We start from the raw sequence: 57,671 nt of genomic DNA, 5'->3' as shown, positions 1-57,671 counted from the left end.
GGTAAATTTCAAGTGATATTCTTTTGATAAAATTATGGTTAGTAGTCTTTTTCAAGTGTGAAACCTTAAAATTATACTAAAATAAGGAAATAAAGTAAAATTCATACTATAAATATTTGCACTTGCTATAAAAAATGAAGACTTTTGCCGACAGAATAATTTAAAAATACGTACATAACGATGGAAGAAAAAGAAATATTAGACAATGAGGAGATATTCTCAAAAGTTTTAAGAGCAGGCAGACGCACCTATTTTTTTGATGTGAGAGCAACGCGCGCTAATGATTATTACTTGACTATTACTGAAAGTAAGAAGTTTACTCACGATGATGGCTCATTTCACTACAAAAAGCACAAAATCTATCTGTATAAAGAGGATTTTGAAATGTTTAAAGATATTTTAAACGAAATGACTAACTATGTTTTTGATGAAAAAGGAGAGGAAGTAATTTCTGAACGTCATCAAAAAGACTTTAAAAAGAACTATTACAATGAACGATTGGAAGGCGTAAGCAATAGTAATGGTGTTTACAAAGACCTTGATTTTGAAGACCTATAGTTAAAATTCTAATAAGGAAAAACTTCATTCATCTGTTTGTAATAGAGTGATGACATAATAGGCTATTGGGTAAAGTTCATTTTATGGCGTGGGTGGTATTTCACCAAAGCTTCCCTCAAATATGACTTCTCTACGTGTACGTATATTTCTGTGGTAGTAATATTCTCGTGACCTAACATCATCTGTATGGCACGCAGATTCGCACCGTTCTCCAATAGGTGTGTCGCAAAAGAATGTCTGAAAGTATGTGGGCTAATGGTCTTCTGTAATCCTATGTTTTCAGCTACTTGTCTTACAATAGTAAATATCATTGCGCGAGTAAGTTGTTTTCCTCTTCTGTTTAGGAAAACGTAATCTTCGTGACCTTTTGCTATCTTTAATTGTTTGCGCTGGTTATTGATATAATTGTTAATTTGTTTCTGCGTATAGCTTTCAATAGGCACTAAGCGCTGTTTGCTACCCTTCCCCATTACTCTAATGAAATCTTCTTCGAAAAACAAGTCGGATAGACGAAGAGAGACCAATTCCGACACTCGCAATCCACAACCGTAAAGCGTTTCTATAATAGCTTTATTACGATGCCCCTCATCGGTGCTGAGGTCTATGGAGGCGAGCATAGCATCTATTTCTTTTAAGGAAAGTGTATCGGGGAGTTTTACGCCTATTTTAGGGCTGTCGATAAGGCTCATAGGGAAGTCTTCACGTCCTTTCTCAGAAATCATAAACTTAAAAAAACTCTTCAAAGCCGATATGAGTCGGGCTTGTGAACGTGCGTTGAGTTCTTTGGAGACTTCGTATACGAACTGGCGCAAGGTATCTACTTGAATAGTATCGGGGGGTTCAGTGATATTGTATTTTTCCAAATACCCTATGAGTTTCTCAATATCTAAGCCATAAGACACAACAGTATTCTGCGATAAACCACGCTGTAATCGCAAATAATTCTGATAATCGGTATTTACTTTACGCCACACGTTTTTAGGTAAAAGGTAAGAGATAAAAGGTAAAACCAGCGATAGCTGGAAATGTGAGTAAAAGGTGTGTTATTTATCAATTGATAATTTTTCGCTGTCGTTATAATGCTTTTTATCGATGATAGTACCCTTGGAAAGCACTATAAGTCCAGGATTAGAACGTATCATTGTTTTGAGGGTAGTAGCATCGTTATAATAAAAGTTGAAATTGAGTTCGTATTTCTTTACGATATAAGGGGCTTTCTCCATTTGTGAGGTAAGACCTATCACGGTATATCCGTTTTTAAGAGCTTTATCGGTTACTGTTTTGATTGCCTTAAAAGCCTCTTGGTCAGCAAGGTCGAGACGATAAGAAACTACCATTAAGAGCTTTTCTTCTGCCATAAATTGTGGCAAATAGTCTGTTTCTCTATCTTTATCCTGAATATAGAAATCGTGTATAGGAGGCAATTCGGTAGTAGAGGTAGAGCTTACATATTCACCATCTACTTTTGGGAAACTTGCATCTTTAGTTACAATCACTTTTTCTTTGCCGTTTACTTTGAAAGTCCAATAATAAGTAACGGCATTGGGCGGTAATTCCATACCTTTGGGGATATTTGCCCCTATCTTATATGGACGAAAATCTTTTATGGGTAAGTGATTGTAGACGTAATATACAAAGCTTATGCAGAAAAGCACAGAGAGTACTGTAATTAATAAAGGTAAATTGCCTTTGGTAATGGGTTGTACATATTTTTGCCCCCAAAAGACGATGAGAGCTAAAACTAATAGTACCATATCTTTGGTAAACGACTGCCAAGGTGTAAATTTGATAGCATCACCAAAACAACCACAATCAGTTACTTTGTGAAAATAAGCCGAATAGAAGGTGAGGAAGCCGAAGAATACTAACATAGCCAGCAAAAGCCACAAAGTGAGCTTCTTTTTATAGCCTACCAATAAGGTTACCCCCAAAACTACTTCGAAAATACATACCAAAATGGCAAAAGTTAAAGTGTATGGTACAAAAAAAGGCATATTGAGCACATCGGGAGCAAAATAGTCTTCCAATTTAAATGAAAAGCCCATAGGGTCATTGAGTTTTATCATTCCACTGATGATAAAAGTAACACCTAATAATATGCGACAAAGCTGGATAAGATATTTCATATAAGTTGTTATTTAGTTGTTATGTTGATTGTTTAAATGTATGAGAGCAAACACTGCATAGTTTATCATATCTTGATAATTAGCATCAATGCCTTCACTAACCAATGTTTTTCCTTTATTATCTTCAATTTGTTTTACACGCAAGAGCTTTTGCAGGATAAGGTCGGTAAGAGAGCTCACCCGCATTTCCCGCCACACCTCGCCATAATCGTGGTTTTTAGCTTCCATAAGGGAACGTGCTTCGGCAACTTTGGCGTCGTATAGCGCCGTTGCCTCTTCGAGACTAAGGTCGGGCTGGGTAGCTACTCCTTTGTCTATTTGAATAAGAGCCATCAGGGCATAGTTGATGATGCCTATAAACTCGGCTGTCTCGTCTTCATCGATTTTATGCTCGGTATTCTCTTGTAGTCCTCGAATGCGTTGTGCTTTGATGAGAATCTGATCAGTAAGAGAAGGGAGGCGCAAGATACGCCAGGCACAGCCATAGTCTTTCATCTTGTTGATAAAGAGCGTACGGCATTGTTCAATAACGGTGTTATATTGTTTAAGAGTGTTCATTTTAATTAGGTGACAGGTAATGAAAGTGCAAAGGTACGAAGTAATTAGCAAATGGACAAATTTGGAAATGAGGTAAATACCAATAATGCTAGAAATGCCAATAATACCAAACAATCAACTTTGCCAAAGGTGCGAGCCGCACTGGCAGTCGTAGCACGACGGGCAGGGAAAAATTAGCAAATTAGGAAATGAGAAAATTAGTAAATGTGGAGGGTTGAGGAGTTCGAAAGATAACGGAGAAGAACGGAAGGGAGTTGAGAGGAATTTTGGTGAAAAATGGTTGGTAGGAGGGTGGGGGTAGCTTATAGAGAGCTTATAGGAAGCTTATACGAATCTTGGACGATTGGTATAGAAAGGGTGTGTAAAAAATTGATTAATAGCTTAATACAACAATGCCAAAAATGCCAAAAATGGGGTTTCGAGGCGAAAGAAAGAGAATCCTCACCCCTGCCCTCTCCCAAGGAGAGGGGGAATGTAGCGACGGAAAGGAGAAGGGATAATTAGGGAATTAGCAAATTTGGAAATGAGAAAATGGGGTGGTGTTGGGGTTTTAGGGAATAAGCATTAACGGGGAGTATGGCGAAAAAGCGGAAGTGTAGCGAGGGAAAAGGGGGAATGTGGTGACGGAAAGGTGAAGAAAGAGAGGCTGATGAATGAAGAGATAATGAGCGGTGGGTGAAGGTAAGGTAGTGAAAAATGCTGTGAATTTTGAGATTTGATTTTAGTGATTGGGGATTTTTTGCGAAGGGTTGTACTGATTTTACCTAATAATTAGGCATTATTTATTGCTAATTACTTATAGTTTTGTACTTTTGCGCCCGAAATAACGAATATCATATGCTGAACGTTCACAACCTATCTGTTTCTTTTCAAGGCGAGTACCTCTTTGAGGACGTTGCTTTTATGCTCAATGCGGGCGACCGTGTGGGGCTTATTGGCAAGAACGGAGCGGGGAAATCGACGATGCTCAAATTGCTTTCACGCGAACTTAAACCCGATACCGGAGGCATTGCTACCGATAAAGATGTACGTATCGGATTTTTGAAACAGGATATTGATTTTGTGAAAGGACGTACCATTTTGGAAGAAGCCTATCAGGCATTCACTGAGATTAAGGCTTTGGAACGTCAGTTGGACGATATTCATCACCAGATAGAAACCCGCACTGATTACGAGAGCGAGGCGTACCACGATTTGCTTGATAAACTCAGTGACTATACGCATCGTTTTGACCTTATAGGGGGATACCAATACCAAGGAGAAACCGAGAAAGTGCTATTGGGGTTGGGCTTTCAGCGCAGTGATTTCGACAAGCTCACCGACAGTTTTTCGGGCGGGTGGCGTATGCGTATAGAATTGGCAAAACTGCTGTTGCAGAACAACGATATATTGCTATTGGACGAGCCTACGAACCACTTGGATATAGAGTCGATTATTTGGCTAGAACAGTTCCTATCTACTTATAGCGGGGCGGTGGTAATTGTGTCGCACGACAGAATGTTTTTAGACAATGTGACCAATCGGACGATTGAGATTTCGGTAGGCAAAATATACGATTACCCGAAGCCTTACACTCAGTTTTTGGAACTGAGAAAAGAGATGCGCGAACTGCAACTCGCCTCACAAAAGAACCAAGAAAAGAAGATACAACACACTGAAAAGCTCATCGAAAAATTCCGCGCCAAAGCTACCAAAGCCTCAATGGCACAGTCGCTTATCAAGAAGTTGGACAAGATAGAGCGCATAGAGGTAGACGAGGAAGACAATGCGGTGATGAACGTGCGTTTCCCCGTATCGGTAACACCAGGGAAGGTAGTGCTGGAAATAGACGATGTATCGAAAAGTTATGGTGAAAAAGAGGTGCTCAGCCACGTGAGTTTGCTTATAGAACGAGGCAGCAAAGTAGCTTTTGTGGGACAAAACGGACAGGGGAAAACGACCCTCGCCAAGATGATAGTGGGCGAAATACCCTATGAAGGAACTATCAGGCTGGGGCACAATGTACAGTTGGCTTACTTTGCTCAGAACCAAGCCGACTACTTAGATGGAGAACTCACCGTGCTTGATACGATGTTTAATGCAGCTAACGACAGCAATCGTACTAAAATACGCGACATACTTGGGGCTTTTCTCTTCCGTGGCGATGAGGTAGATAAGAAAGTGAAAGTGCTTTCGGGAGGGGAGCGCAACCGTTTGGCATTGGCAAAGATGCTCCTTTCGGACTTTAACGTAATGGTGATGGACGAGCCTACGAACCACTTGGATATCAAATCGAAGAACGTACTCAAACAAGCCTTACAGCAATTTGAAGGGACGCTCATTATTGTGTCGCACGACCGCGATTTCTTGCAAGGGCTTACCGATAAGGTATACGAGTTTAAGAACAAACATCTGAAAGAATATCTTGGGGACATCGATTTCTTCCTCGAACAACGTGCTGCCGTTAATTTTAGAGAGATAGAACAGCAGAGCAAGAGCACTCCTGTGCAGGTAGAAAAAGAACCGCAGAAAGAAGAAAAACTCTCGTTTGAGGAACAGAAACAGCAGAAAGCCATTCAGAATAAGCTCAACAAGATAGAGAAGAACATTACCGCTCTTGAAGAAGCGCTTAAAGCGATGAATGAGCAGATGGGACAAGGCGTACAGAACGATGCCTTTTACAAGGAATACGAACAGAAAAAACAGCAGTTGGAGGATTTAATGACCGAGTGGGAATTATTAATGAGTTAAGTTATGCAACCTAAAAAAATCTTACTCTTTATTGTGGGGGTACTGGTTGCCCTCTTTACAATGACCCTTTTCAGCAGTTATCACACCACCGCCAAAGGAATGGTGCGAGAGGGTATAGTGTTTGGTGACGCGATGTTACGCTATCCGACCCCTGATATATTGGGAATGCTCTTTAAAGGGGGAGAGGAAAATAATAAAGTAGACGAACTTATTAAAGATACTAAGACCATTGTAGACGAAAAGACCGAAAACTTAGCAAAAAAGGATACTATTGTTAAGGACACGGTACAAACTTCGGAAACCAATATAGAAGGGAAAATATATTACCCGGGGAATCATACGGATTATATCAGAAGACTTAAAGAGAAACTGTGTCAGCCTACCTGCCAAATAGTGCATTATGGTGATTCGCAAATAGAAGGAGACCGTATCACCGGCTATGTGCGCAACCGATTGCAATTGGCATATACTGGCGGAGGACCGGGTTTTATCCCTATAAAAGTAGTGTACAGCCAGAACAGTGTGGATATTATTGCTTCGCCTAACTGGACGCGCTACGCTTTCTTCGACCGCAAACAGCGCAAAACGGTAGCACACGATAAGTATGGTTTGTTCTCTACCTTCTCACGTTTTACTAATTATGTGAGCAATACTGCTGATACGACTGCCTTACCCGTAGCAAAAGCCAGCTTTACGATTAAGCCTTCGGATAAATCGTATGCACGTTTAAGAAACTACACACGCTTTGGGTTGCATTATGGCAATGCGATAGCAAAAGTGAAGATACGTGTGTATCAGGACGGGAATATTCTAAGAATAGATACTCTTATCTCAGATGGTAAATACCATAATTATAAGCTCAATTTCGCATCTACTCCTAAGGAGCTAAAAGTGGAATTGGAAGGCAAGATAAGCCCCGATTTTTATGGGATTACTCTTGATGCGTCCTCAGGAGTGCGAATGGATAACGTAGCGATGCGCGGGGAAGCAGGACGTATATTTACACGAATGAATTACGAGCATTTCAGACAAATGAGTGCAGACCGCAAGCCCGATATATTTATCTTTCAGTACGGAGGAAATACAATCCCCTATATGAAAACAGACCAACAGCTTCAGGAGTATGTAAACGCGTTGATATTTAATATCAAATGGGTAAAGCGAGCCAACCCCAATGCAATGTTTATGCTTTTAGGTCCTGGAGATATGACAACTTCGCGTAATGGACAACTCATCACCTATCCTTTTGTGCCGAAAATGAACAAACTGATGAAGGAAGAAGCCTTGAAAAATGGGATTGCTTATTTTAGTATCTTTGAAGCAATGGGAGGAGAAAACTCGATGACAGCGTGGGTGAAAAAAGGAATGGCTGTTTCGGATTACGTACACTTTACGCCACAAGGGACTAAACTGATTTCGGAAGTGTTTTACCAATGCCTACTTAACGACCTTGCGACGGTGCAATAATAGCTATGATAGATTTCTTTAAAAACTTCTTTACCTTTGAGTCGGCTCACCCACTTACTTTTGTACGGATAGACTTTTGGATATTCTTTGCTTTAGTATATGCGGTGTTTGTGCTCATCTATAAGCGTAAGCACGTGCGCAACTTGTTTTTGTTGCTTGCCAGCTTTTACTTCTATTACAAGGCAAGTGGGCTTTTTGTATTGTTATTGGTATTTAGTACTGTTACTGACTTTTATTTGGGGCATTATATCTATAATCAACAAGAAGAGCGCCGACGCAAAATAGGAGTTACTATTAGCGTTTGTGTGAACTTATTGGTACTTAGTTATTTTAAGTATGCTTATTTCTTTACTGATACTTACAATGCGCTGTTTCACACTCATCACCAAACCTTTAACTATTTAGCCTATTGGGCAAATGGGTTTGACTATAACGGATACTTTTCAGTTGATAAAATTATATTGCCCGTAGGTATTTCTTTCTACACTTTTCAGACCATTAGCTATACAGTGGATATTTACCGCAGAAAGGTTGCACCACTGAAATCGATATTAGACTTTGGTTTTTATGTGAGTTTCTTCCCTCAGTTAGTAGCAGGTCCTATTGTACGTGCAGAAGAGTTTGTACCTCAAATTCTCAAAAAAACAGAGATTAGCAAAGAAGAGTTTAATAAGGCGATATTCCTTATTCTTAAAGGACTTATCAAGAAGATGATATTTGCTGATTTTATCGCGTTGCACTTTTTGGATAAGGTATTTGATGCTCCTGAAATGCACTCGGGCTTTTCTAACTTATTAGCTCTGATAGGTTACTCGCTCCAAATATACGGCGATTTTTCTGGCTATACCGATATAGCCATAGGGGTAGCGCTATTGATGGGCTTCCATTTGCCTGTAAACTTCAATTCACCTTATAAGGCTCTGAACTGTGGGGACTTTTGGAAACGCTGGCACATCTCGCTTTCTACTTGGTTGAAGGACTATTTGTACATTCCGTTAGGAGGTAACCGCAATAGCACCTTAGGAACTTTTGTGTTCTCGTTGCTTTTTGTAGTGATATTGGTAGTAGCGATTGACAATCTCGCCTTTACTTTTATTACAGGGGGATTGCTGATAACAGGTGCGGTAGTAGCTTTTTATTACAAACCTTTTGAGCGTTACTTGACTACCAATATCAATATTATGCTCACGATGCTTATTGGAGGGTTGTGGCACGGAGCTTCGTGGAAGTTTGTTATATGGGGTGGATTGAACGGTTTGGGGGTAGTAGCTTATAAGTATTGGCGCAAGGTGAGTCCGTACGAGCAGAGCAAGCTGTGGATTACTCGCGCTTGGAAGATAGCCTTTACCTTTGCTTTTATTACCTTTACACGCATATTCTTCCGAGGTAATGATATGGAGAGTATAAACTTATGGTTCGCACAAGTGGCGAACAATATGAGTTGGGATACTGCTACCGAAGTGATTAGACATAACAATATTCCATTAGGCGTTATCCTGATTGGTTATATTACCCATTGGCTACCACAGCATTGGAAAGACTATGTGGAACACGTGTTTGCCGAGAGCCATTACGCTGTGAAAATAGCGATAGCCTTAGTAGTAGTGCTTATTTGCTATCAGGCTTATTCTACCGATATTCAGCCGTTTATTTACTTCCAATTTTAGTTAGGTAAAAGGTAGCAGTAAAAGATAAAAGGGGTAGAAAACCTATTGGGAATTAGTAGCTAAGAACACGATACAAGCAATAATGACTATGAGCACCAATGAAGTTACTACTGAAATAATAAGCCCTGCGACGGCTAATGTTTTAGGCTTCTTGCTCATTCCGATAATAGATAATATCAATCCGGTGAGCCATATGATAATGTTCACAATAGGGAGCAATACGAGGAATATTGCCACTACAGACGTTATAAACCCTACCAGACCTATGGGATTGTTATTTACGTTGTTATCGTTATATTGCCTATTGTGAATAAACGACCAGTCGTTTGGGGTATTTTGCTTGAATTCTTCCATCTTTATTAAATAATAAATACTCGATTTTAATGCCACAAATATACAACAAAGAATTTATACTGCAAGTTAAAAAACCTTTTTTATAGGTAAAAGACACAAGCCACACAAGTAGATGCAATTAGCAGATTTGAGAATTAGCAAATGGGAAGTGAGGCTTGAAAAGTTTTTATAGGAAAGAAAAGAGTTTAATAATTAAGAGCTGTTTGAAAGATGAGCGAATCTAAGGCGAAAGTAAGACGATGGAACCCTATGAAAAGTTAGAGGGAATGTTATAACAGAACAGTGTAAGAAGTGAAAAACAATTAGAGATTTAGCCAAACTCCTTTGTTATTTATTGAAAAGTTATTACTTTTGCCGTCAGAATTAGATAAGAAATTAAGACGCGTTATGTATTCGATTAAAAAATTATTACAAGACGGAAAAAACATACAAGGAGAAATCACCCTTAAAGGTTGGGTGCGCACCTTCCGTAGCAACCGCTTTATTGCCCTGAACGATGGTTCTACAATCGACAATTTACAAGTAGTAGTAGATTTTGAAAATACCGACCCTGAATTGCTTAAACGCATTACTACGGGAGCAGCTATTGAAGTAAAAGGACGACTTGTGGAGAGTCAAGGTAAAGGGCAAAACGTAGAGTTACAAGCAAGTAACATAAGTATATTAGGTGATAGCAACCCTGAAGAATACCCTATCCAACCTAAAAAACACTCACTTGAATTCTTGAGAGAAAACGCTCACTTACGCGTGCGCTCTAGTACTTTTAGTGCGGTGATGCGCGTGCGTTCTACTTTAGCTTTTGCTATTCACAAATACTTTCAAGACAATGGCTTTTTCTACGTGAATACGCCTATTATCACGGGTAGTGATGCCGAAGGGGCTGGAGAGATGTTTCGTGTAACGACCTTAGATGCCAAAAATCCACCACTTAATGAAAACGGCGAAGTAGACTACAAGAAAGACTTCTTCGGTAGGGAGACAAACCTTACCGTATCAGGTCAGTTAGAAGGTGAGACTTTTGCGATGGCGCTTGGTAAGATTTACACCTTTGGACCTACCTTCCGTGCTGAAAACTCCAATACCTCACGCCACTTAGCTGAGTTCTGGATGATAGAGCCCGAAATGGCGTTCTATGACCTTATCGACAATATGAATTTGGCGGAAGATTTTATTAAATACGTATTGCAATACACCTTGGAAGTACGTCGTGACGACCTTGAGTTCTTGAACAAAAGATTTTTAGAAGAAGAGAAGACTAAACCACAGAACGAGCGTAGCACAATGTCACTCATCGAAAAACTTGAATTTGTAATTCACAATCAGTTTAAGAGGGTGAGTTACACCGAGGCAATAGATATTTTAAAGAATAGCAATTACAATAAAAAGAAGAAATTTCAATACCCCGTAAACGAATGGGGTGTAGATTTGCAAAGCGAACACGAGCGCTATTTGGTGGAAAAACACTTTGAGTGCCCTGTAATTCTATACGACTATCCAGCAAATATCAAAGCGTTCTATATGCGCTTAAATGAAGACGGTAAAACGGTGCGCGCAATGGATATTCTCTTCCCAGGAATAGGTGAAATTGTAGGAGGCTCGCAACGTGAAGAACGTTACGATGTGCTCAAACAAAAAATAGCCGACCTTCATATGGACGAGGCAACTCTTTGGTGGTACTTAGACCTCCGTAAGTTCGGTACAGCAGTACACAGTGGCTTTGGTTTAGGTTTTGAGCGCTTGGTACTCTTTGCTACTGGAATGACCAATATCCGTGATGTGATACCTTACCCACGCACACCACAGAGTGCAGAGTTTTAATGTGAGTTACATCAGGAAATATAAAAACCGAGTTACGAAAGTAACTCGGTTTTCTTGTGTAATTTTAAAAAATAAAACAATGACTAAGTTGCCATTTGGTATTTGTTTACTTTTTCTTTAGCCTTGATAAGGTCGAGATTCAAGCTGTTAATCTTTTGCTCTTTGTTGAGGATTCTTCCTTTGAACTTAGCATCGTCTTGAGGAGACAGAGCTCCTTTGGCTTTCTTTAAATTATACTTGTTTTGTTCCTTAGCTAAATCAGTTTTAGCTTTGGTAATTTTAGCCTCTATTTTAGAAACCTCAGAGTTAGCTTTGGACAAGCGTTCTTGGTTCTTTTTAGCACGAGCAGCAGCTTTTTGTTGTTCTTTAGCGGCTTTTTCTTGCTCCTTAGCAGCTTTTTGTTCAGCTTTCACAGCCTTTTCCTGCTCTTTTTGTAATTTTTGTTGAGCCTTTAACTGCTCTTTTTGAGCTTTAAGTTCTGCTTGAGACTGAGCTTGAGTAGCTTCAACAGGAGCGGGAGCAACTACCGGAGTAGTGGTATCGGTCATAGTTCCCATTTCGTCTACTTGAGCGAATGACACTTGAGCTACAAATAGCCCAGCGAACAAAGTGAGTGTGTGTAATTTCATATCTGTTAAATTATTTAGTTTTCTTATAGGGTGCAAAGGTAAGAAAAATATGCTTACTATTTGCATTTTTACAAAAGTTTAACACCAAAAAAGTCGCCTGCAAAGGAAAGAAACGCAGGCGACTAAGGAGTAAATTAAAATATAAATAGTTATGGATTATTGAACATTTCCTCTGATACGTAAGCCTTTTACAGGGCTTGATTTGGCATTGGAGGTAACAGTAATAGTCTTGCTGATAGGTCCAACACGATTAGTATCGTATTTTACTTCAATTTTTCCTTTAGCTCCTGGTGCTACGGGTTGGTTTGTCCAAGAAGGAACGGTACAACCGCAAGAAGAAGCTACGTTAGTAATCACGAGGGGTGCTTTACCAGTGTTAGTAAACTCGAACACACGCACACCGTCTGCACCTTGTTTGATGTTACCGTAATCAATTTCTTCAGATTTAAAAGAAATCTCAGCGTCTTGGGCATAAGCCATTACACCAAAAAATGCTAAAAATACAAATGTTAAAAACTTTTTCATAGTATAAAAAATTAAAAATATAAGTTTGTTTTTACGGTTATAAATAGTACAACAACCGTGCCAAAGAGTATTTTTTAAGGTAAAAATTAAGATTTAATAGTGTAGAGTAAAAAAGGGTTTGAGCGAAGAGAAAACATTGTAAGTCACACAGATAAATTATTAGTAGATTGGTGGATTTGGATATTACGGTTAGCTTATACAAGTTTTATACGATATAACGGGCAATGAACTATGGGGGAGTGAAGCTAAGGTGAATCTGAGTCCAAGAAAAGTATTAGATTAAAAAAACTAAAGACTTATTCTACCAAAAGGTAACTTAAAAAATTGCACTTGATGGTGGAATGGGCGTAGGGCGAATAAAGTTTTTTGTTCATTGTTAATTGTTTATTATTTTGTATCTTTGCCCTCTCACTTTTAAATCTCAAAAAAAACTCTTACTCACATATCCAGCTAACGCTGGCTTTACTTAAAAAAATGTACTTAATATTCGATACAGAAACCACAGGTTTACCCCGCCGTTGGGATGCACCCCTTACCGATAGTGACAACTGGCCTCGCGCCGTGCAGATTGCTTGGCAACTGCACGATGAATGGGGCGCACTCATAGAACATCAGGACTTTTTGATAAAGCCCGATGGTTTCGATGTGCCTTATGATGCCGAAAAAGTACACGGTATTTCTACCCAATTAGCAGAAGCACAAGGTGTGCCTATTGCTGAGGTGTTCAAAGCTTTCAACGAGGCACTCAGCAAAGCGCAATACGTGGTGGGACAAAATATAGGCTTCGATATCAATATTATGGGGGCTGAGTTTTACCGCTATGGGGTGGAGAGTCCGCTTACGCAGATGCCTGTAATCGACACTTGTACTGAGGCAACTGCCAATCTCTGCCAGATAGCTGGTGGAAAAGGAGGTCGTTATAAGTTGCCCACCCTCACCGAGTTGCACTCTTTCCTCTTTGGCGTACCCTTTGCCGAGGCGCATAATGCCACTGCCGACGTGGAAGCAACCACCCGCTGTTTCTTTGAATTGATACGCCGTGGTGAAGGCTTTCAAGAAGGTACTTTTAGCAACGACTATATCAAAGAATTTCAAGGACATCACACTTCGCCTATAGGGCTTATCGGACTCAAGCACGTGAACCTCAAAGAGGCTTCCGAAGCCTTGCGAAAAAGCAGTAGCACTGCACAAACTACCGAACCTCACGCCGATGCTTCACTATTAGAAGAGGCTGTATTTGCCCACTTGCACAATCACACACAACACTCTATACTGCAATCTACTACATCTATTAAAGAACTTATAAAAGTCACTGCCAAAGAGAAGATGCCTGCCGTGGCACTTACCGATAGTGGCAATATGATGGCTGCTTTCCACTTTGTGCAAGCTGTACAAGCTCATAACAAAGAGGCGGAAGCTAAAAACAAAGAGGCTGAAGAAAAGGGTGAAACACCTACTGAAATGCTTATCAAGCCTATTATAGGTTGTGAGTTCAATATCTGTGAAAATCACTTAGATAAAACCCGACAAGACAATGGTTACCAAGTGGTGATTTTGGCTAAAAACAAACAGGGCTATCACAATCTTACCAAAATGGCTTCTATCGCTTCTACCAAAGGGTTTTACTATGTGCCCCGTATAGACAAAGCCATTGTAGAGCAGTACAAAAGTGACTTAATGGTACTCTCAGGGGGTATGAATGGTGAAGTACCTTCAAAAATACTGAACATCGGTGCTAAGCAGGCGGAAGAGGCGCTTTTGTGGTGGAAAGAGCAGTTTGGCGAGGATTTCTATTTGGAAGTGATGCGCCATAACCAAGAAGATGAAAACCGCGTAAACGAAACCCTTGTAGAGTTTTCTAGAAAATATGGGGTGAAGCTCATTGCTACTAACAATACCTTTTATCTACATAAAAAAGATGCCAATGCACACGATATTTTGTTGTGTGTAAAGGATGGCGAAAAACAAAAAACACCTATTGGGCGCGGTCGTGGCTATCGTTTTGGGATGCCTAACAATGAGTATTATTTCAAAACTACCGCCGAAATGAAGACGCTCTTTAAGGATATACCCGAAGCAATTCTCAATATTCAAGAAATTATCGACAAGGTAGAACCTTATGGCTTGGCGCGTGATATCCTGTTGCCTAAGTTTGATATTCCCGAGGAATTTCAAGTAAGTGATGATCCCACAGGTAAGAAAGGTGAAAACAACTATTTGCGTCATCTTACTTATGAAGGGGCTAAACGCAAATACCCCGAAATTACCGATGAAGTGCGCGAGCGTTTGGATTTTGAGCTTTCTATTATTGAAAAAACGGGATACCCTGGTTACTTTCTTATAGTACAAGATTTTATTGCCGCAGCGCGACGTATGAACGTATCGGTAGGTCCTGGACGAGGTTCGGCTGCGGGCTCGGCAGTGGCGTTCTGTTTGGATATTACCAATATGGACCCAATTAAGTACGACCTCCTCTTTGAGCGTTTCCTCAACCCCGACCGTGTGTCGATGCCCGATATTGATATCGATTTTGAGGACTCAGGGCGTCAAGATGTTATCAACTACGTGATTGATAAGTATGGCGAGAGTCAGGTAGCACGGATTATCACCTATGGTAAAATGGCTGCCAAATCGGCAATCAAGGATACAGCTCGCGTACTGGATGTGCCTCTACAAGAATCAAATAGATTAGCAGGATTGGTGCCTAATGGAGTGTCATCTTTAGGAAAGATGTTCGGTTGGGACGATAAAACCCTCAAAGAAAAAGTGCGCAGTGAAGAACTGCCAAAAGTAGACGAACTGAAACGCCTTTTGGCAGGAGAAGGGGAGGAGGATAGTACCCAAACCATTCAGCAGGCAAATATTATTGAAGGTTCTGTGCGCAACACGGGTATCCACGCTTGCGGGGTGATTATCACCCCCGACGATATTACCAACTTTGTGCCGGTAGCTTTAGCCAAAGATTCCGACTTATTTGTTACGCAGTTCGATAACTCGGTAGTAGAGAGCGCAGGGTTGCTGAAAATGGACTTCTTGGGGCTCAGTACCCTCACACTTATCAAAGATACTATTGAAAATATCAAACAAACTCATAATATAGAGCTGGATGCAGAGGCTTTCCCGCTCGACGATAAAAAGACTTACGAACTCTTTCAGCGTGGTGAAACGGTCGGTATTTTCCAGTACGAGTCCACTGGTATGCAGAAATATATGCGAGAGCTGAAACCTACGGTCTTTGCCGACCTTATCGCGATGAATGCCCTCTACCGCCCAGGTCCATTGGAATATATACCGAGCTTTATCAAGCGGAAACACGGTATTGAACCTATTGAATACGACCTCCCCGATATGGAGGAATACCTCAAAGAAACGTATGGAATTACTGTATATCAAGAACAGGTGATGTTGCTATCGCAGAAGTTGGCAGGCTTTACCAAAGGTGAAGCCGACGTGTTGCGTAAAGCGATGGGTAAGAAACAGATAGCTGTGCTAGCGAAGATGAAGCCTAAGTTCATTACCCAAGCCTCTGAAAAAGGTCACGACGCCCAAAAACTCGAAAAGATATGGGCAGACTGGGAGAAGTTTGCCGCTTATGCATTCAATAAATCGCACTCCACCTGCTATGCGTGGGTAGGGTACCAAACAGCTTACCTTAAAGCCAATTACCCTGCCGAGTATATGGCAGCAGTACTCTCTAACAATATGAACGACATCAAAACGATTACCTTCTTCCTAGAAGAGTGCCACCGAATGGGTATCAAGGTGTTACCTCCTGATGTGAATGAATCGTTGTATAAATTTACCGTAAATAAAAACGGTGATATACGCTTCGGAATGGGGGCTGTGAAAGGAGTAGGAAAAGCAGCAGTCGATACGATTGTAGAACAACGCCAAGAGCGTCCTTATACCTCTATTTTCGATTTGGCAAAACGCGTAGATTATAAGAGTATCAACAAGAAAGCCTTTGAAAGTATCGCTTTGGCAGGAGGTTTTGATTCGTTCACTAATGTACACCGTGCTCAGTACTTCCACGCTGAAGCTGACGGCGTTCCCTTTCTCGAAAAAGCCATTCGCTTTGGTACTAAATACCAAGAGAGTAAGAACTCTGCCCAAATGAGTCTGTTTGGTGGTGAGAGTGAAGTAGATATCCCTGAACCTGCTGTGCCTAAATGTGAAACGTGGGGTAACCTCGAGCAGTTGCGCCGTGAGAAGGAGGTGGTAGGTATCTATATCTCAGGGCACCCGCTCGACGATTTTAAGCACGAGTTACAAAACTTTTGCAATATCAGTCTATCGGAATTGCAAGACTTACAACCTTTTATTAACCGTGAACTCACTGTAGCGGGTATGGTAGCTGACCTGCAACATCGTACGGCTAAGAACGGAAAAGGTTACGGCTTTTTTACTCTTGAGGATTACGACGGCTCTTACGAGTTTAAACTCTTTGGAGATGACTATTTGAAATTTCAAATGTATATGATTCCAGGAGCATCTTTGTATGTCAAATTCAAGGTGGTAGAAGGATTTCTCAATAGAGAAACTAACCAAAGAGGCGAACCTCGTATACAGTTTATGCAGATGATGCAGTTGCAAGATGTGATGGAAAACCTCTCTAAAAAACTTACTCTGCACGTGAATATAGAGGAGATTAACCAAGATTTGATTACAAAATGCAAGGATTTGCTACAAAAGAATAAAGGGAAACAGCCTATTTATTTTGTAGTTCACCATCAGAATGAAAATATTCACCTCAATATGGAGAATGGTAACCTGAAAGTAGCGATTACCAATTCTTTTTTAGATGATTTAGAACAATTGTCCATTCAGTATAATCTTAATGACCGCCGAATAGATAAAATTGTCGCTAAAAAATCGGAAGATACTCACGACGACGAGGAAATGGCAATGGAGGATTTGGGATTGTCGGAGTAGACAATAAGTCAATTTCTATTTTGACTGCTGACGGCTAACAGCTAAAAAAATCTTCAATCGTAACTCGTAGTTTGCAATTATTTTGTACTTTTGCACAACCACTTAAAAAGAAAAAGAAATGAGTGCATTGAGCGTTAATCACCTGTTGGGCATTAAGTATATCACCGAAAAGGATATACAGTTGATATTTGAAACAGCAGACCACTTCAAGGAGGTTATTAACCGTCCTATTAAAAAAGTGCCTTCGTTGCGCGATATTACTATTGCCAATCTCTTCTTCGAGAATAGTACGCGCACTCGTCTTTCCTTTGAATTGGCAGAAAAACGTCTTTCTGCCGATGTGATTAACTTTTCGGCTTCTCAATCATCGGTAGCCAAAGGGGAAACCTTAGTAGATACCGTGAACAATATTCTCTCGATGAAAGTGGATATGGTAGTGATGCGTCACCCGAACCCTGGTGCGGGAGTCTTCCTCTCACAACACGTGAAAGCCTCAATTGTAAACGCTGGCGATGGAGCTCACGAACACCCTACACAAGCACTTTTAGACTCATATTCTATACGCGAACGCTTAGGAGATGTTGCTGGTAAAAAAGTAGTGATAGTGGGAGATATACTGCACTCGCGCGTGGCACTTTCTAATATCTTTGCACTCCACAAACAAGGAGCCGAAGTGATGCTATGTGCGCCTCAAACGCTTATTCCTAAATACATTCATAAATTGAACGTGAAGGTAGAAACCAATTTGCGCAAGGCTTTGAACTGGTGTGATGTGGCTAATATGTTGCGTATCCAAAATGAGCGACTCGATATCAGTTATTTTCCTTCTACCCGTGAATATGTACAACAATACGGACTCACCAAAGAGCTGTTGGATAGCCTTGACAAAGAAATAGTGATTATGCACCCAGGGCCTATCAACCGAGGGGTAGAAATTACCAGTGAAGTAGCTGATAGCTCTCAATCGATTATTTTACAACAAGTAGAAAATGGGGTAGCCATACGAATGGCAGTGATTTATTTGTTGGCGAGCAAGATTTAATCAGGTAAAAGATAAAAGGTAAAAGATAAAAGGTAAAAGATAAAAGGTAAAAGATAACAAAGCGCGATGTTTACTATTTAAACATCGCGCTTTGTTATTTGTTAATTGTCAATTATTAATTGTTGTTATCTTCTAATTCTGATGGTGATAAGGGCAAAGATAAAAGTGGTGAAAAAGGAGAATATGGCATACACAAGGGCAGGTTTGGTCATATCGGTATTGCCCATAAGCGTACCTGCAACCAATATTGCCAAAGCAGTGTTTTGTAGACCTACTTCTATACTGATAGTCGTTGCTTGTACGCCCGGTAATTTAAAAGATTTCAGAGCTATAAAATAACTAAGTGTCATCGCGCTGAGGTGCATTAGAAGCGTAGCAGGCAAGAGTCGGATTATTTCATCTACTGAAATACCACTTCCTCCTGATTGTTCATCACCGAAAAACTTGATAAAGAATACAATTCCCAACAATATGGTATTGGTTACCTTTAAAAGAAAACGCATTTTAAGCGAAGTGTTAGGGAAAAACCGGTTGAAGAGCAAGCCCAAGAAAGCTGGTATTATAATGATTTTGGCTACTTCCCAGACCATATTAAATATAGGGAGCGACACTTCGGTATGACCACCCATAAAAACTCCTACTGCCCAATTAGACAGCACCGGAATGGTAAACAGTATGAGCAAGCTATTGATAGCGGTAAGGGCTACTGCCAAAGCGGTATCGGCTTTGATGAGATAACTAATGAAATTGGAGGTAGTGCCCCCAGGACATATTGATACGATGATGAGACCTACTTTTTCGGCAGGGGGTAAATTAGAAAACTCAGCAATGATAAAAGCACAGATAGGCAAGAAGACCATCTGCAAGAAAAGCCCTAAGTACAAGGGCTTTGATTTTTTGAATATGTTTTCGAAATCGGTGAAGCGCAACGAACTGCCTATCGCAAAGGTGATAAGCATCAGCACTGCCGAAAGAAGGTAATCTATAAACATCAGCGATTAGCTTTTCTAATAAGTATAGGTATAGGTAGCTTTATGAGCGTTGTTTTTCTTATATTCAGCGGACTTAGGTGTATTGTTGCTATTCCATTGATAGCTAAAAGTACGAGTAGCATTCTCTAAATCTTTATAGTCAGCTTGGGTGTTATTATGGAGGTTTTTAGTATAAGAAACTACATTGTGAGGGGCTGTTCTTATAAGAGGGTCTCTATAATAATCGCCATAGTAGTTGTAGTTACTTATCAACTCGCCGTTATAAGTGATGGTATAGACTTCATCAGTAGTGGGGGTACCGTTATCGACTACTTTTCTTTCAAAAGCAGTAATTTTATTACCACTTAACGTATAGGTTTCAGTGGTTTTAACAGTGCCTATACTACCAATAGTTTCCTCTACTATTGTTTTAGGAAAAGCACTGCCGGAGGTAGTTTTATCATTGTTGTCTTTTTTACAAGAAAGAAAGATAAGTGTAAGACCTATGGCTAATAATAATTTTTTTTTCATTGGTTATATACTTTTATGGCGACAAAGGTACGAAACATTTTTTAATTAGCAATAAGAAGTGTGAGCCGCACAGGCAGTCGTAGCACGACGGGCGATTAACTTTGGCAAAGTGTATACCGCAAAAGTGATACATTTGAGCTATCGGAAGGAAACGGAGAAGAACGGAAGAGGGTCGAGAGGGAATTTGATGAAAAAAGGCTATGAGAAGGGTGGGGTTAGCTTATAGAGAGCTTATAGGAAGCTTATACGAATCTTGGACGATTGGTATAGAAAGGGTATGTAAATGGTTGGTTCATAATATAATATAATAACGCTAAAAATGTTAAAAACGGGGTTTCGAGGCGAAAGAAAGGGAATCCTCACCCCGTCCCTCTCCCAAGGAGAGGGGGAGTGTAGTGACGGTAAAGAGAATAGGTGGGTTGGGAAATTAGAGAATTAGAAAAATTGGAAATTAGCAAATGGAGTGCGAGGTACTAGGCCTTAGGCCATAGGCACTAGGGGGGAATATGACGGAAAAGAGAAGAAATGACGAATGATCAGTGACGAATGACGAATATGGACTTTCTTTAAAGGGGAATTGTGGTGGCGGTAAGACGGTGCGTACCATACGAACAGAGGAAGAAAAGAGGTAGAAGTTTGGGGAGATAGGGGTAAAGAAAATGAGGAAATAGGCTTAAAAACAAAAAGAGCTGCCAGAGAGTTTCTGGACAGCCCTTTTTAGTTTATTATAAAAGTACTATTTTTTGATATATAACCATCCCACTTCAGATTGTTTATTATTATTCTGATCGTAGTATTCAATCACATAATAGTAAGTACCTTGTGGGAGTTTATCGGCGGCTTCTACTGTCACACGACCGTCGGAGATACCTCTAAACACGCGGGTTACGTTGTCGTAGCCACTTACCTCAAATACTTTCACGCCCCAACGGTTGTAGATACGTACCACATTGTTCGGATAGTTTTCTATACCACCAATATGGAAGTGGTCGTTTTTACCGTCGCCATTTACTGACATACCGTTGTAAGGTATAAGCTTGTTCACTATATCAACCGTTACAGTAGCACTGCTACAGCCTGCGGAGTTACAGATTTCGTACACAAAAGTATCAGTTCCTACAAAGCCTGTGTGAGGTGTGTATTCTACCGTATTATCGGCATTTACAACTACCGTACCGTTTGCAGGTTGGGTTACTACATTAGGAGTAGTCGCTCCGTTGAGGGTATCGTTCGCTAACACGGCAATATTTACAGGGGTATTCAACGCTGTAGAAACCCTATCGTCTACCGCTACCGGAGTAGGTGTAGGTGTTGCTGTTCCCACTACTGTTACCACCAAGGTTTGCGTACCAGTACAGTTAGTAGGGTTCAAGACCTCACAATAGCTGTAAGTAATGGTATAAGTACCAGCTGGGGTATTGCCTGGAATGGTTACCTCGCCGGTATTAGGGTCGAGAGTAGGTTTGTTGCCAGGATTACTTGGGTTAGTAACTGTCATAGTTACATTACCACCAGGGCCAGCCGTTGGTGTTACTGTACCGCCTATCTTATCGTTGTTTAAGATACTTGGAATAGTTTGAGTGGTGGTGCTTGGTGTTACGGTCATTGGGTCAGGGACTACTGTAATGGTCGGTGTACCCACCTTAATTACCGCAGTAGCTGTTTGACAGTTACTATTTGGATTAAGCGCTTCGCACTCTTTATAAGTAATGGTATAAGTACCTGCAGGTGTATTGGCAGGGATAGTTACCACACCGTTTTCAGGATTGAAGACAGGAACGTTACCACCGTTGATAGGAGTAGCAGGTACTACATTGGTAATAGTTACCGTGCCACCATTTCCAGCTGTTGGTTTAGTGCCTCCTAAACTATCGTTGTCAAGTACACTGATTGTGGTTTGAGTTGTTAAACCATCAGGTATGTTAAAGGTATCGTCTTGTACAGTAAGAGTTGCAGCACCTACTGTTACCACCAAGGTTTGCGTACCAGTACAGTTAGTAGGGTTCAAGACCTCACAATAGCTGTAAGTAATGGTATAAGTACCAGCTGGAGTATTACCTGGAATGGTTACCTCGCCGGTATTAGGGTCGAGAGTAGGTTTGTTACCAGGATTACTTGGGTTAGTAACCGTCATAGTTACATTACCACTAGGTCCAGCCGTTGGTGTTACTGTACCGCCTATCTTATCGTTATTTAAGATACTTGGGATAGTTTGAGTGGTGGTGCTTGGTGTTATGGTAAAGGCCTCAGGGGTTACTGTAATGGTTGGTGTACCCACCTTAATTACGGCAGTAGCTGTCTGACAGTTACTATTTGGATTAAGCGCTTCGCACTCTTTATAAGTAATGGTATAAGTACCAGCAGGTGTATTGGCAGGGATAGTTACCACTCCGTTGTCTGGATTCAAGACAGGAACATTACCACCGTTGATAGGAGTAGCAGGTACTACATTGGTAATAGTTACCGTGCCACCAGTTCCAGCTGTTGGTTTAGTACCTCCTAAACTATCGTTGTCAAGTACACTGATTGTGGTTTGAGTTGTTAAACCATCAGGAATGTTAAAGGTATCGTCTTGTACAGTAAGAGTTGCAGCCCCTACTGTTACCACCAAGGTTTGCGTACCAGTACAGTTAGTAGGGTTCAAGACCTCACAATAGCTGTAAGTAATGGTATAAGTACCAGCTGGAGTATTGCCTGGAATGGTTACCTCTCCGGTATTAGGGTCGAGAGTAGGTTTGTTACCAGGATTACTTGGGTTAGTAACCGTCATAGTTACATTACCACCAGGGCCAGCAGTTGGTGTTACTGTACCACCTATCTTATCGTTGTTTAAGATACTTGGTATAGTTTGAGTGGTGGTGCTTGGTGTTACGGTCATTGGGTCAGGGGTTACTGTAATGGTCGGTGTACCTACCTTAATTACGGCAGTAGCTGTTTGACAGTTACTATTTGGATTAAGCGCTTCACACTCTTTATAAGTAATGGTATAAGTACCAGCAGGTGTATTGGCAGGGATTGTTACCACTCCGTTTTCTGGATTCAAGACAGGAACATTACCACCGTTGATAGGAGTAGCAGGCACTACATTGGTAATAGTTACCGTGCCACCAGTTCCAGCCGTTGGTGTATTACCACCTAAACTATCGTTGTCAAGTACACTGATTGTGGTTTGAGTTGTTAAACCATCAGGAATGTTAAAGGTATCGTCTTGTACAGTAAGAGTTGCAGCACCTACAGTTACTACCAAGGTTTGCGTACCAGTACAGTTAGTAGGGTTCAAGACCTCACAATAGCTGTAAGTAATGGTATAAGTACCTGCTGGAGTATTGCCTGGAATGGTTACCTCGCCTGTATTAGGGTCGAGAGTAGGTTTGTTGCCAGGATTACTTGGGTTAGTAACCGTCATAGTTACATTACCACCAGGGCCAGCCGTTGGTGTTACTGTACCGCCTATCTTATCGTTATTTAAGATACTTGGGATAGTTTGAGTGGTGGTGCTTGGTGTTACGGTCATTGGGTCAGGGACTACCGTAATGGTTGGTGTACCCACCTTAATTACCGCAGTAGCTGTTTGACAGTTACTATTTGGATTAAGCGCTTCGCACTCTTTATAAGTAATGGTATAAGTACCTGCAGGTGTATTGGCAGGGATAGTTACCACTCCGTTGTCTGGATTCAAGACAGGAACGTTACCACCGTTGATAGGAGTAGCAGGTACTACATTGGTAATAGTTACCGTGCCACCATTTCCAGCCGTTGGCGTATTGCCACCTAAACTATCGTTAGCTAGAACGCTAGTGGTAGTTTGAGTAGTTAATCCGTCAGGAATGTTAAAGGTATCGTCTTGTACAGTAAGAGTTGCAGCCCCTACTGTTACCACCAAGGTTTGCGTACCGGTACAGTTAGTAGGGTTCAACACTTCGCAATAACTGTAGGTAATCGTATAGTTACCTGCTGGAGTATTACCTGGAATGGTTACCTTACCGGTATTAGGGTCGAGAGTAGGTTTGTTGCCAGGAGTATTAGGGTTGTTAACTGTCATAGTTACATTACCACCAGGGCCAGCAGTTGGCGTTACTGTACCACCTATCTTATCGTTGTTTAAGATACTTGGGGTGGTTTGAGTGGTAGTGCTTGGTGTTACCGTCATTGGGTCAGGGACTACCGTAATGGTTGGTGTACCCACCTTAATTACGGCAGTAGCTGTTTGACAGTTACTATTTGGATTAAGCGCTTCGCACTCTTTATAAGTAATGGTATAAGTACCTGCAGGTGTATTGGCAGGGATAGTTACCACTCCGTTGTCTGGATTCAAGACAGGAACGTTACCACCATTGATAGGAGTAGCAGGTACTACATTGGTAATAGTTACCGTACCGCCATTTCCAGCCGTTGGCGTATTGCCACCTAAACTATCGTTAGCTAGAACGCTAGTAGTAGTTTGAGTAGCTAAACCGTCAGGTATGTTAAAGGTATCGTCGACTACTGTAAGAGTTGCAGCCCCTACTGTTACTACCAAGGTTTGCGTACCGGTGCAGTTAGTAGGGTTCAATACTTCGCAATAACTGTAGGTAATCGTATAGTTACCTGCTGGAGTATTACCTGGAATGGTTACCTTACCGGTGTTGGGGTCGAGAGTAGGTTTGTTGCCAGGATTACTTGGGTTGGTAACCGTCATAGTTACATTACCACCAGGGCCAGCAGTTGGTGTTACTGTACCACCTATCTTATCGTTATTTAAGATACTTGGAGTGGTTTGAGTGGTGGTGCTTGGTGTTACGGTCATTGGGTCAGGTACTACTGTAATGGTCGGTGTACCCACCTTAATTACGGCAGTAGCTGTTTGACAGTTACTATTTGGATTAAGCGCTTCGCACTCTTTATAAGTAATGGTATAAGTACCTGCAGGTGTATTGGCAGGGATTGTTACCACTCCATTTTCTGGATTCAATACAGGAACATTACCACCGTTGATAGGAGTAGCAGGTACTACATTGGTAATAGTTACCGTACCACCATTTCCAGCCGTTGGTGTATTGCCACCTAAACTATCGTTAGCTAGAACGCTAGTAGTAGTTTGAGTAGCTAATCCGTTAGGTATGTTAAAGGTATCGTCTTTCACTACTAAAGGAGTTACTCCTAAATGAATAGTAGAAGTACCTGTTTTTGTGTTACCAAAAGTGTCTTTGGCTACAAAAGTAACTGTAATAATACCGCCAGGTACTGTACAAAGGTCAGCTGGAGTATTATAGTTATTTGTAATAGTAGCTATTGCACCACAAGTATCGGTGGCGGTAGCTGTACCGAGCCAATTGCTGATAGCCGTAGTAGCCGTAGTTGAGTTGCACACTATATTTAAAGGAGTAGGTGCTGTGAAAGTAGGAGCAGTAGTATCGTCTACTGTTAAGGTAACGGTTACGATGCCACTAGTACAGCCCGCAGTGCTAAGAGCGCGTACATAAGCCGTTTGGGTAGTGCGAGTGGTTACGTGAGTATTGATAACAGGTGCTGTAGTGCTTGAAACAGTAGCTGTAGGGGCAGTGTACCAAAGCAAGGTAGTACCCGTAGGGGCAGTTACATAATTAGCAAACGACACAACATTACTAGTTGCTGTTGGACAAAGAGTTTTACTGCCGGTAATAAGTGTAGGTAAGGCTACAGAAGGCAATTTGGTAAGCGTTGCTTCTTGAGAAGTAGCTGTAACCACGATGCCTTGTGCAAACTGGTAACTATACACTACTCTATATTTATAGTTAGTAGTTCCAGCTATTGTTAAAGAGGCAGTTCCTCCACTTGCGATACTTCCGTCAGAAGAAGCTATATCTGTCCAATTAGTTCCGTTATCAGACTTTTGTTGCCATTTGTACTGAATATTACCTGTAGCATCTTTCAATTGAGCTTTAGAGGTGAAAGTAGCCATCTTATCAGCACAAATAGTTTGGCTTTGCGGTTGTGTAGTGATACTAATAGTCTCGGCAGGAGTGATAGAAGCAGGACAAAGTTCTACTAATACTCCTGAAGAGTTAGTACCATTGATATCTTCTACTATTAATTCAGTAAAAGGAGTATTAGAGGTTACGCGCACTGCCACATCAGTTATAATACGATCCTGCGAAGTAACTATTCCATTACTTAAAGTAGCTCCTGCCTGTCCTTTCCCTTCGGCACAGTCGTACACTTTAGTAAAAGTAGGTGTACCATTGTTAGTTGAAAGTCTTACTTTATCATTCACAGTTGAAGGACTACCCATTATCATTAGCCATACCTCTGCGCTGGTAACTGGCTGGCTAAAAGTATATGTTACCCTCGGACTATAGTTTTTATGAGTATGTATAATTGTATAATTATGATAAGGAGTTCCACTACAATAACCATCATTATCTATAGTGCCATATACTAAAGTAGTAGTTGTTAAGGTTTTTGAATAAGTACGTGTTACCGTAACGCCATTCATTACTGCTGTTTGTCCATTAGGAGGAGTGGTAGCAAACTGAGGAGCAGGTTTGGTAGTACATTTAGCAGTAGTTGCTAATATACCGCCACTCTTGTCGGTATAGTTTTGCTCGCAAGCACCTAATTTTACTTTGGTAACATTGAGAATAGTTGTTTGGTTTACGGTGCGAGAAGGCAACGTATAGGTACCACTTGAGTTGAGCGTTACCACTTGTGTACCTGTACCATTGATATTGTAGGTTACTTGCGCATTAGGTGTACCTTTAATTGTAAATACTACTGAAGCACTTTCTCCTTGCTTGAACGCCGGAGGAGTTGCTATGATTTGAGTAACTTCGGGAGGAGTAAGTACATCTACCTTAGCTACAGTACTTGTAGCTACGCCACAACCATTACTTACCACTGCATAATAATACTTAATACCCGCCACTGTAGTTTGTGGTTTATAGGTTTGAGTAGTTGCTACCTGATTGCCACCCGTAGTACTATTTGTAGTATTTTCAAACCATTTATAGGAAAGAGTACCGGTAGTAGTGGTAGCATTTATATTAAGAGCGTTGGCGATAGTTGTATTTTTACAATAAACGACGGAAGCTACCGGTTGAGTAGTGATAGTAGGGGGATTAGGATTTGCCTCTATAGTTATAGGAACTATCTGAGTAAAAGGGCAACTCTTAGAGGTTTGTGTTACTAAAATATTGTCTACACAAAGGTCATTTCCGCCACCATCCATATATATAACAAAAATAAGTTCACTATCAGAATCTCCTGCATTAGCAGTTATTCTCATATGTGTCCAATTGTTAAGATTCCCTCCTTTCTCTTTTTCTATAGTTTTTTTACCAGAAGACATAGGAGTATTTGATTTAAAATCAGCTTCTGAACGAAAGATTTTTAAATGTACATCAGGTTTATATCCATTGGGAAGTACTGCATTATTGATAGGATTGTATACATAAGCTGAAAACTCTATAGGAAGTCCAGGAGTTACTTTTACTTTGCGTTTATAAACCGTTTTTGTTTCTCCAGGTGATGTTTGAGAAAGGTCTACATTATACCACAGAAACCTACCATTAGCATCTCCATCTTTATCATTAGGTAGTACCCATAAATGACTATAAGGCCACGTTCCATCATCCATCATATCTTTTCTATTACCAATGGCATAGTAAGAATCCGCTATAGTTTTATTACGTGTAGCCCCATCTGGTCTTACTTGTTTTGCCCCATTCATCGGGTCAAAATAAATATTTTGGTTTACATAGGGACTTTTTACAGATTTAACGTTTCCTGTTTTCTTTCCAAAATCATCATAGAAGATAATAGCTTTGGTAGTAGGAGGTACTGTATAAGTTACTGAAATACTATGAACTCCAGTGGTAAGATTTGAAAAATGTGGGTCTGTTTTCGTAACTCCTTTATAAGTATAACTATGCTGATAAGTAGGCTGGTCGTTGGTAAGGGTTACATTTCCTGTTCCATTACAGTTATAAATAATTTTAGAATTATAGGTAGGTGCAGTAGCCTTAGTAGGTACTGTAATAGATAACGTATGATAATACTCAGTTCCTTTTTTTACTTGAACAGTATAATTCCCTGCTGTAAGCCAAGCTTTATTGGTATTTACCCAGCTTCCTTCAAAATTATATTGGTAACCCGATAGACTTTCGTCTACACTTACAGCTACCTCTGCCTTATTAACATTATTACCTGTACCACAGCCTATTAATTGAGTAATTCCCACTTTGGGAGTACTTTGCGCATTCAGGTGGTTTACAGCAAATAAAAATGCTACCACAAAAATAATCCTATAAGCCATTTTCGCTATTAAATTATTCATCTTCTCTGTAAAAAACATCGTTAGTGATTTATTTTGGGTGCAAAATTAGTAAAGATTTTTTACATTCTCTACACTAAGACAATAATTAACACAGTTTTAACAAACTTAGAGCTAAAAACAACTATTTTTAATCCTTTTTAAATCTCTTTTTCTTTACACTTTCTACTCTTTACCTTTCCTTACTTGTGTAAAAAATAACACTGTTATATCTTCTGTTTCTGCTGTAATCTGTTTTGTAGGTACGAGCTATAAGAAACGCACCAGCGGAGAGGAAAAAAGATAGCTTCGCTACAAAGAGTCTCGCACAGATTTCACGGAACACACGGATTTTTCACAGACAAATTTTAGATGCTATTCATTTTATCCACGGAATTTAGCAACAAGTTGCTTAGATTTCACAGAAGTATACTGTAAAAAGAAACTGTAAATCAGAATTATATATTGAACGGACATTAACTCTTAATTTCGTGCGTTTGCTCTATTTGCTAATTGTTTTGCTTGTTGTGTTAGGACTTTTTTTGTATCTTTGTCCCCTCATTTCACTGTTAAAACTATGTTTCAAGGAGTACTTCAAAAAATGCTTACCGAATGGGCTGACCCCATACGATATTATTTGCCAATGGAAGGCGATTTTGTGCTGATGAACCAACTCATCGGAAAGGATATAACGCTCCAATTCGTGCGCTTTCAGTGTATGAATTGTGGGGAAAACAAGCCTATTTTCCGTCAGGGTTATTGCAAAGAGTGCTTTTTTGAAGTCCCTCAAACCGCCGATTGGGTGATGCACCCCGAACTTAGCAAAGCGCATTTAAACATCGAAGAGCGCGATTTGGGTTATGAGCAACAAATGCAGTTGCAACCGCATTATGTGTATCTTGCCAATTCCAGCGACGTAAAAGTGGGGGTAACACGCAAATCACAAGCTCCAACACGCTGGATCGACCAAGGGGCGCACGAAGCCCTTATACTTGCCGAAGTACCCAATCGCTATTTGGCAGGCATTGCCGAAGTCGCTCTTAAAGCTCATATAGCCGATAAAACTAATTGGCGCAAAATGCTCACCAACCAAATAACTCCCGTAGATTTATTGCGAGTAAAATTAGAGGTGCGCGACTTTGTCCCCGACCAAGTACAGCCCTACATCACCGAAGATATCACTCCTTTGCACATTCATTTCCCCGTAGAAAAATACCCTACCCAAGTGCGCTCTCTGCAACTGGTGCAAACCCCTACTTATAGTGGTAAACTAATGGGCATCAAAGGGCAATACCTTATTTTTAGCGACAACACCGTCTTTAATGTGCGAGGTAACGAAGGACTCGTAATCCAATTGACAATTGACAATTGATAATTTAAAAAAGCTCAGAGGGCTTGTTTTTTATCTAACAAATACCAAATTATTTCCTTTCGAGAACTTTTCTGAGAACGCATATCCATCAGCGTTAAACCCTTTCAAATCTTCTACTGAGCGAATCTCATTTTCTGCTAAAAAACGCACCATACGACCCCTCGCTTTCTTCGCATAAAAACTAACAACTTTTAGTGTATCTCCTTTATAATCTTTGAAGATAGGTGTAATCACGGGCACTTTTAGCTTTGTGGTATCAATCGCCTTAAAATATTCTTCACTGGCAAGATTGATAAACAATTCTCCTTCTTGCAATTCGTCGTTCAATGCCTGAGTGATTTTGTCTTTCCAAAAAGCATATAGATTTGTAGCCTTCCCTACGGGTAGTTTGATGCTCATTTCCAACCGATAAGGTGCGATGAGGTCTAAGGGTTTAAGCAGTCCGTACAACCCCGAGAGAATACGCAAAGACTTTTGCAACTTATCAATTTGCGTTTTAGAGAGTGAATAGGCATCGAGTCCCTCATACACATCGCCATTGTAAGCAAAGAGCGCCGGACGTGCATTTTGTAGGGTAAAGGGCAATGAGAGCTGTTGGTGTCGTTGCCAATTCAGGTCGGCGAGTTTTTGGGAGATATGCATCAGGTTTATAAGTTGCTTTGGAGAGAGTGCTTTAAGGGCAGTGCTTACCTCGCCAATTTCCTTTGGGAAAATAGCCGAAGAGTGTACGGTAGTAGGTAGGGCTGATGTTTCGTTAATGGTTTTGGCGGGAGAGATAACGATTTTCATAGTGATATATAATTAACGGGGCAAAGTTACAAAACAATTGACAATTCGCAATTGATAATTGACAATTGAGTAGGAGTGAGGCATTAGATAGACTTTAAACGGAACTATGATGGCTTTATAGTGGGTCTTCAGTGGCTCTACAGTGGCTCTACAGTGGCTCTACAGTGGCTCTACAGTGGCTCTACAGTGGCTCTACAGTGGGTCTACAGTGGGTCTACAGTGGGTCTACAATGGAGACTAACCAAAGATTAATAGAATACTAATAGAACTTACAATGTTGTTACTATCAACTGTATCTCTCGTTCTGTGGGTCGAACTTGTCCGACCTAAAATAATTAACTACTATTTTTCATTGTTATTTAAAAAGAAATGCTTATCTTTGCGCGAATAAACATCCGTGTAACTTGCACTATGAAATACATTATTACCCTTATGGGATTATTTACTTTTGGAATGACTCACGCTCAGATTCAGCGTGTAGAACCGCCTTTTTGGTGGGAAGGAATGCACTACAGCCAAGTGCAGGTATTGCTCTATGGCAAAAATATCGCTCAGTACAATGTGGAGAGCGATTTGCCTATTGTAAACATACTGAAAACAGAGAACCCTAACTATCTGTTTGTAACTGTTGATACCAAAGATAAAAAAGCGGGCAACTATACCATTTCGCTATTGCAAAAGAAAAAGAAAGTGGGCAGTGTTCGCTACGAATTAAAAGCGCGTCGTGAGGGATCGGCTTACCGCAAGAGTTTCGACAGTAGCGATGTGGTTTACCTTATTATGCCCGACCGCTTTGCTAATGGTAAACCCGACAACGATTCGCACCCCGCACTTACTGATAAGCTCAACCGCTCAGATTCTTTCGGTCGTCACGGGGGGGACATTCAGGGGATTATCGACCATTTGGATTATATACAATCCTTAGGTGCTACGGCTATATGGAGTACGCCCTTATGTGAGGACAACGAACCACAACATTCTTATCACACTTATGCCCAAACCGATGTGTACAAAATAGACCCGCGTTATGGTACTAATGAAGAGTACCGACAGCTCTCAGCGGCTTTGCACAAGCGCGGTATGAAGCTCATCAAAGATTATGTAACCAACCACTGGGGCAGTCAGCATTGGCTCGTGAAAGACCTACCTTGCTACGACTGGTTACACCAATTTCCTGGTTATGGACAGAGTTCTCTTAAGATAACAACTCAGATGGACAGCAATGCCTCGGAATGGGACAAAAAGTACTGCGAAAAAGGTTGGTTTGCACGCTCTATGCCCGACCTCAACCAAGCGAACCCATTGGTACTAAACTACCTCACCCAGAACGCGATTTGGTGGATAGAATACGCCGACCTCGACGGTTTGCGTGTGGATACTTATCCGTATAACGACAAAGCAGGCATTGCCCAATGGACGAAAGCCATTACTGATGAATACCCTTATTTCAACATTATGGGCGAGGTATGGCTTACTGAAAGCGCACAAGTGTCGTATTGGCAAAAGGATAGCCCTATTAGTGCGATACAAAGCTATAACACCTACCTGCCTACGGTAATGGACTTCCCGCTCTTCGATGCAATAGGTGAGGCTTTCCGTACCACACCTTCGTGGGACAAAAGTATGATGCAACTCTACGACAACTTTGCGAACGACTTTCTGTATAAAGACATCAACAATCTGCTTATCTTTGCAGAAAATCACGATACGGCACGTATCAATCACGTATATCCTAAGATAGAGGATTATAAGATGATTATCACATTGCTAGCAACGGCACGAGGCATTCCACAACTGTACTACGGTAGTGAGATAGCAATGACAGGCGACAAGAGTAAGGGCGATGGTGATATTCGTCGGGATTTACCTGGTGGCTGGGCAGGCGATGCGCAGAATGCTTTTAGTGCTTCGGGGCGTACGGCTACCCAGAAAGAGTATTACGATTTTACGGCTAAACTCTTCAATTGGCGTAAGGACAAAGCGGTCATTCACTACGGGAAGACCAAGCAATACTTGCCTGAAAATGAAGTATATGTCTATTTCCGTTACAACGATACCGAGACCGTAATGGTAGTGCTCAACGACAGCGAAAAGAGCCAAACGCTCCACTTAAACCGCTTTGCCGAGAGTTTGGCGGGATTTTTGAGGGGGAAAGATATTATCTCGGGGAAAGAGGTCTCTCTGAGCGGTGACACTTTAGAAATATCTGCTAAAACCGCTATGCTCATTGAATTAAAATAACAAAGGTATATGATGAAAGAACCTATTAGTTTAGATACAGCATTACAGATTGTAGGCTCATTAAAAGTAAGGGCTATTAAGGAAAAATCTACTTTAACTAATTTGGTAGAGAAGGATGCGTTAGACCAAAAAATTAAAATGTATTTAAAGGAAGAAAAAATGCTATATGGTACTGATGATATGGCAAGGCTTTCTGTTATGGATAAAGTAGTACATTATTATAGTCCGCTAATAAAACAAATGAATGGAGTACTATAAAGTTGAGGATATTTTTGAAAGAGAGAAAACAGTTTTAATGTAGAAGCACTTATAGAGCAGTTAAAAGACTAAAGGATGAAGAACATCATTACAATAGGATTGCTAATAGTGTGTGTGTTCTTTGGGAAAGCACAGAGCGAGGCGGATAAATGGCTAAAAGCAGTATCGGCACAACAGGGTATTGCCATTGAGTGGCAGGAGCGCAAAACCTCTCTTGCCTCAGAGGGAATTCGCTCTTTTGTGGGTTACTACCAAGACAATTTTGTAGCGACCCTTTCGGTAGGAGGACAGAGCGTGTCGGGGAGTTTTCACTACCGAGATGCATCGTTTGAGATAAACGAGCAAAAAGGACAATTGGTCTTTTCGCCTAATAAAGATTTCCGATGTGGCACTACCGATACGCCTCATTCGCACCCGAACCATTCAACGGCACGCCCTGCGATATTAGCCGAAGAAACCGCTCCTACCATTGCCAACACACAAACACTAAGGGTATACCGTTTGGCAATGCATATCCCTTATAGCACATTCAGTACAGGACACTTAGAGAAAAACATACAGAAAGTAAAAACGTTTTGGGCAGATACAGAAAACTTCCTAAATGAAGTGTACCTACGCGATTTGGGAGTGCGTTTTGAATTAGTAAACGATGAGCGTCTCATCATTAAAGATGAAAAAGATGAGACTTTTGCAAGCTATCGTGATGCTAGTTACGTTAAGGATAATTCAACAAGGATTATCAATGAACTTATAGGAGAAAATAGTTATGACGTGGGTATCTCTCTTGCGTATACCGCTTCCTTAAAAAAAGGAGTCAGAGGATTGGCTTATCTTAAAGGTGTTTATCAGGCTAATACCAAAGCTGATGCCGTAGCAGTACTTACCAAAGAAGTCATAGCTCACGAGATAGGACACTTATTCGGAGGGAGACACACTTTTGGTAGCTATAAGGGCTCAGAAGCTTACGATAGTGAAAAGACAGAGTATGACAGAGGTACTTCGGTGATGAGCTATGGCAGTCCGCGTGACTTTTTCTCGCTGTCGAGCATTCAGCGCATACGGGAACTATTGACAAGAGTCCCCGTGAAAGCTCACGACAAGACTTTCACTACTCAAGCCCCTCGCATAGACCACAGCAAGATTAAAAGTCATTATACTATTCCCAAGGGTACTTTCTTTCAATTCAATATCCCCGCTATCGACCCCGATAGTGCAGAACTGCTATACACCGTAAACCAACACGATGTACGCAATGGTGATGAAACCCCTATAACGCAATACATTATCTACAAACCTACTCCTGCTAACCCTGTAACTATTAAAACAGAGTATCACAAAGACTCAGGTAGTGTAATAGCCAATAGTGGCTTAGCACAACAAACTACGGGTACTTTTACCTTTTGGTTGGGAGTGAGCGATGCCCCACTCCAACCGTCAGCCGACTATATAGTACAATATGATTTGGCAGAAACCAAAGTAACGGTAAAAGACGGTACCCCCTTCAAAATTACGACTACCCCAAAAAACGAATACAAAGGAGGCGCTCAACTTACCCTTAGTTGGAATGTAGATAATACTATTTTCAAAGACACCAAAGTGCGTATCCTGCTCTCAGATGATTTAGGCAAGACGTTTAAACATATGGTAGTAGCAGAAGCTGATAACAACGGCAGTAAAGAAATTACCTTGCCTAATATCAGCACTACCCAAGCCGTATTAAAAGTAGAAGTAATCGATGGTTTAGCCTTTGATCTTACTAACTACAACCCTAAAAGCGGTGGTTTTACTATTGAAAAGAACCCTGCTCTCCCCGAACCTCTTCTTTGGGCATCACTCCCTAATCATCTTACCCTTTCGTGTGAGCAATCTATTCCAGCAGTAGTATTGCCTACAGTTACAGGGGGGTGTACTCCTGTGGTTACCCTTCAAAAAGAAGAACGCATCAAAGGCAATTGTGACTACACTTATACTCTCAAACGCATTTTTATAGCTACCGACACTTGTAACCAAACGCTTACTTACACTCAAACTATTAGCGTAACAGATAAAACTCGCCCTACTTTTGTAGGTGCTTTACCCCAAAATATGAGTATTAAAGAAGGCGAAACGACCCCTACCCAAGTAACGCTTACCGCTACTGATAATTGTGACACCGCTACTGTTACGTCTTCTCATAAAGAAGTAAAAACTAATGGAAAAATCTCTCAGCTTATCTATATGTGGGAAGCCAAAGATGCTTGTGGCAATGTTACTACCCACCAGCAAATTATTACCATTGTGTCTAAAACAACTCCTATACCTCTCACTTGGGCAACACTTCCTAACAATATAACCGTCGATTGTGCCAAAGCTATTCCCGCTGTGCAAACCCCCACCACACAAGGAGGTTGTGCTAAGGTAGTGATTAGTCGCGCCGACAAGGAACTCAACAAGCAATGCCTTAACAACTTCACGTTAGAGCGTACTTTTACCGCTTCTGATGGTTGCACAACTCTTACCCATACCCAGCGTATTACCGTAGCCGATACCACCCCACCTACTTTTGTAGGGACTTTACCTCAAGACCTCACGATTAAAGAAGGGACACCTGTCCCTCAACAACAGAGTATTTCAGCAGAAGATACTTGTGCAGGGCAACCTACCGTTACAATGTCTCCAAAAGAAGAAACTCTCACTAACGGAAAGCTCTATAAAGTTGTTTATAAGTGGGTAGCTCGTGATGTGTGTGGCAATGAAAGAGAGCATACGCAAACCATTATCATTACCCCAGTAATACCACAACCACCTACACCGCCAATAGTTCCTTCTGTTAAAGAAGTGGTGATTTACAATGCTGTTTCTACTGAAAAAGACTCTGATAACTATTTCAGAATAGAAAATACAGATGAAAACCGACCTATTACCTTACTTATTTTTGATGAAATGGGCCTGAAAGTATATGAAAGTAACCATTATCAACAAAAAGGTGAATATTTTAGAGGCTATCCTAATGTAAAAGGAGTGATAGGAAGCAAACGCTTAGCAGGTACTTATTTCTATATAGTTACCTACTATTTCAAAGGACAGCAAGAAACAAAAAAGGGATTCCTATATGTAAGATAACTTGTTAAATTTTGCTTGCTATTTGTTAATTGTTTTGTACCTTTGCGCCGTTTTTTAAAACCAAACTAATGAAACATATATTACACTACTTACTTTGGCTATGCCTAAGCATAGAGGTAGCCAATGCACAAACTAATATCCAAAGTGTTATAACTCTTTTTGCTACAAAGTCTTCCGTAGAATGGGCACCCCCTATTCCTAACTCAACTTCTATGCTCGTACAATGGCAAGCGCGAACTACTTCTAAGGAATTTCGGTCGTTTGTAGGCTACTACCAAGACCATTTTGTGGGCGTCATCAGCTTTGACAAACAGCAGTTAAGCGGTGAAGTGTTTTACAGAGGAAAGTCCTATGTATTGGGTACTTCTCCCCAAGGAATGCTCACTGTAGAGGCAGTAACCGATGAACACGATTGTGGTGCGAGTTCTTTGGGGAAACAAGCCCTCACTGCCCGCAATTTCTTTCCCGAAGGCAATGAAGATAAGAACGACCCTCCTATCGAGCAACCTGAGATTTACAATTCACTTTATCCTAAAGCGCTCATTCACACCGATGGCGTATTCAGGCACTACCGCTTGGCAATACCGGTGGATTACAGCATTTACAATTCGGCATATTTTAATAGAAATGTAAATAAAATCAAAACGTTTTGGTATGCCACCATTGCCTTTATGAATGAGTTATATCGCAATGATGTGGGGGTGGATTTTACTTTGGTAGATGATGAGGCACTTATTTTTACAACTGAAGAAAATCATTTATTCCGCAGAAGGGAAGCTGCTAATGAAGTGGTAAACAACGGTACTATCACTCTCAACAAACGTTACGATAAAAACAAATACGATATAGCAATTATCCTCACCGATTATCGCGAAAGGTACAATGGCTTGGCGATGGTCTATGCCGCTTATGAGCAACACAACAAAGCTAACGCAGCTGCACGCCCTATAAAACCTTCTACCATTGCCCACGAGATAGGGCATATGTTTGGCTCAGACCATACGTTCTCTAACGGAGGGCAATATTCTAGTAAAACTGAAACAGGCTCGGGTCAGTCGATTATGAGTTACGGTCACGAGCACCCACGCGATTTCTTTTCGCTTATAAGTCTGCAAGAAATACGCAAATTCTTGGGTAACTCTATGGCGTATTACGCTGATGAAGCACGTACCCAAGAGGCAGGTAAACGCGTAGAAGGTACAGGCTCTAACCTTGTTTATGGAGTAAAGAGCAACAACCGCCCCCCAGTGCTTGATAGAACGCATTTAAAGAAAACTTATACCATACCCGAAGAAACTTATTTTCAATTCTATCTCAACGCTACCGACCCCGAAGGCGATGCGCTTACTTATATAGCTCACCCCGCTGATAGGCGTTTTCACTCTACCAAATCTAACGCTCGCTTTATAACCTATAAGGGAAGAGCTGAAAGAAATATACGCTTTGAAACTACTTGGTTTGAGAGTGAACGCAATACCTTTGTACCCATAGGAGCTGCCGATTCTTACAAAGAAGGTAGTTTCACCTTTTGGTTAGCTGCTGCCGATCATAACAAAGACAATAGTAACCACGTAGTGAAATACGATGTAGAAGAGGTACAAGTGAAAATAGTCAAAGGTAAACCTTTTGAAATACAGAATTTCGACAATGGTAGTTGGGAGCAGAACAAGACCTACAAAGGAGGTCAGACAATTTCGCTTCATTGGCAGGTAGACGAGGCTATTTTTACCAAAGATAGTAAGGTGCGTATTCTTTTGTCAACCGACTCTGGTAAAACCTATAAGTATGTATTGAAAAAAGAAGTAGCTAATAATGGTGCTTGCCAAGTAGAGCTTCCCAATATATCCGTAGGTACTACTCGCGGACATTTTGGCAAACAAAGAGGACAAGGCATCATCAAAATAGAAGTGATTGATGGCTTGGCTTATGCATTGTCTTGTACAAAGCCGTATCACGTAGGAGGTTTTATGATACAAAAAGACCCTACAAAACCTGAAACTACGCCAGAACCAGAACCTCAGCCTCAACCACAGCCCAACCCGCAACCTCAACCTCAACCTAACCCCAAACCCCAACCTAATCCGCAACCACAGCCCCAACCACAACCTAACCCGCAACCTCAACCCAGTCCGTTAGACTCTTCTGACTCATCAACATTACCTAATGCAACAGCAATCATATACAATGCTGTCTCAACCACTAACCCCGAGAACTATTTTAAAATAGAAAATGCTGACGAAGATCGCCCTATCTCGGTGCTCATCTTCGATGAAATGGGACTCAAAGTATACGAGAACAACTATTACGGCAAAAACGGTGAAGTGTTTAGGGGCTACTCTAATCTAAAAACTATAAGTAACAAACCTCTTGCAGGTACCTATTTCTATATAGTTACCTATTATAAAGAAGGGCAACAACAAACCCAAAAAGGCTTTTTATACATCAAATAATAAAACAATCACTTTTGCGGCTTGTCCCCCGGCTTGTCCCCCTTCGAGGGAACGGGGGCTATAACACTAAACACTAACAACAAATGAAAATATCACGACTTTTACTACTCTGCTTCTTACTAACAGCAGTAACCAACGCACAACAAAAAGCTATTGAGGTCATACGCCTTTTTGATACAAACACCTCAGTACAATGGAATGTTCCTGTCAAAGGAAAATCTATATCGTTCGACTGGCAAGCACGCCCCAATAGCCTTGCCCAAGAAGGCTTCCGCACTTTCGTTGCCTATCACAATGGCAATTTTGCAGGAACACTCTCAATGAATAAAACTACCCTATCAGGTGAAGTATGGCACGATGGTCATTCTTATTTCATCAATACTGAAAACGGAATGCTCAAAGTTACTACCGATAAAGAACACTTCACTTGTGGCACTTGCGCCGATGGGCAATGCTCCCAAGCTACAACGCCCACTTCCCAAAAAGTACCTATGCAAATAGTACCTACTAATGCAATGACTGCACGTGGTGCCATACTGCACGAAGAGGCACTTCCGTCTGACGACAAAAAAGTGCTTTACAATACCAATGTACTCAGAACCTATCGTTTGGCTATGCTCATTGATTACAGTTTCTACAAGGAACGTTGTTATGGTGATATAAACAAGGTAAAAGAATTTATGACAAAAGTAGAGGCAGGACTCAATGAGGTATGCGGTAGAGAGATTGGCTGTCAATTTACTTTGGTGAACGACCCTCGACTTATCATCACTACCAAAGACAAAGAAGTATACGATCACCCTGTGGTAAGAGAGGTAGTGAATAGAGCGACTTCAGATTTCAATAACCTTATAGGCGAAAAGAATTACGATGCAGGTATTGTCTTTTCTATATACCGTGACAACCGCGGATTAGCACATTTGGGTGAAATTACAGGGAAACTAAAAGGTGGCTGTATCGCCAATCACGAGTTTTATATCATCCTTCACGAATTAGGACACTTATTAGGCTCCGCACACACTTTTACCTTAGGAGGGACAACCGCATCTTCCTTCACCGAACCCGATAGAGGGAACTCTATTATGAGCTATATCAATGACCCTAACGGCACATATTTCTCTCTTCCGTCTATATACACCATCCGCAACCGTACCAATTTGCACGATGCTTATTATAGCGATAAAGCCCGTACACAGTTGGTAGGTTTGCCACAGGACAATATCCCTTATGGTGAAGTTTCTACTAACCGTGCCCCTGTAATCCAACGTTCTACATTAAAGAAGGAATACAAACTACCCCCTAACACTTACTTTCAATTCAATATAGAAGCAACCGACCCCGATGGCGACCCCCTTCTCTATATGGCACATCAAGCCGATTTTAATCAGTTTGGCAAAGCGCGTTTCCCTTCTAATCGCCCTACCGAAAGTAATCATATAGAGTTCTATCGACCCTATAGAAAAAATGAATACAATGAATGGAAACCTGTTCCTTATAAGTTCACAGGTGAAAACGAAACTGGCGTTTTCACTTTTTGGTTAGGCGTATCCGACGGTAAAATAGGAGCTTACAAAGACGGAAAACCTCACGTAGCGCTCTATGATGTCTATGAAACCAAAGTAAATATAGTAGAAGGTAAGCCTTTTAGGATAACTAATATAACTAAAAGCAGTGCCAAAAGATTTAAATATGGTAAAGAAACTACTATCTACTGGGATGTTGATAAGAATGTTTTTGGCAACGATAGTAAGGTGCGTATCCTCTTTTCAGACGATTATGGAAAAACCTATAAATACGTGTTAGCCGATGGATTACCCAACAACGGACAAGCTACGGTCATTTTCCCTACACAAGCTAAAGGGTGGAAAAATTATAATCTTCTTGTAGAAGGACTCTTTAAAATAGAAGTACTCAACCATATTGCCTACGCTGTGAGCACTGACACCCCAGGCACTTTGGATATGCACACCCCTGACATTACCTTTAAAAATTTGCCTGAGCCTGTGATAACTGTTAAAAAGAATGCTATTCCCGAAAAACCTAACGTTACCGCCGAATCTCATTATTGTGGTGCTAATAAAAAAGCTGAGGTAACTTTTTCAGAAGAAGACCATACTACCTATTTATTGCGCAAATGGGTAGCAAAAGATAAATGCAACTATTCTGCTACAGCACAGCAATTTATCTATTACGAAAAAGAACCACTTACTAAAACCTTACGATTTGTAGCTCCTCTTCCTGAGGATAAACACGTACAATGCCGAGGCGATATTCCTGCCAAAGCTGAAGTAAAAGCAGAGGGAGCCAATAATATTCACATAGACTATGAAGAAGAGTTTAGAGAAGGTGACCGTAAGTCCTACAAACTCACTCGCTCTTGGATAGCCTATGCCGAGGGAGCTTTGCCTATCCGCCATACCCAACAAATTTTCCTTAAAGACACTCAAAAACCAGTGCTCTCGTCTTACCCCCCAAGTATGACCGTAAAGAGCGAAGCCGATGTACCTGTAAGAGAAAACCTCACTGCAACCGATAATTGTGATGGGGCTTTACAAGTAGTATCTAGCCAAAGCAGTGAAGACAAAGACGGTAAAAAAATAGTGCGCTATGTATGGTTTGTAGAAGATAGTGCTCATAACGAAAACCGTTATGAACAAGTAATCACTATTGACCCTAACGCTCAAAATCCGCAACCACAACCCCAACCACAGCCACAGCCCCAACCTCAACCACAACCTCAACCACAACCTCAACCACAACCTAATCCGTCCGACCCGTCCAAATCACCCTCTGCGACACTTATAATATATAATGCTGTTTCAACTACTAACCCCGAGAACTATTTCAAGGTAGAAAATGCCGATGAAGATCGCCCTATCTCATTACTTATTTTTGATGAAATGGGCTTAAAAGTGTATGAAAATAACCACTATCAGCAAAATGGTGACTATTTCAGAGGCTACCCTAATGTAAAAGGAGTGGTAGGTAGTAAACGCTTAGCAGGTACTTATTTCTATGTGGTTATCTACTATTTTAAAGGACAACAACAAACTAAAAAAGGAATTTTATACGTAAAATAGATACTACTAAAATATAATTGATAAATGAATAAGATAGATATTTTATTACTGGTAGTTCTGGCTTTCGGAGCTGTACGTGGCTTTATGCGAGGGGTTATCATCGAAATGGCATCGCTATTAGCTATTGTGATAGGTATCTATGGGGCGATACACTTTTCGTTCTTTACAGCCTCGTTGTTAGACAAGATTCTACCTGCCGAAAAGCAAACCTTGGAGATTTTTGCATTTGGTATTACCCTCATCGTATTAATGCTGGGGGTAATGCTCTTAGCTAAAGTCCTTACCCAGATGCTCAAAATTGCCGAACTTGGTTTTCTGAACCGTTTAGCAGGAGCCTTGTTTGGCTTACTCAAAGTGGCTGTAATTGCAGGGTCGATGTTCTTGTTTTTAGAGCGCACCTTTCAAACCGAAAAGTGGCTCTCAGTCTCCGCTTTGAGTGAATCTCTTCTGTACAAACCCGTAAAGAGTATCAGTCAAGTAGTATACGCCAATGTATTTCCCGAGAAAGAGAAAAAAGAAGAGAAAAGTGAATAATAAATGGAAGGGTTAGTCTATAAATCTACAGGAAGCTGGTACACAGTGAAGGACGTCGCTACGGGGCAGTTCTACGAGTGTCGCATCAAAGGCAAATTTCGCCTAAAAGGCATTAAGAACACAAATCCCATAGCCGTGGGCGACCGCGTTCTCTTTCGTTTGGAAGAGAGCAACAGAGGCGTCATTACCGAGATAAAAGAACGCGATAACTACATTATTCGCAAATCGGTAAACCTCTCTAAGCAAACTCATATCATCGCTTCTAATATCAACCTTGCTTTCTTGGTAGTAACCCTCAACAATCCGCCTACCTCTACTACTTTCATCGACCGTTTTTTAGTAACTGCCGAAGCCTATGGTATCAAAACCGTATTGCTTTTCAACAAAGTAGATACTTATACAGAAGACGAGCTCACCGAAGTGAAATACCTCGCTTCAATATACCGCAAGGCAGGTTATGAATGTATAGGTGTTTCGGCTACTACGGGCAAAAATATCGATAAGGTAAAAGCTACTATGGAAGGAAAAACCTGCGTGGTATCAGGGCATTCTGGTGCGGGCAAGTCTACTCTCATCAATGCCATAGCTCCCAATTTACATCTCAAAACTGCCGAAATCTCTCAGCAACATCAGCAAGGTCAGCACACTACCACTTTTGCCGAGATGTTCGATTTGCCTTTTGGGGCACACATTATTGATACTCCAGGTATCAAAGGCTTTGGTATGGTAGAAATCGAAAAAGAAGAACTCACCAACTATTTTCCCGAGTTTTTCGCTCTCAAACACCAATGTAAGTTCAATAACTGTCTCCATACCGATGAACCCCAATGCGCTGTAAAAGCAGCCTTAGACCGCGATGAAATCGCTTGGTCTCGCTACAAAAGCTATCTCCAAATCCTAAAAGGCGAAGAAAGCGTATACCGAGAAGGCGAAGGAGAGTAACGCAAAAAACAATATTAAAATAAAACACCTTCCTCTTACAAGCAACAGACCTCCTATTAGAGGTCTGTTTTCTTTCGTTTTATTTCTGTGTAAATGCCCTTTATAGCAGTTTGAAAATCAAATCTTTATATAGCTATCCTATACCAATCGTCCAAGATTCGTATAAGCTTCCTATAAGCTTTCTATAAGCTCCCTACTACTAAAAAAGGGGTTATTTAAAGAATAAATGCGGGAAAAGAGTTTCGATTGGTTTCTTAACGAAAGCTATTTTTAATGTTGCTCTGAGAAATCCCCAACCATAACTAAAAAACTGTACCAGAAGTGCCCAAACCGATAAAAATCCTATCTTCACACTGCGGTTCTCTCGGGCACTGTCCCACCCTATCAATATAAAATAAGAAACGTATACAAGCAAGGGAGCGATGTGTCCAAAAAAGGCTAACAGTATAGCGCCACAAAGTCCCAAGTCAAAGCAAGTAGGCAACCAAAAAGTCAGCTTGCGCGTTTGTGGGTGCCAATGGTTAAGGATAGCCCGCGTTTGTCCAAATTTGCTCACTTGGGTGCGGAATTTCGCCCACGAAATGCGCCGTTTGTGAAACACAAAAGCAGTAGGAATAAAAGCCGAATCAAAACCCTTTTCCCAAAGGCGTATCACTAAATCAGGGTCTTCACCAGGGTGTATTTTTCCAAAACCTCCCGTCGCCTCAAAAGCTTTACGCGATAAACCCATATTAAAACTGCGAGGTTCAAACCGCTGAATACGCTTTTGGCTACCGCGAATGCCCCCCGTAGTCAGCAAAGAAGTCATCGTATAGTTAATAGCTTTCTGAATATCGGTAAAGTCATCGGTAGCAGTATCCGAGCCCCCAAAACAATCTACGTAATGGGCTTGCAAGAAGTCATCTACCGCTTCCAAATAATGAGAAGGCAAAATGCAATCGGAATCTAAAATGAGAAAATAATCGTGTTGAGCGCGTTGCATACCGTAATTGCGAGAGTCACCAGGGCCTGTGTTAGGTTTAGGAAGATAGGTGATTGATAAATCGTTTTGGTATTTTTTACATATCTGCTCTGAGGTAATAGTAGAGCCGTCCTCTATCACTACTACTTCAAAATCACCTTCGTAAGTTTGTGATGCAAGGCTGTTTAGCAGTTCGTCAAGTTCCTCAGGGCGATTGTATATAGGGATAATAAAACTATATTTCATCTGTTAAAGTAATGTTAAAATTAAAAGATTTTGTAACATCTCTATAATACCATACGTATAATATGCGTATAAGAATCGACAAAAATAAGGATTTTTTCTGAATGAGACAACTAAAAATTACCAAACAGGTAACCAACCGTGAAACCGCGTCTCTTGATAAGTATTTGCAAGAGATTGGTCGTGTAGATTTGATTACTGCTGATGAAGAGGTAGAATTGGCACAACGCATTAAGGCAGGCGATGTAGCCGCCTTAGAAAAACTCACCAAAGCCAATTTGCGCTTCGTGGTATCAGTAGCTAAACAATACCAAAACCAAGGGCTTACCCTGCCCGACCTTATCAACGAAGGAAACTTAGGGCTCATTAAAGCAGCACAACGCTTCGACGAAACCCGTGGATTCAAATTCATTTCCTACGCCGTATGGTGGATTCGCCAATCTATTCTCCAAGCCTTAGCCGAACAATCGCGTATTGTGCGCTTACCGCTGAATAAAATAGGTTCTATCAACAAAATTAACAAGATGTATGCTTACCTCGAGCAAGCCAATGAACGCGTACCTTCAGCCGAAGAGATTGCGCGCGAACTTGATATGTCGGTAAATGATGTGAAGGAATCTATGAAGAATGCAGGTCGCCACATTTCTATGGACGCACCTTTGGTAGAAGGAGAAGACTCTAACCTTTACGACGTGATTCGCAGTAACGAGTCACCTAACCCCGATAAAGCTTTAATATTAGATTCTTTGCGCACCGAGATAGAGCGTGCGCTCGAAACGCTTACCCCTCGCGAAGCCGATGTAGTTCGTTTGTATTTCGGTCTTTCCGACCAGCACGCAATGACCCTCGAAGAAATAGGTGAAACCTTCGACCTCACCCGCGAACGTGTACGCCAAATCAAAGAAAAAGCAATACGTCGCCTTAAACACACTTCCCGCAGTAAAATTCTAAAAACATACTTAGGATAATGATTAACGGTTAGTGGATAATGATAAATTAACCACTAACCGTTAATCATTAATCATTATCAAATGGACTACACTTGGGACTTTAAACCACTACCACCGCAAGCCATTGTCGCTACTTTGCAACAAGAGCTCAACATCAGTGAGCCTTTGGCTATTCTTTTAGCTCAACGAGGCGTGACTACTTTTCAGCAAGCAAAAGATTTCTTCCGTCCTACACTCTCACAATTACATAATCCTTTCCTGATGAAAGGAATGAAAGAAGCCGTTGCTCGTTTAGATCGAGCCTTAAAAAGTAACGAAACAATCCTTATTTATGGTGATTACGATGTCGATGGTACTAGCGCCGTTTCTTTAATGGAGCGCTATCTCAGCAACTTTACTTCTAAATTGTACACCTACGTCCCTGACCGATATACCGAAGGCTATGGTATTTCTTTTCAAGGAATAGACTATGCCGAGGCGCAAGGTTGTACCCTCATCATTGCGCTCGACTGCGGTATCAAAGCCATTGACAAAGTAGAATATGCCAAAGAAAAAGCCATTGACTTTATTATTGCCGACCACCACCGTCCTTCGGAACAAGTGCCAGATGCTATTGCCGTGCTCGACCCCCAGCAATCTGATTGTCCTTACCCATATAAAGAACTCTGTGGTTGTGGTTTAGGGTTTAAATTAGCCCAAGCTTATCACGAGTATTTACAACGCCCGTTCAGCGAACTCATTCCCCTTTTAGACTTAGTAGCCGTTGCTACTGCTGCCGACATCGTACCAATGGACGGCGAGAATCGCTGCTTGACGTACTTTGGTTTAGAAGTGCTCAATAATAATCCATCGGCAGGCGTAAAAGCGCTTTTTGGTGAGCATCAAGGTAAAATTACCATAACCGATGTAGTGTTTAAAGCAGCACCTCGTGTGAATGCAGCAGGACGTATAGAACACGGCAAATACGCCGTTGCTCTCCTCACCGAAACTGATGAAGAACAAGCCATACTTAAAGCTAAGGAAATAGACGCACTTAATACACATAGGAAAGAGCTGGACAGCAGTATCGCCACCGAAGCCCTCAACCAAATAGAGGCAAATGGCGAGCAAGAACACTATACGTCGGTAGTGTTTAATGAAGAATGGCATAAGGGGGTGATAGGTATTGTCGCCTCTCGCCTTATAGAGCATTATTATCGTCCTACGGTAGTCTTTACTAAGAGTGGTAATAAGTATGCTGCTTCAGCGCGTTCGGTACAAGGATTTGATATTTACGAAGCTTTGGAACAATGCAGTGAGTATTTGGAGCAGTTTGGTGGTCATAAATACGCTGCCGGACTCACTTTGCGTCCTGAACAGTATCCGCTTTTCAAAAATGCCTTTGAAGAAGTAGTAAAGCAAACCATAGACTCTTCGCTTCGCTTTCCTAAACTCTTTATAGATACCGCTTTGCCATTGAGCAAACTTACCCAAAAGTTGTATAACGTACTCAAACAGTTCGAGCCTTTCGGTCCTCTAAATCTCCCTCCGCTTTTCTATGCCGAAAACGTAATAGATACCGGCTTTGCTAAACGTATCGGTAAAGATGAAGAACACTTAAAACTCACCTTAAAAGAAGTAGGTACTACCTCGTATTACGACGCAGTAGGCTTTGGTTTAGCACATAAACTCCCCATAGTAACCTCTGGCAGACCTTTCAGCATAGTATATTCAATAGAAGAAAATCAGTGGAATGGCAGAGTAAGTTTACAGTTACAAATAAGAGATATAAAATAAAAAAGAGGTTATTAGAATACTATTCCAATAACCTCTTTTTTTTATTTGTTTCCTTACCTATTTCAAAGCCTCTAACGCTTTAACGTAGTTAGGCTCGTCTGTGGTTTCAGCTACTTGTTCTGTATAAACCACTTTCCCTTGCTCATCTAAAACTATTACACAACGTGATAATAACCCTTTTAAAGGAGTATCAGTAAAGACAATAGGGTAATGCTTTGCAAAATCACCTCTAAAGTCTGAAAGCATAGTGAGATTGTCTATTCCTTCAGCAGCACAAAAGCGAGTAAGTGCAAAAGGAAGGTCTTTAGATACACAAAGGATAGCTACATTGCTGAGTTTAGAAGCTTCCACGTGAAATTTGCGCACAGAAGTGGCACATACACCTGTATCTACACTCGGAAAAATATTTAGTACAACTTTCTTTCCTTGAAAGTCTTTGAGTGTTACTTCAGCTAAATCATTCCTTACAGCTGAAAAATTAGGAGCTATAGTACCCACTATGGGAAGTTCTCCAACAGTATGAGCTGGTTGTTCGTGAAACGTAATATTTGCCATAAAATATAGTTATTATTAATAATATGGAAATAAAACAAAAATAATGCCAAGTATTAAGTTTATAATAGGATTATTATTGAATACTTTCTGCAATGATATAACCACCCGTCCACGCATTTTGGAAGTTAAACCCTCCAGTAATAGCATCAATATCTAGTACTTCTCCTGCTAAATAGAGCTGAGGGTATAGCTTGCTCTCATAAGTCTTAAAGTTGATTTCAGAGAGTTTTACACCACCTGCTGTTACAAATTCTTCTTTGAAGGTAGCTTTGCCCTCTATGGGAAAACGATATTGGGTAAGAGCTTCAGCAAGCCGACGCAATTGTGTTTTGTTGAGTTCTGCCCACACTTGTTCAGGAGCGATATCTGCATTTTCTAAAAGAGCAGACCATAAGCGTTTGGGGAGTTCAAAAAGTGAGAAACTTTGCATTGTTTTGCGTCCGTTGTGTTGTTTAAACTCTTGGAGAACAGAGAGCGTTTCGTCATAAGAAAGCGCCTCTGTAACGTTAGCGGTGAAATTTACTTCCATTAAGCATTGGTAGTTACATTCAGCTAGCACACGAGCTCCCCAAGCCGAGGCGCGCAATACCGCAGGTCCACTAAAACCTGTATGAGTGAAGAGTAGTGGAGCAGTTTCGGTTATTTTTAGTGATTTTCCTTCTTTGCTAAGCAAACGTACAGACGCATTTACAGTAATACCCGATAGTTCTTTTGTCCATTGGGTGGAAGTATGAAAGGTAAATAACGAAGGGACTGGTGCTATGATGGTATGCCCCAAATTAGCTAACAATTGCCATATTTTAGGGTTACTGCCAGTGGTAATGACTATATTTTGAGCAATGTAGGTCTGTTTGGGTGTACTTACTTGCCAACCTTCGGGAGTAGGAGAGAAGGCTTGTACATTCTGCTCAGCGAAGAGCTCTATATGGTGTTTTTTTATTTCGTTGAGGAAGCAATTTACAATGCTCTCCGAAGTATTAGAAATAGGAAATACACGACCATCAGCTTCAGTTTTGAGAGGGACACCGTGAGCTTCAAACCAGTCTATTGTATCACCACACATAAAACGGTAGAAGGGACTGAGGAGTTCCTTACTGCCACGAGGATAGTTCTTTACGAGTTCTTGGGGAGTAAAAGTAGCGTTGGTGAGGTTACAGCGTCCTCCACCTGAAATGCGCATTTTGTGGAGTACTTCTTTGCTTTTTTCGAGGATAGCAATCTTAAAGTTAGGGTGTTTTTCAGCAGTATTAATAGCGGTGAAGAAGCCAGCAGCTCCTCCACCGATAATAAGAAGGTCGTACATAGTTATTTTACCCCAATAAAATTGAACTTATCGTCAAATTTAAGTTCTTGATCGTCGGTAAGTTCTGCTTCATATTTCTTTTTACTAAGGTTGCGCGATACTTCTTTGATAGATTCAAAAGGGAAAGTGGCACGTACGTGTGCTAATATTTTTTCGGGTACTACGTGATCAGGCACTTTGCCGTGACGAGCTTTAAGCTCTTTCCAATCGCCATCTCCGTTAAACTCTATTTCAAGTCCATCGCGAAAGATGACGGTGTACTCTTCGTCCTTGTAATCGGTGTCTTTCCATACCGAAGCGATGTGGTCTACCAAAAAATGCTCGCGTACAAAGTTGATAGCATCAGCAGGGAGGTCGTTAAAAGTTACTTTTTTGTCCTGTGCTGAGGCTACGCTGAAGGTAAGTGTAGCAGCAATGAGTAATAAAAATCGTTTCATTTTAGTCGTCTATTTTTAAGAATTTACCATTTAAGTTAAAAATGAGTTCTACCCCGTTAGAAAGGTCTACTTCGTATTTAGTACGCCCTTTTTTAATTTCTTTAACGATTACATTAGGGTAGTTTTTGTGCACATACTTAGTAATTTTTGTAGGAACAATCTTGGGCGAAACTTGTCCGTTGCGTGATTTCACTTCTTTCCAATTGCCATCAGCACGAAACTCTATTTCTGTACCATCAGCAAAGAGCACGGTGTAGTCCTCTACTTTGCCTTTCTCGGTATCTTGCCATACCGAAACGATACTATTAGCAGAAAAATGTTGATTAATAAAACTTTGTGCACTAGCAGGCAAAGTACTTATAGGTACAAGACCTTCGTCTTGAGCGGTAGCTACTCCAAAAGCAAGTAAAGAGAAGACTACTGTTGATAATGTTTTGAATGTATTCATCTTTTTATAATTGATATATTTAAGGCGACAAAAGTAGCTAAAAATAAAAAAAGTACCAAATGAATGGTACTTTTTATTAGTCATCTATTCTTAAAAATTGTCCTTTAGCATTGAATTCCAAATCGAGTCCGTTAGCGAGCTCTACCTCATAGCCATAGCGTTTCTTTTGGATTTTGTAGATATCCGTTTGAGGGTAGGTTTTCTTTACGTACTGAGCGATACCATTAGGAATGAGTTTTGCAGGTACAGCCTGAGTGCGAGTTTTTACTTCTTCCCAGTCGCCATTGCTATAGAATTCAATTTGAGTGCCATCGTTAAAATACACTTTGTAATCTTGGTCGTGGAAATCGTCGTCTTTCCATACCGATGCGATATCATTTACTTTAAAGTATTGTTTCACGAAAGCTTGCGCCTTAGCTGGCAATTGTTCAAAAGTAATAGGAGTGTCTTTAGCTGATACATTTTGCACTGCTATTACAGTCAATAAAAAAGTGGTGATAATTGATACTAATTTTTTCATCGTTTAATCTGTTTTTAAGTTTAACGGGGCAAAGATACTACCTAATTTGGGAAAGAATTGGGAATAATTATCCTTCCATCTACCATCACCAGCTTTCTATCTGCCATAGTAGCCAATTCTTCGTTATGGGTAACGATTACAAATGTCTGCTGGAACTCATTACGCAGTTGGAAAAAGAGTTGGTGTAGTTTTTCAGCACTTTCGGAATCGAGGTTGCCACTGGGTTCATCAGCGAATACTACCGAAGGGTGGTTCATCAAGGCGCGTGCTACCGACACTCGTTGTTGTTCGCCTCCTGAAAGGGCATTGGGCTTATGGTCAGCACGCGAGGTGAGGTGCAAAAAGTCTAAGAGCTCCATCGCGCGCTTTTCGGCTTCTTTCCTGCCTACCCCTTTGATGAGTGCAGGAATGCAGATATTCTCCAAAGCAGTGAACTCGGGCAACAACTGGTGAAATTGAAAGATAAAGCCTATGTGTTCATTGCGGAATTTTGCCAAGGCTTTGGAGGATAACGACAATATATCCGTACCATTAATCACCAACGACGATGGTTTATTGGCATCTGGACTGTCCAAAGTACCTAAGATGTGTAACAGGGTAGTTTTTCCTGCTCCTGAAGCTCCTACTATCGATACGATTTCGCCTTTGGCAACATTCACCGATACGCCTTTGAGCACTTCTAAATCTTTATAAGTTTTATGAATATTGGTAGCTTGAATCATTTATTTGGCATTTTGATAGATATATACTTCGGTAGCGCCTATGCCGTATTTGGCATATTCGGCATCGTAGAAAGTAACATTAGAATAACGCCCCAACAGGAATTCTAATTCGGTGCGCAACACGCCTTCGCCTACTCCGTGAATAAACACTACCCGTTGGATACGCTGTGCAATGGCAAACTCTAACTGCCGACGAGCGGTTTCGAGTTGTAGGGTAAGCATATCGTAGTTGGTCATATTCTTAGTAGAATCGACCAGTTGCTCAATGTGCAAATCTACTTCCATTGGAGGGATATTACGCTCTTTTTTAGTGAGTGGCGATTTGTTCTTTCGCTTGCTCACTACATCTTTGCGCAAACTCTCTTCATCTATATTGGTAAAAGCACCTTTTAAAGGCGCTTCCTCTTCAATAACTATTATTTCCTCAGGGCGGTAAGTTAATTCAAACCCCTCAGTAGTAAGCACTGTTACCTGCTGAGGCGTAAGGCGCACGATGTGTCCTTTAATGGTATCGTCTAATACTTCTATGTAATCTCCTATGTTCACAGTGCGAGGTGTGAGCCGTACGGGCAGTTAATTTGTTAGTTTGTAAATTTGTAAATTGTCCCATTTTAGAGACACGAAACGTCATTCGTCACTCGTCATTCGTCTTCTGGGTTTCTTATTTTCGTCGCTGGGTCTTGAAAATCTTCCTCATTTTTAGAGGGTAGGTTGCGCGAAATGCGATAGATACCTATCATCAGTAGGCTTATACCTATGATGAGTAACGCTTGGTCGTATTTGGGAAAAAGATAACGCGACAGTGCTACCAATATCCCTAAAATCATTAATATATAATTCATAAATTCCATTTATCAATTTGCTCATTAGCTCATTAGCTAATTGCCAATATTCCTTTTGCGAGTTCAATCATTCTTGGGTCGCTCGTGTGTTTGTTAGGCTCGTCTGAAAGTTTTACAGTAGGTACCCACTCGTTATCGCTGGTAAGTACCCCAGTGAGCTTCATCACTATGTTCATCGGACGTAAGCCTACATCATTAGTGAGGTCGGTACCTATCCCAAATGAAATACCTATTTTACCTTTACAAGCTTCGGTAATTGCTTGTACTTTCTTAGGGTTAAGTCCGTCAGAGAAGATAATGTATTTAGAGAGTGGGTCTATCCCCATCTTCTTGTAGTGTGCTATTGTCTTTTCGGCAAAGACTATAGGGTCGCCACTATCGTGACGCACACCGTCGAACAACTTGCTGAACTTCTTATCGAACTGCTTGAAAAACACATCGGTAGTATACGTATCCGATAGTGCTACCCCAAGGTCGCCACGGTACACATCCACCCAGTGTTCGAGAGAGAGTGCATTAGCCATTTTGTAGCTGTACTCAGCTGCGTGGAACATAAACCACTCGTGAGCGTGAGTACCTATCGGTTTTACCTTGTATTTCATCGCAAAATGCACATTGCTGGAACCTATAAAGGTTTGGTTGTAGCCTTCCATTAAGGTATGCATCACGATGTCGTGCACGTGATACGAATGGCGACGACGGGTACCAAACTCGGCAAATACCACTCCTAATTCTTTGTATAACAATTCTTTTTCACGAGTATTAGCTATCACTTGCTCATCTGTCCAAGCGGTCGCTTTGGTGAGTTTATAGAAGAGCTCGCTAATTATAGAAAGTAGGGGCACTTCCCAAAGTATCGTGCGATACCAATAGCCCTCAACAGTTACCTGCAAGTCGCTACCGTTTTGTTCGATATGTACTTCCGAAGGGTCATAGCGATACCCTTCCAAAAAGTCTAAATACAGCGGACTCAAATAGGGGCAGTTATCTATCAAAAACTGCTTTTCGGCTTTGGTGAGTTTCAGTTTTGCCATATTGTTCACCTCTTCTCTCAAAGCCTCAGCAAAGCCATCGGGGAATTCGTGTTTGCCACGGTTGATAAAAGTGTAACGTGCTTTGTTTTTAGGAAATAACTGCACTACGCCACATTGCATAGTGAATTTGTAAAAATCGTTGTCTAATAATGAGTTTAGGATTGCAGACATATATTTTCAATTAACAATTTACAATGGATAATTAGTAAGTTTAAAAAACTTATTTTGGGCAAAGATAATAAATAAATTGCAATTATAACCGATTGCTTCCTAATTCTATTCCACCTATTTTTCGTCTTAGCTTTGGTTTAGATTCGCCTTAGGTTCGCTTTAGCTTCGATTAAAAAGGAATTAAATGTAGATAGCAATAATTTAGAATGATTTCTCTACTTGATTCAATGCTTCCAAGATAATATCACAGCCTTCTTTTATTTCTTCTTCTGTAAGGGTAAGTGGAGGAGAAAGTCGTACGGCGCGGTGTTCAAACAACAGCCAATACACAATGAGTCCCCTATCTTGACAGTAATTCACTACAAAATCGGCGATTTCGGCAGTCTTAACGATAACTGCTAACATCAGTCCTTTACCGTTCACGCTTTCAATGAGTGGGTGTTGCAAATACTTGCGGAAGAGTTTTTCTTTCTCTAAGGTTTGAGCCATTAGGTCGGTAGTGAGGAGCTGATTGAGAGTTGCCAACGAGGCTGCTGCTATCACAGGGTTGCCCCCAAAAGTGGTGATATGCCCCATTTTAGGACTGTTTGCCAATAGTTGCATACGCTCATACGACGACACGAATGCCCCTACCGGCATACCGCTTGCCATACCCTTGCCTATTGCGATAATATCGGGGGTAAAGCCATAGTTTTGGAAACCAAAGAGCTTGCCGGTACGTCCGAAACCTGGTTGTATCTCGTCGATGATAAGCAGGGCTCCCACTTCTTCACAACGGCGTTTTACCTTGATAAGATAGTCGTTTTGGGGTTCGATAAATCCTGCTCCTCCTTGGATACTTTCCAAGACTACCCCTGCGGTGCGCTCGGTGATTTTGAGGATATCGGCTTCGTTGTTGAACTCTATAAAATCTACATCAGGGATAAGCGGACGATAAGCGCGTTTGCGTTCTTCATAGCCCATTAGGCTCATCGAACCTTGTGTATTGCCGTGGTAGGCGTTTTTGGCAGCGATAAGTTGAGTTCTACCCGTAGCGCGTTTGGCTAATTTTACTGAGCCCTCAATAGCTTCCGTACCGGAGTTTACCAAATAGGTAGTATTGAGCTCTGGTGGTAACTGTTCAGCAAGGAGTTTGCAGAAATCTACTGCTGGTTTTTGTACGTACTCGCCGTATACCATTACGTGCATATAGGTAGCACACTGCTCTTGGATAGCCTTCACTACCGCAGGGTGACAATGCCCTAAGGTGCAAGCCGATACGCCTGCCACAAAATCTAAATAACGCTTGCCATCGGTAGTGTAGATATAGCTACCCTCGGCACGTTCTACCTCCAACAATCGCGGATAAGGCGAGGTAGGGGCTTGATATTTTAAAAAATCTTGTTGTTGATTCATTATTTTTTTTCACTATTTACTCTCCAAGAGTCTTAATTATTATCTAACATTTTTATTATCTGGCATTTCTTCCATCATTGTCTTTGTAAGTTCTTCTGCTTCTATCCAATGAATTGTTAAATCAATAAGTTGTTTCAGAAAAGACAAGTCCTTATCTTCCCAAACTCTTATATAATGAGTTTCATCATTCCCCAACCATACAGCACGTTTTGCAACATTTTTAATATTAGTATCACCAATATGTTTATTGATAACCTGCATTAAAGGTGTTTTTTTTATACTTTTTTCTTCTGAAGGATTATTTTTTATAGCATAATCCTTTATGAGAAACTCTAATGCTTTTCTATATCCAACGCCTGTAATTTGATCAAGCATATTTTGCTGAGCAAAATACGCTTGATTATAGATAATAGAGAATTGAGGAGATATTGTTTTTATAATCTCGCTAAATTCTTTTTCTAAAAAAGCCCCTATAGATATCTCTCTTAGAACGCCTTTGTAATAATAAGCTATAAAACCTTTATTACAATCACTATTAGTACATTGAAAAAAAGCTTCAACTATTTTTGTTCCAAAATTATAATAATCTAACCCACTTATATATTTAGGTATTTGATACTTATGACAATGGGGACAAATATCCGGATATTTATCTATATTTTCAGCATATTCATTATGTGTTATAATTTTCATATTTACAAATTCTAATATTTTTTCACTTTTTCAAAATCCTTAAGTATAACAAAGTATGCGGTGTATGCATTGTCAGTTGCTAATTTCAACTTTGCCAAAGTGTGAAACTTTGCCAGAGTATGCGACGCAACCATTGTCAATTGTCAATTATCAATTGTTAATTGTCAGAAAGCAATCTATCCAAGCTTACAATGTCTTGAATGAGCACTTGTCTTGCCTTACTGCCTTCAAACGGACCTACTACACCTGCGTGTTCTAATTGGTCGATGAGGCGACCTGCGCGGTTGTAACCTAATTTTAGTTTGCGTTGCAAGAGCGAAGCCGAACCTTGTTGGGCATTCACTACCACTTCGGCAGCTTCGCGGAACATAGGGTCACGCTCCGAGGGGTCGAAGTCTAAATCTACACCCTCTCCCTCAGGTCCTATATACTCAGGAAGCAAGTACGCATCGGGGTAAGCACGCTGTGCCCCAATAAAGTCGGTAATGTGTTTTATTTCGGGGGTATCTACAAAAGCACATTGTATACGTACGGGTTCATTTCCTTGCGAGTAGAGCATATCACCTCGTCCAATGAGCTGTTCTGCTCCTGAGCCGTCCAAGATGATTTTAGAGTCTATTTTAGAGCTTACCTTAAAGGCAATACGCGTAGGGAAGTTGGCTTTAATAATACCAGTAATCACATTGGTCGATGGGCGTTGAGTAGCGATAATCAAGTGAATACCAATGGCTCGGGCAAGCTGTGCCAATCGTGCAATAGGAAGTTCTACCTCCTTGCCTGCTGTCATTATCAGGTCGGCAAACTCATCTACCACCAATACGATGTAAGGTAAGAAGCGGTGTCCCTCGTTAGGGTTTAGCTGTCGCGCTTTAAACTTAGCGTTGTACTCTTTGATGTTCCGCACTTGGGCATTTTTCAGCAGTTCGTAGCGGTTGTCCATCTCTATACAAAGGGAGTTGAGCGTGTTCACCACCTTTTTGTTATCGGTAATAATTGCTTCTTCACTATCGGGCAATTTAGCGAGGAAGTGACGTTCTATACGCTCAAATATCGAGAGTTCTACCTTTTTAGGGTCTACTAACACAAACTTCACTTCGGCTGGGTGCTTCTTGTAGAGTAGCGAACTGAGCACTACATTTATCCCTACCGATTTACCTTGTCCGGTTGCCCCCGCCATTAGTAGGTGAGGCATTTTGGTAAGGTCGGCTACAAAAGTTTCGTTGCTAATTGTTTTTCCGAAGGCGATAGGCAGTTCCATTTCGGCGTGTTGGAATCGCGGTGCAGTAATCATCGTGCGCATATACACCATTGTAGGCTTCTTGTTTGGCACTTCAATACCTATCGTACCTTTCCCTGGAATAGGTGCGATAATACGAATACCAAGTGCTGCCAATGAAAGGGCTATGTCGTCTTCTAAGTTCTTGATTTTTGCAATACGTGTCCCCGCTTCGGGTACAATTTCGTAAAGAGTAACGGTAGGACCTATGGTCGCCTTTATCTTCTCTATTTTAATTTTGTAATCGTTCAGCGTTTGTACGATTGTATTCTTGTTTTCCTCCAATTCTTCTTGGTTAATAACAATACCACTGTCTTTGGGGTCGTCTAAGAGGTCGAGTGTAGGGAAACGGTAATCGCTAAGTTCTAACGTTGGGTCATACTCTCCATAGTTCTCTACCAATTGCTTAGCCAGAGCCTCGGGGTCTATTGCCTCTGTTGGCTGAGTAGGCGTTACTGTAAAATCAGGTTGTTCCTCTTCGGGAATATTAGTGATTTCTAAACCTCCCTCTTGTCCATCAAGGCGCGGAATTTCCTTTTTATGGGTAAAAGGGTCTAACTTTTCGTTTTCACCTTGTGGAATGATAAAATCTATTTCGCCCTCATCAGTAGTAAATTCTATGGAATTAGGCTCTTTTTCTATACTTTCAAAGCTGTTTTCCTCCTCATCGCCTTGCTCCTGTTCTTCTTCGTCTTCGCGTTTCAGTTTAGAGAATGTGTTTTGGAAGAAACTAACAGCCTTTTCAGTAGTGAGATTTAGTTTGAAAATGGCATAGAGTACCACTATAAGTACCAAAAGAAGTATAGTGCCCAATTTGCCCAAATAGTCTTGTAGAAAATGGTTTAGTTCATAGCCCGAAACACCTGCTAATATGGTAGCTTTCCCTCCCAAAAATCCTAAGGCGGTTGAAGTGAATACCATTAACAGAATCCCCCAGAACCAGCGGTTTAGCAATGGCTTTTTCATATTTAGGATAAGTTTCATCCCTGATAGAAATAGAAGCCACACAGGAAAGATAACTGCCAGTCCAAAACCTTTATATACAAATAACTGACCCAAATAGGCTCCTATCTTACTGCCTATATTGTCAGCAATTTCTTCCCGATTGCTCAAATCTGCCCATCCACTTTGGTCAGTCTGCCACGAGAAGAAGAATGACGAAAAGGTAAATACCAAATACAGCGATAGCAGTACTAAAAATACGCCAAAAGCCAATTTGCGCTGTTGAGGTTTATTAGTATCCTTCTTCTTCTTTTGTGTTTCTTGTGGTTGTTTCTTTTTAGCCATTTATAGTTAAGCGTTTTTTCAATTAAATTTTATGTAACGTCAGTTCAAATGCGTTTTATATACTTGATTCTGAACCTCATTTATGCTAATTTCTGAGATGTAGTCTCACTCCT

Annotated in this window: 42 protein-coding genes (1 of these 42 only partly in view); 18 read left to right on the top strand and 24 right to left on the bottom strand. The window is 40.9% G+C overall.

The window, feature by feature from the left end; all coding sequences use genetic code 11:
• Positions 1 to 180: 180 nt before the first annotated feature.
• A complete protein-coding gene (locus tag ACSQ7D_RS04115) occupies positions 181 to 558 on the top strand; it encodes a PUR family DNA/RNA-binding protein (RefSeq protein WP_009410371.1) in 378 nt (125 codons plus the stop codon).
• 62 nt (positions 559 to 620) lie between these two features.
• Here ACSQ7D_RS04115 and xerD read toward each other — a convergent pair whose 3' ends face one another.
• From xerD to ACSQ7D_RS04100, 3 genes are all read right to left on the bottom strand, one after another.
• Positions 621 to 1,532: a site-specific tyrosine recombinase XerD gene (gene xerD / locus ACSQ7D_RS04110; RefSeq protein WP_009410370.1), complete on the bottom strand. Its 912-nt coding sequence runs from the start codon at positions 1,530 to 1,532 to the stop codon at positions 621 to 623.
• A gap of 69 nt (positions 1,533 to 1,601) precedes the next feature.
• On the bottom strand, positions 1,602 to 2,684 hold the full coding sequence (locus ACSQ7D_RS04105) for a BT_3928 family protein (protein ID WP_437135465.1): 1,083 nt from the start codon (positions 2,682 to 2,684) through the stop codon (positions 1,602 to 1,604).
• A gap of 12 nt (positions 2,685 to 2,696) precedes the next feature.
• The gene (locus tag ACSQ7D_RS04100) at positions 2,697 to 3,242 is read right to left on the bottom strand and encodes a DUF1599 domain-containing protein (protein ID WP_009419216.1); all 546 of its coding nucleotides are present in this window, start codon (positions 3,240 to 3,242) and stop codon (positions 2,697 to 2,699) included.
• A gap of 837 nt (positions 3,243 to 4,079) precedes the next feature.
• Here ACSQ7D_RS04100 and ACSQ7D_RS04095 point away from each other — a divergent pair.
• The 3 genes from ACSQ7D_RS04095 to ACSQ7D_RS04085 are packed head-to-tail and all read left to right on the top strand — an operon-like array spanning position 4,080 to position 9,106.
• On the top strand, positions 4,080 to 5,972 hold the full coding sequence (locus ACSQ7D_RS04095) for an ABC-F family ATP-binding cassette domain-containing protein (protein ID WP_009422525.1): 1,893 nt from the start codon (positions 4,080 to 4,082) through the stop codon (positions 5,970 to 5,972).
• Between the two features lie 3 nt (positions 5,973 to 5,975).
• Positions 5,976 to 7,439, top strand: coding sequence for a hypothetical protein (locus tag ACSQ7D_RS04090; RefSeq protein ID WP_009419213.1), 1,464 nt, complete (start codon positions 5,976 to 5,978; stop codon positions 7,437 to 7,439).
• 5 nt (positions 7,440 to 7,444) lie between these two features.
• Positions 7,445 to 9,106 carry an MBOAT family O-acyltransferase gene (locus ACSQ7D_RS04085; protein WP_437135464.1) on the top strand — a complete coding sequence of 554 codons (1,662 nt, stop codon included), beginning with the start codon at positions 7,445 to 7,447 and terminating at the stop codon, positions 9,104 to 9,106.
• 42 nt (positions 9,107 to 9,148) lie between these two features.
• On the opposite strand, the gene ACSQ7D_RS04080 is transcribed toward ACSQ7D_RS04085, so the two are convergent.
• On the bottom strand, positions 9,149 to 9,460 hold the full coding sequence (locus tag ACSQ7D_RS04080) for a hypothetical protein (RefSeq protein WP_437135463.1): 312 nt from the start codon (positions 9,458 to 9,460) through the stop codon (positions 9,149 to 9,151).
• A gap of 387 nt (positions 9,461 to 9,847) precedes the next feature.
• On the opposite strand from ACSQ7D_RS04080, the gene asnS reads away from it, so the two are divergent.
• Positions 9,848 to 11,278: an asparagine--tRNA ligase gene (gene asnS / locus ACSQ7D_RS04075; RefSeq protein ID WP_437135462.1), complete on the top strand. Its 1,431-nt coding sequence runs from the start codon at positions 9,848 to 9,850 to the stop codon at positions 11,276 to 11,278.
• Positions 11,279 to 11,361: 83 nt separating this feature from the next.
• On the opposite strand, the gene ACSQ7D_RS04070 is transcribed toward asnS, so the two are convergent.
• Entirely contained in the window at positions 11,362 to 11,973 is a 612-nt protein-coding gene (locus tag ACSQ7D_RS04070) for a hypothetical protein (protein WP_009422530.1), read from the bottom strand.
• 90 nt (positions 11,974 to 12,063) lie between these two features.
• Positions 12,064 to 12,432 (bottom strand): DUF1573 domain-containing protein, encoded by a 369-nt coding sequence (locus ACSQ7D_RS04065; protein WP_002673576.1) that lies wholly within the window; start codon positions 12,430 to 12,432, stop codon positions 12,064 to 12,066.
• Between the two features lie 474 nt (positions 12,433 to 12,906).
• Between ACSQ7D_RS04065 and dnaE the strand changes: the two genes are divergently transcribed.
• On the top strand, positions 12,907 to 17,364 hold the full coding sequence (dnaE, locus tag ACSQ7D_RS04060; RefSeq protein ID WP_437135461.1) for a DNA polymerase III subunit alpha: 4,458 nt from the start codon (positions 12,907 to 12,909) through the stop codon (positions 17,362 to 17,364).
• Positions 17,365 to 17,482: 118 nt separating this feature from the next.
• Positions 17,483 to 18,406, top strand: a complete 924-nt coding sequence (locus tag ACSQ7D_RS04055; RefSeq protein WP_178957725.1) for an aspartate carbamoyltransferase catalytic subunit — start codon at positions 17,483 to 17,485, stop codon at positions 18,404 to 18,406.
• Between the two features lie 125 nt (positions 18,407 to 18,531).
• On the opposite strand, the gene ACSQ7D_RS04050 is transcribed toward ACSQ7D_RS04055, so the two are convergent.
• The 3 genes from ACSQ7D_RS04050 to ACSQ7D_RS04040 all read right to left on the bottom strand — a co-directional run bounded on the left by ACSQ7D_RS04050 (position 18,532) and on the right by ACSQ7D_RS04040 (position 28,180).
• Complete coding sequence (locus ACSQ7D_RS04050; protein WP_437135460.1) at positions 18,532 to 19,398, bottom strand: bile acid:sodium symporter family protein; 867 nt, start codon at positions 19,396 to 19,398, stop codon at positions 18,532 to 18,534.
• A gap of 15 nt (positions 19,399 to 19,413) precedes the next feature.
• Positions 19,414 to 19,908, bottom strand: coding sequence for a hypothetical protein (locus ACSQ7D_RS04045; protein ID WP_437135459.1), 495 nt, complete (start codon positions 19,906 to 19,908; stop codon positions 19,414 to 19,416).
• A gap of 736 nt (positions 19,909 to 20,644) precedes the next feature.
• Positions 20,645 to 28,180, bottom strand: coding sequence for a gliding motility-associated C-terminal domain-containing protein (locus tag ACSQ7D_RS04040; RefSeq protein ID WP_437135458.1), 7,536 nt, complete (start codon positions 28,178 to 28,180; stop codon positions 20,645 to 20,647).
• A gap of 574 nt (positions 28,181 to 28,754) precedes the next feature.
• Between ACSQ7D_RS04040 and ACSQ7D_RS04035 the strand changes: the two genes are divergently transcribed.
• Complete coding sequence (locus tag ACSQ7D_RS04035) at positions 28,755 to 29,549, top strand: DUF2797 domain-containing protein (protein ID WP_289013083.1); 795 nt, start codon at positions 28,755 to 28,757, stop codon at positions 29,547 to 29,549.
• A gap of 30 nt (positions 29,550 to 29,579) precedes the next feature.
• Here ACSQ7D_RS04035 and yaaA read toward each other — a convergent pair whose 3' ends face one another.
• A complete protein-coding gene (gene yaaA / locus ACSQ7D_RS04030; RefSeq protein ID WP_437135457.1) occupies positions 29,580 to 30,338 on the bottom strand; it encodes a peroxide stress protein YaaA in 759 nt (252 codons plus the stop codon).
• A gap of 131 nt (positions 30,339 to 30,469) precedes the next feature.
• On the opposite strand from yaaA, the gene ACSQ7D_RS04025 reads away from it, so the two are divergent.
• The 8 genes from ACSQ7D_RS04025 (at position 30,470) to rsgA (ending at position 42,945) form a co-directional block, all read left to right on the top strand.
• Positions 30,470 to 30,601 carry a hypothetical protein gene (locus ACSQ7D_RS04025; protein WP_437135456.1) on the top strand — a complete coding sequence of 44 codons (132 nt, stop codon included), beginning with the start codon at positions 30,470 to 30,472 and terminating at the stop codon, positions 30,599 to 30,601.
• A gap of 106 nt (positions 30,602 to 30,707) precedes the next feature.
• Complete coding sequence (locus ACSQ7D_RS04020; protein ID WP_437135455.1) at positions 30,708 to 32,579, top strand: glycoside hydrolase family 13 protein; 1,872 nt, start codon at positions 30,708 to 30,710, stop codon at positions 32,577 to 32,579.
• Between the two features lie 12 nt (positions 32,580 to 32,591).
• A complete protein-coding gene (locus ACSQ7D_RS04015; RefSeq protein ID WP_009417563.1) occupies positions 32,592 to 32,837 on the top strand; it encodes a hypothetical protein in 246 nt (81 codons plus the stop codon).
• Between the two features lie 75 nt (positions 32,838 to 32,912).
• On the top strand, positions 32,913 to 35,939 hold the full coding sequence (locus ACSQ7D_RS04010) for a reprolysin-like metallopeptidase (RefSeq protein ID WP_437135454.1): 3,027 nt from the start codon (positions 32,913 to 32,915) through the stop codon (positions 35,937 to 35,939).
• 68 nt (positions 35,940 to 36,007) lie between these two features.
• Positions 36,008 to 38,389: a reprolysin-like metallopeptidase gene (locus ACSQ7D_RS04005; protein WP_437135453.1), complete on the top strand. Its 2,382-nt coding sequence runs from the start codon at positions 36,008 to 36,010 to the stop codon at positions 38,387 to 38,389.
• 83 nt (positions 38,390 to 38,472) lie between these two features.
• A complete protein-coding gene (locus tag ACSQ7D_RS04000; protein ID WP_437135452.1) occupies positions 38,473 to 41,469 on the top strand; it encodes a reprolysin-like metallopeptidase in 2,997 nt (998 codons plus the stop codon).
• A gap of 24 nt (positions 41,470 to 41,493) precedes the next feature.
• Positions 41,494 to 42,003 carry a CvpA family protein gene (locus ACSQ7D_RS03995; RefSeq protein WP_437135451.1) on the top strand — a complete coding sequence of 170 codons (510 nt, stop codon included), beginning with the start codon at positions 41,494 to 41,496 and terminating at the stop codon, positions 42,001 to 42,003.
• Between the two features lie 3 nt (positions 42,004 to 42,006).
• Complete coding sequence (gene rsgA, locus ACSQ7D_RS03990) at positions 42,007 to 42,945, top strand: ribosome small subunit-dependent GTPase A (protein ID WP_437135450.1); 939 nt, start codon at positions 42,007 to 42,009, stop codon at positions 42,943 to 42,945.
• Positions 42,946 to 43,156: 211 nt separating this feature from the next.
• On the opposite strand, the gene ACSQ7D_RS03985 is transcribed toward rsgA, so the two are convergent.
• The gene (locus ACSQ7D_RS03985; protein ID WP_437135449.1) at positions 43,157 to 44,152 is read right to left on the bottom strand and encodes a glycosyltransferase; all 996 of its coding nucleotides are present in this window, start codon (positions 44,150 to 44,152) and stop codon (positions 43,157 to 43,159) included.
• 101 nt (positions 44,153 to 44,253) lie between these two features.
• On the opposite strand from ACSQ7D_RS03985, the gene ACSQ7D_RS03980 reads away from it, so the two are divergent.
• Both ACSQ7D_RS03980 and recJ read left to right on the top strand, forming a co-directional pair.
• On the top strand, positions 44,254 to 45,117 hold the full coding sequence (locus ACSQ7D_RS03980; RefSeq protein WP_002673542.1) for a sigma-70 family RNA polymerase sigma factor: 864 nt from the start codon (positions 44,254 to 44,256) through the stop codon (positions 45,115 to 45,117).
• Between the two features lie 63 nt (positions 45,118 to 45,180).
• Positions 45,181 to 46,875 carry a single-stranded-DNA-specific exonuclease RecJ gene (gene recJ, locus ACSQ7D_RS03975; protein ID WP_437135448.1) on the top strand — a complete coding sequence of 565 codons (1,695 nt, stop codon included), beginning with the start codon at positions 45,181 to 45,183 and terminating at the stop codon, positions 46,873 to 46,875.
• A gap of 57 nt (positions 46,876 to 46,932) precedes the next feature.
• On the opposite strand, the gene tpx is transcribed toward recJ, so the two are convergent.
• The 13 genes from tpx to ACSQ7D_RS03910 form a co-directional block, all read right to left on the bottom strand.
• Positions 46,933 to 47,430, bottom strand: coding sequence for a thiol peroxidase (gene tpx / locus ACSQ7D_RS03970; protein ID WP_278590047.1), 498 nt, complete (start codon positions 47,428 to 47,430; stop codon positions 46,933 to 46,935).
• A 73-nt stretch (positions 47,431 to 47,503) separates the two neighbouring features.
• Positions 47,504 to 48,733, bottom strand: a complete 1,230-nt coding sequence (locus ACSQ7D_RS03965; protein ID WP_437135447.1) for an NAD(P)/FAD-dependent oxidoreductase — start codon at positions 48,731 to 48,733, stop codon at positions 47,504 to 47,506.
• 2 nt (positions 48,734 to 48,735) lie between these two features.
• Positions 48,736 to 49,170 (bottom strand): PepSY-like domain-containing protein, encoded by a 435-nt coding sequence (locus ACSQ7D_RS03960; RefSeq protein ID WP_009421883.1) that lies wholly within the window; start codon positions 49,168 to 49,170, stop codon positions 48,736 to 48,738.
• A gap of 1 nt (position 49,171) precedes the next feature.
• Positions 49,172 to 49,618, bottom strand: coding sequence for a PepSY-like domain-containing protein (locus ACSQ7D_RS03955; RefSeq protein ID WP_053581837.1), 447 nt, complete (start codon positions 49,616 to 49,618; stop codon positions 49,172 to 49,174).
• 76 nt (positions 49,619 to 49,694) lie between these two features.
• On the bottom strand, positions 49,695 to 50,138 hold the full coding sequence (locus ACSQ7D_RS03950; RefSeq protein ID WP_437135446.1) for a PepSY-like domain-containing protein: 444 nt from the start codon (positions 50,136 to 50,138) through the stop codon (positions 49,695 to 49,697).
• A 41-nt stretch (positions 50,139 to 50,179) separates the two neighbouring features.
• Positions 50,180 to 50,860, bottom strand: coding sequence for an ABC transporter ATP-binding protein (locus tag ACSQ7D_RS03945; protein WP_437135445.1), 681 nt, complete (start codon positions 50,858 to 50,860; stop codon positions 50,180 to 50,182).
• Positions 50,861 to 51,406, bottom strand: a complete 546-nt coding sequence (locus ACSQ7D_RS03940; protein WP_437135444.1) for a Smr/MutS family protein — start codon at positions 51,404 to 51,406, stop codon at positions 50,861 to 50,863. It lies immediately after the preceding gene.
• A gap of 95 nt (positions 51,407 to 51,501) precedes the next feature.
• The gene (locus ACSQ7D_RS03935) at positions 51,502 to 51,702 is read right to left on the bottom strand and encodes a hypothetical protein (protein ID WP_048746587.1); all 201 of its coding nucleotides are present in this window, start codon (positions 51,700 to 51,702) and stop codon (positions 51,502 to 51,504) included.
• Between the two features lie 32 nt (positions 51,703 to 51,734).
• Complete coding sequence (gene pncB / locus ACSQ7D_RS03930) at positions 51,735 to 52,907, bottom strand: nicotinate phosphoribosyltransferase (RefSeq protein ID WP_437135443.1); 1,173 nt, start codon at positions 52,905 to 52,907, stop codon at positions 51,735 to 51,737.
• Positions 52,908 to 53,108: 201 nt separating this feature from the next.
• Positions 53,109 to 54,302 (bottom strand): aspartate aminotransferase family protein, encoded by a 1,194-nt coding sequence (locus ACSQ7D_RS03925; RefSeq protein WP_178976885.1) that lies wholly within the window; start codon positions 54,300 to 54,302, stop codon positions 53,109 to 53,111.
• Between the two features lie 39 nt (positions 54,303 to 54,341).
• Complete coding sequence (locus ACSQ7D_RS03920) at positions 54,342 to 54,995, bottom strand: DUF4145 domain-containing protein (RefSeq protein ID WP_178976884.1); 654 nt, start codon at positions 54,993 to 54,995, stop codon at positions 54,342 to 54,344.
• A gap of 157 nt (positions 54,996 to 55,152) precedes the next feature.
• Entirely contained in the window at positions 55,153 to 57,558 is a 2,406-nt protein-coding gene (locus ACSQ7D_RS03915; protein WP_437135442.1) for a DNA translocase FtsK 4TM domain-containing protein, read from the bottom strand.
• A gap of 105 nt (positions 57,559 to 57,663) precedes the next feature.
• A protein-coding gene (locus ACSQ7D_RS03910) for an ABC transporter ATP-binding protein (protein WP_264852996.1) crosses the window boundary here: on the bottom strand, positions 57,664 to 57,671 show its final stretch. Its footprint extends 1,759 nt past the window's final position; only the last 8 of its 1,767 coding nucleotides appear in the window; its start codon lies beyond the right edge, outside the window; it ends in the stop codon at positions 57,664 to 57,666.

The sequence above is a fragment of the Capnocytophaga sp. G1920 genome, from assembly GCF_051417515.1.
This window is presented reverse-complemented; position numbering and strand designations above follow the sequence as displayed.

What these genes read in the sequence shown, in the direction of transcription:
- dnaE (WP_437135461.1), top strand. Translation starts at nt 12,907, where the DNA reads ATGTACTTAATATTCGATACAGAAACCACAGGTTTACCCCGCCGTTGG.
- ACSQ7D_RS04050 (WP_437135460.1), bottom strand. Translation starts at nt 19,398, where the DNA reads ATGTTTATAGATTACCTTCTTTCGGCAGTGCTGATGCTTATCACCTTT.
- ACSQ7D_RS03915 (WP_437135442.1), bottom strand. Translation starts at nt 57,558, where the DNA reads ATGGCTAAAAAGAAACAACCACAAGAAACACAAAAGAAGAAGAAGGAT.
- ACSQ7D_RS04080 (WP_437135463.1), bottom strand. Translation starts at nt 9,460, where the DNA reads ATGGAAGAATTCAAGCAAAATACCCCAAACGACTGGTCGTTTATTCAC.
- ACSQ7D_RS03960 (WP_009421883.1), bottom strand. Translation starts at nt 49,170, where the DNA reads ATGAAACGATTTTTATTACTCATTGCTGCTACACTTACCTTCAGCGTA.
- ACSQ7D_RS03950 (WP_437135446.1), bottom strand. Translation starts at nt 50,138, where the DNA reads ATGAAAAAATTAGTATCAATTATCACCACTTTTTTATTGACTGTAATA.
- ACSQ7D_RS04045 (WP_437135459.1), bottom strand. Translation starts at nt 19,908, where the DNA reads ATGAAAAAAAAATTATTATTAGCCATAGGTCTTACACTTATCTTTCTT.
- ACSQ7D_RS04105 (WP_437135465.1), bottom strand. Translation starts at nt 2,684, where the DNA reads ATGAAATATCTTATCCAGCTTTGTCGCATATTATTAGGTGTTACTTTT.
- ACSQ7D_RS04065 (WP_002673576.1), bottom strand. Translation starts at nt 12,432, where the DNA reads ATGAAAAAGTTTTTAACATTTGTATTTTTAGCATTTTTTGGTGTAATG.
- ACSQ7D_RS04010 (WP_437135454.1), top strand. Translation starts at nt 32,913, where the DNA reads ATGAAGAACATCATTACAATAGGATTGCTAATAGTGTGTGTGTTCTTT.
- ACSQ7D_RS04100 (WP_009419216.1), bottom strand. Translation starts at nt 3,242, where the DNA reads ATGAACACTCTTAAACAATATAACACCGTTATTGAACAATGCCGTACG.
- recJ (WP_437135448.1), top strand. Translation starts at nt 45,181, where the DNA reads ATGGACTACACTTGGGACTTTAAACCACTACCACCGCAAGCCATTGTC.
- ACSQ7D_RS04070 (WP_009422530.1), bottom strand. Translation starts at nt 11,973, where the DNA reads ATGCAAATAGTAAGCATATTTTTCTTACCTTTGCACCCTATAAGAAAA.
- ACSQ7D_RS04000 (WP_437135452.1), top strand. Translation starts at nt 38,473, where the DNA reads ATGAAAATATCACGACTTTTACTACTCTGCTTCTTACTAACAGCAGTA.
- ACSQ7D_RS04115 (WP_009410371.1), top strand. Translation starts at nt 181, where the DNA reads ATGGAAGAAAAAGAAATATTAGACAATGAGGAGATATTCTCAAAAGTT.
- yaaA (WP_437135457.1), bottom strand. Translation starts at nt 30,338, where the DNA reads ATGAAAATCGTTATCTCTCCCGCCAAAACCATTAACGAAACATCAGCC.
- tpx (WP_278590047.1), bottom strand. Translation starts at nt 47,430, where the DNA reads ATGGCAAATATTACGTTTCACGAACAACCAGCTCATACTGTTGGAGAA.
- ACSQ7D_RS04085 (WP_437135464.1), top strand. Translation starts at nt 7,445, where the DNA reads ATGATAGATTTCTTTAAAAACTTCTTTACCTTTGAGTCGGCTCACCCA.
- ACSQ7D_RS04015 (WP_009417563.1), top strand. Translation starts at nt 32,592, where the DNA reads ATGAAAGAACCTATTAGTTTAGATACAGCATTACAGATTGTAGGCTCA.
- ACSQ7D_RS04035 (WP_289013083.1), top strand. Translation starts at nt 28,755, where the DNA reads ATGTTTCAAGGAGTACTTCAAAAAATGCTTACCGAATGGGCTGACCCC.
- rsgA (WP_437135450.1), top strand. Translation starts at nt 42,007, where the DNA reads ATGGAAGGGTTAGTCTATAAATCTACAGGAAGCTGGTACACAGTGAAG.
- ACSQ7D_RS03995 (WP_437135451.1), top strand. Translation starts at nt 41,494, where the DNA reads ATGAATAAGATAGATATTTTATTACTGGTAGTTCTGGCTTTCGGAGCT.
- ACSQ7D_RS03925 (WP_178976885.1), bottom strand. Translation starts at nt 54,302, where the DNA reads ATGAATCAACAACAAGATTTTTTAAAATATCAAGCCCCTACCTCGCCT.
- ACSQ7D_RS03980 (WP_002673542.1), top strand. Translation starts at nt 44,254, where the DNA reads ATGAGACAACTAAAAATTACCAAACAGGTAACCAACCGTGAAACCGCG.
- ACSQ7D_RS03935 (WP_048746587.1), bottom strand. Translation starts at nt 51,702, where the DNA reads ATGAATTATATATTAATGATTTTAGGGATATTGGTAGCACTGTCGCGT.
- ACSQ7D_RS04040 (WP_437135458.1), bottom strand. Translation starts at nt 28,180, where the DNA reads ATGGCTTATAGGATTATTTTTGTGGTAGCATTTTTATTTGCTGTAAAC.
- asnS (WP_437135462.1), top strand. Translation starts at nt 9,848, where the DNA reads ATGTATTCGATTAAAAAATTATTACAAGACGGAAAAAACATACAAGGA.
- ACSQ7D_RS04090 (WP_009419213.1), top strand. Translation starts at nt 5,976, where the DNA reads ATGCAACCTAAAAAAATCTTACTCTTTATTGTGGGGGTACTGGTTGCC.
- ACSQ7D_RS04005 (WP_437135453.1), top strand. Translation starts at nt 36,008, where the DNA reads ATGAAACATATATTACACTACTTACTTTGGCTATGCCTAAGCATAGAG.
- ACSQ7D_RS03920 (WP_178976884.1), bottom strand. Translation starts at nt 54,995, where the DNA reads ATGAAAATTATAACACATAATGAATATGCTGAAAATATAGATAAATAT.
- ACSQ7D_RS04020 (WP_437135455.1), top strand. Translation starts at nt 30,708, where the DNA reads ATGCTTATCTTTGCGCGAATAAACATCCGTGTAACTTGCACTATGAAA.
- ACSQ7D_RS03965 (WP_437135447.1), bottom strand. Translation starts at nt 48,733, where the DNA reads ATGTACGACCTTCTTATTATCGGTGGAGGAGCTGCTGGCTTCTTCACC.
- ACSQ7D_RS03945 (WP_437135445.1), bottom strand. Translation starts at nt 50,860, where the DNA reads ATGATTCAAGCTACCAATATTCATAAAACTTATAAAGATTTAGAAGTG.
- ACSQ7D_RS03985 (WP_437135449.1), bottom strand. Translation starts at nt 44,152, where the DNA reads ATGAAATATAGTTTTATTATCCCTATATACAATCGCCCTGAGGAACTT.
- ACSQ7D_RS04055 (WP_178957725.1), top strand. Translation starts at nt 17,483, where the DNA reads ATGAGTGCATTGAGCGTTAATCACCTGTTGGGCATTAAGTATATCACC.
- pncB (WP_437135443.1), bottom strand. Translation starts at nt 52,907, where the DNA reads ATGTCTGCAATCCTAAACTCATTATTAGACAACGATTTTTACAAATTC.
- ACSQ7D_RS03955 (WP_053581837.1), bottom strand. Translation starts at nt 49,618, where the DNA reads ATGAATACATTCAAAACATTATCAACAGTAGTCTTCTCTTTACTTGCT.
- ACSQ7D_RS04095 (WP_009422525.1), top strand. Translation starts at nt 4,080, where the DNA reads ATGCTGAACGTTCACAACCTATCTGTTTCTTTTCAAGGCGAGTACCTC.